General features: G+C 44.6%; 57 protein-coding genes and 1 riboswitch (2 of these 58 cut by a window edge). Of the genes, 11 read left to right on the forward strand and 46 right to left on the reverse strand.

From position 1 onward, the window contains the following. Positions 1-166 carry the start of an ABC transporter ATP-binding protein gene (locus tag AC6RGY_RS15230; protein ID WP_499864411.1) on the reverse strand. 563 nt of this gene lie to the left of the window's left edge, so the window shows 166 of its 729 coding nt (coding positions 1-166); the start codon lies at positions 164-166; its stop codon lies beyond the left edge, outside the window. Between the two features lie 260 nt (positions 167-426). Between AC6RGY_RS15230 and AC6RGY_RS15235 the strand changes: the two genes are divergently transcribed. Beyond that, positions 427-954: a ferritin-like domain-containing protein gene (locus tag AC6RGY_RS15235; RefSeq protein ID WP_499864413.1), complete on the forward strand. Its 528-nt coding sequence runs from the start codon at positions 427-429 to the stop codon at positions 952-954. A gap of 221 nt (positions 955-1,175) precedes the next feature. On the opposite strand, the gene AC6RGY_RS15240 is transcribed toward AC6RGY_RS15235, so the two are convergent. The 4 genes from AC6RGY_RS15240 to AC6RGY_RS15255 form a co-directional block, all read right to left on the reverse strand. After that, positions 1,176-3,200 carry an SBBP repeat-containing protein gene (locus AC6RGY_RS15240; protein ID WP_499864414.1) on the reverse strand — a complete coding sequence of 675 codons (2,025 nt, stop codon included), beginning with the start codon at positions 3,198-3,200 and terminating at the stop codon, positions 1,176-1,178. Between the two features lie 93 nt (positions 3,201-3,293). Further along, positions 3,294-4,463: a sulfate adenylyltransferase gene (gene sat / locus AC6RGY_RS15245; protein ID WP_499864416.1), complete on the reverse strand. Its 1,170-nt coding sequence runs from the start codon at positions 4,461-4,463 to the stop codon at positions 3,294-3,296. A gap of 77 nt (positions 4,464-4,540) precedes the next feature. Further along, on the reverse strand, positions 4,541-5,293 hold the full coding sequence (locus AC6RGY_RS15250; RefSeq protein WP_499864418.1) for a sulfite exporter TauE/SafE family protein: 753 nt from the start codon (positions 5,291-5,293) through the stop codon (positions 4,541-4,543). Next, entirely contained in the window at positions 5,293-5,982 is a 690-nt protein-coding gene (locus AC6RGY_RS15255; RefSeq protein ID WP_499864420.1) for a phosphoadenylyl-sulfate reductase, read from the reverse strand. The genes AC6RGY_RS15250 and AC6RGY_RS15255 overlap by 1 nt, the downstream gene beginning before the upstream one ends. A gap of 166 nt (positions 5,983-6,148) precedes the next feature. On the opposite strand from AC6RGY_RS15255, the gene AC6RGY_RS15260 reads away from it, so the two are divergent. Next, on the forward strand, positions 6,149-6,592 hold the full coding sequence (locus AC6RGY_RS15260; RefSeq protein WP_499864422.1) for a YtoQ family protein: 444 nt from the start codon (positions 6,149-6,151) through the stop codon (positions 6,590-6,592). A gap of 244 nt (positions 6,593-6,836) precedes the next feature. Here the strand turns inward: AC6RGY_RS15260 and AC6RGY_RS15265 are convergent, their stop codons facing one another. The 15 genes from AC6RGY_RS15265 to AC6RGY_RS15335 form a co-directional block, all read right to left on the reverse strand. Then, complete coding sequence (locus AC6RGY_RS15265; RefSeq protein ID WP_499864424.1) at positions 6,837-7,211, reverse strand: spore coat protein GerQ; 375 nt, start codon at positions 7,209-7,211, stop codon at positions 6,837-6,839. A 15-nt stretch (positions 7,212-7,226) separates the two neighbouring features. Further along, positions 7,227-7,655 carry a cell wall hydrolase gene (locus AC6RGY_RS15270; RefSeq protein WP_499864426.1) on the reverse strand — a complete coding sequence of 143 codons (429 nt, stop codon included), beginning with the start codon at positions 7,653-7,655 and terminating at the stop codon, positions 7,227-7,229. Between the two features lie 63 nt (positions 7,656-7,718). Next, positions 7,719-9,323: an amidohydrolase gene (locus AC6RGY_RS15275; protein ID WP_499864428.1), complete on the reverse strand. Its 1,605-nt coding sequence runs from the start codon at positions 9,321-9,323 to the stop codon at positions 7,719-7,721. Further along, complete coding sequence (gene rlmD, locus AC6RGY_RS15280) at positions 9,323-10,702, reverse strand: 23S rRNA (uracil(1939)-C(5))-methyltransferase RlmD (RefSeq protein WP_499864431.1); 1,380 nt, start codon at positions 10,700-10,702, stop codon at positions 9,323-9,325. The genes AC6RGY_RS15275 and rlmD overlap by 1 nt, the downstream gene beginning before the upstream one ends. Before the next feature lie 676 nt (positions 10,703-11,378). Next, entirely contained in the window at positions 11,379-12,383 is a 1,005-nt protein-coding gene (locus tag AC6RGY_RS15285) for a fumarylacetoacetate hydrolase family protein (protein WP_499864433.1), read from the reverse strand. 21 nt (positions 12,384-12,404) lie between these two features. Beyond that, a complete protein-coding gene (locus AC6RGY_RS15290) occupies positions 12,405-13,538 on the reverse strand; it encodes an MGDG synthase family glycosyltransferase (RefSeq protein WP_499864435.1) in 1,134 nt (377 codons plus the stop codon). Positions 13,539-13,695: 157 nt separating this feature from the next. Then, positions 13,696-13,989 (reverse strand): alpha/beta-type small acid-soluble spore protein, encoded by a 294-nt coding sequence (locus AC6RGY_RS15295; protein WP_499864437.1) that lies wholly within the window; start codon positions 13,987-13,989, stop codon positions 13,696-13,698. A gap of 148 nt (positions 13,990-14,137) precedes the next feature. Beyond that, the gene (locus AC6RGY_RS15300) at positions 14,138-14,797 is read right to left on the reverse strand and encodes a cell wall hydrolase (protein ID WP_499864439.1); all 660 of its coding nucleotides are present in this window, start codon (positions 14,795-14,797) and stop codon (positions 14,138-14,140) included. Positions 14,798-15,122: 325 nt separating this feature from the next. Then, complete coding sequence (locus tag AC6RGY_RS15305) at positions 15,123-15,410, reverse strand: hypothetical protein (protein WP_499864442.1); 288 nt, start codon at positions 15,408-15,410, stop codon at positions 15,123-15,125. Next, positions 15,407-16,324 carry a PqqD family peptide modification chaperone gene (locus AC6RGY_RS15310; RefSeq protein ID WP_499864444.1) on the reverse strand — a complete coding sequence of 306 codons (918 nt, stop codon included), beginning with the start codon at positions 16,322-16,324 and terminating at the stop codon, positions 15,407-15,409. Before AC6RGY_RS15310 ends, AC6RGY_RS15305 begins: the two co-directional genes overlap by 4 nt. Next, positions 16,321-17,844 carry a hypothetical protein gene (locus tag AC6RGY_RS15315; protein ID WP_499864446.1) on the reverse strand — a complete coding sequence of 508 codons (1,524 nt, stop codon included), beginning with the start codon at positions 17,842-17,844 and terminating at the stop codon, positions 16,321-16,323. Before AC6RGY_RS15315 ends, AC6RGY_RS15310 begins: the two co-directional genes overlap by 4 nt. Next, positions 17,822-18,595, reverse strand: a complete 774-nt coding sequence (locus AC6RGY_RS15320) for an ABC transporter ATP-binding protein (RefSeq protein WP_499864449.1) — start codon at positions 18,593-18,595, stop codon at positions 17,822-17,824. The genes AC6RGY_RS15315 and AC6RGY_RS15320 overlap by 23 nt, the downstream gene beginning before the upstream one ends. A gap of 126 nt (positions 18,596-18,721) precedes the next feature. Continuing rightward, on the reverse strand, positions 18,722-18,919 hold the full coding sequence (locus AC6RGY_RS15325; RefSeq protein ID WP_499864451.1) for a hypothetical protein: 198 nt from the start codon (positions 18,917-18,919) through the stop codon (positions 18,722-18,724). Positions 18,920-19,081: 162 nt separating this feature from the next. After that, positions 19,082-19,693, reverse strand: a complete 612-nt coding sequence (locus tag AC6RGY_RS15330; protein WP_499864453.1) for a superoxide dismutase — start codon at positions 19,691-19,693, stop codon at positions 19,082-19,084. Between the two features lie 162 nt (positions 19,694-19,855). Continuing rightward, entirely contained in the window at positions 19,856-21,001 is a 1,146-nt protein-coding gene (locus AC6RGY_RS15335; protein WP_499864455.1) for an HAD family hydrolase, read from the reverse strand. A 260-nt stretch (positions 21,002-21,261) separates the two neighbouring features. On the opposite strand from AC6RGY_RS15335, the gene AC6RGY_RS15340 reads away from it, so the two are divergent. Together AC6RGY_RS15340 and AC6RGY_RS15345 are read left to right on the forward strand one after the other, a co-directional pair. Continuing rightward, positions 21,262-21,453, forward strand: coding sequence for an H-type small acid-soluble spore protein (locus AC6RGY_RS15340; protein WP_499864456.1), 192 nt, complete (start codon positions 21,262-21,264; stop codon positions 21,451-21,453). 89 nt (positions 21,454-21,542) lie between these two features. Continuing rightward, positions 21,543-23,171 carry a peptide ABC transporter substrate-binding protein gene (locus AC6RGY_RS15345; RefSeq protein WP_499864458.1) on the forward strand — a complete coding sequence of 543 codons (1,629 nt, stop codon included), beginning with the start codon at positions 21,543-21,545 and terminating at the stop codon, positions 23,169-23,171. A 168-nt stretch (positions 23,172-23,339) separates the two neighbouring features. On the opposite strand, the gene AC6RGY_RS15350 is transcribed toward AC6RGY_RS15345, so the two are convergent. The 4 genes from AC6RGY_RS15350 to thiC all read right to left on the reverse strand — a co-directional run bounded on the left by AC6RGY_RS15350 (position 23,340) and on the right by thiC (position 28,328). Continuing rightward, complete coding sequence (locus tag AC6RGY_RS15350) at positions 23,340-24,332, reverse strand: ABC transporter permease (RefSeq protein WP_499864462.1); 993 nt, start codon at positions 24,330-24,332, stop codon at positions 23,340-23,342. Next, complete coding sequence (locus tag AC6RGY_RS15355; protein ID WP_499864465.1) at positions 24,325-25,251, reverse strand: ABC transporter ATP-binding protein; 927 nt, start codon at positions 25,249-25,251, stop codon at positions 24,325-24,327. The genes AC6RGY_RS15350 and AC6RGY_RS15355 overlap by 8 nt, the downstream gene beginning before the upstream one ends. Then, positions 25,241-26,059: a GDSL-type esterase/lipase family protein gene (locus AC6RGY_RS15360; RefSeq protein ID WP_499864467.1), complete on the reverse strand. Its 819-nt coding sequence runs from the start codon at positions 26,057-26,059 to the stop codon at positions 25,241-25,243. The genes AC6RGY_RS15355 and AC6RGY_RS15360 overlap by 11 nt, the downstream gene beginning before the upstream one ends. Before the next feature lie 517 nt (positions 26,060-26,576). After that, positions 26,577-28,328, reverse strand: a complete 1,752-nt coding sequence (gene thiC / locus AC6RGY_RS15365; RefSeq protein WP_499864468.1) for a phosphomethylpyrimidine synthase ThiC — start codon at positions 28,326-28,328, stop codon at positions 26,577-26,579. 476 nt (positions 28,329-28,804) lie between these two features. Between thiC and AC6RGY_RS15370 the strand changes: the two genes are divergently transcribed. The 3 genes from AC6RGY_RS15370 (at position 28,805) to AC6RGY_RS15380 (ending at position 29,558) form a co-directional block, all read left to right on the forward strand. Further along, entirely contained in the window at positions 28,805-28,951 is a 147-nt protein-coding gene (locus tag AC6RGY_RS15370) for a sporulation protein YjcZ (protein WP_499864470.1), read from the forward strand. 181 nt (positions 28,952-29,132) lie between these two features. After that, a complete protein-coding gene (locus AC6RGY_RS15375; protein WP_499864472.1) occupies positions 29,133-29,243 on the forward strand; it encodes a sporulation protein YjcZ in 111 nt (36 codons plus the stop codon). 189 nt (positions 29,244-29,432) lie between these two features. Continuing rightward, positions 29,433-29,558, forward strand: coding sequence for a hypothetical protein (locus tag AC6RGY_RS15380; RefSeq protein ID WP_499864474.1), 126 nt, complete (start codon positions 29,433-29,435; stop codon positions 29,556-29,558). A gap of 57 nt (positions 29,559-29,615) precedes the next feature. On the opposite strand, the gene AC6RGY_RS15385 is transcribed toward AC6RGY_RS15380, so the two are convergent. The 10 genes from AC6RGY_RS15385 to AC6RGY_RS15430 all read right to left on the reverse strand — a co-directional run bounded on the left by AC6RGY_RS15385 (position 29,616) and on the right by AC6RGY_RS15430 (position 40,673). After that, positions 29,616-30,398 (reverse strand): ABC transporter permease, encoded by a 783-nt coding sequence (locus AC6RGY_RS15385; RefSeq protein WP_499864662.1) that lies wholly within the window; start codon positions 30,396-30,398, stop codon positions 29,616-29,618. Then, entirely contained in the window at positions 30,388-31,212 is an 825-nt protein-coding gene (locus AC6RGY_RS15390; protein WP_499864476.1) for an ABC transporter permease, read from the reverse strand. Before AC6RGY_RS15390 ends, AC6RGY_RS15385 begins: the two co-directional genes overlap by 11 nt. Beyond that, a complete protein-coding gene (locus tag AC6RGY_RS15395; protein WP_499864478.1) occupies positions 31,209-32,201 on the reverse strand; it encodes an ABC transporter ATP-binding protein in 993 nt (330 codons plus the stop codon). Before AC6RGY_RS15395 ends, AC6RGY_RS15390 begins: the two co-directional genes overlap by 4 nt. 482 nt (positions 32,202-32,683) lie before the next feature. Next, positions 32,684-33,592: an endonuclease/exonuclease/phosphatase family protein gene (locus AC6RGY_RS15400; RefSeq protein ID WP_499864480.1), complete on the reverse strand. Its 909-nt coding sequence runs from the start codon at positions 33,590-33,592 to the stop codon at positions 32,684-32,686. A 1,159-nt stretch (positions 33,593-34,751) separates the two neighbouring features. After that, complete coding sequence (locus AC6RGY_RS15405; protein ID WP_499864482.1) at positions 34,752-35,693, reverse strand: alpha/beta fold hydrolase; 942 nt, start codon at positions 35,691-35,693, stop codon at positions 34,752-34,754. A 94-nt stretch (positions 35,694-35,787) separates the two neighbouring features. Next, entirely contained in the window at positions 35,788-36,717 is a 930-nt protein-coding gene (locus AC6RGY_RS15410) for a helix-turn-helix transcriptional regulator (protein WP_499864484.1), read from the reverse strand. Between the two features lie 49 nt (positions 36,718-36,766). Then, complete coding sequence (locus AC6RGY_RS15415; RefSeq protein WP_499864486.1) at positions 36,767-37,114, reverse strand: hypothetical protein; 348 nt, start codon at positions 37,112-37,114, stop codon at positions 36,767-36,769. Positions 37,115-37,228: 114 nt separating this feature from the next. Next, positions 37,229-38,125: an MBL fold metallo-hydrolase gene (locus AC6RGY_RS15420; protein ID WP_499864489.1), complete on the reverse strand. Its 897-nt coding sequence runs from the start codon at positions 38,123-38,125 to the stop codon at positions 37,229-37,231. Between the two features lie 302 nt (positions 38,126-38,427). Beyond that, positions 38,428-39,636, reverse strand: a complete 1,209-nt coding sequence (locus tag AC6RGY_RS15425; RefSeq protein ID WP_499864493.1) for an MFS transporter — start codon at positions 39,634-39,636, stop codon at positions 38,428-38,430. Beyond that, positions 39,633-40,673: an ArsR family transcriptional regulator gene (locus AC6RGY_RS15430; RefSeq protein WP_499864496.1), complete on the reverse strand. Its 1,041-nt coding sequence runs from the start codon at positions 40,671-40,673 to the stop codon at positions 39,633-39,635. The genes AC6RGY_RS15425 and AC6RGY_RS15430 overlap by 4 nt, the downstream gene beginning before the upstream one ends. Before the next feature lie 265 nt (positions 40,674-40,938). Here AC6RGY_RS15430 and AC6RGY_RS15435 point away from each other — a divergent pair, with 265 nt between their 5' ends. Beyond that, positions 40,939-41,568, forward strand: coding sequence for an NAD(P)-dependent oxidoreductase (locus tag AC6RGY_RS15435; protein ID WP_499864499.1), 630 nt, complete (start codon positions 40,939-40,941; stop codon positions 41,566-41,568). A 265-nt stretch (positions 41,569-41,833) separates the two neighbouring features. Here the strand turns inward: AC6RGY_RS15435 and AC6RGY_RS15440 are convergent, their stop codons facing one another. The 3 genes from AC6RGY_RS15440 to AC6RGY_RS15450 all read right to left on the reverse strand — a co-directional run bounded on the left by AC6RGY_RS15440 (position 41,834) and on the right by AC6RGY_RS15450 (position 43,932). Further along, a complete protein-coding gene (locus tag AC6RGY_RS15440) occupies positions 41,834-42,340 on the reverse strand; it encodes a GNAT family N-acetyltransferase (RefSeq protein ID WP_499864501.1) in 507 nt (168 codons plus the stop codon). 126 nt (positions 42,341-42,466) lie between these two features. Beyond that, positions 42,467-42,850 (reverse strand): hypothetical protein, encoded by a 384-nt coding sequence (locus tag AC6RGY_RS15445; protein WP_499864504.1) that lies wholly within the window; start codon positions 42,848-42,850, stop codon positions 42,467-42,469. A gap of 473 nt (positions 42,851-43,323) precedes the next feature. Next, positions 43,324-43,932: a histidine phosphatase family protein gene (locus tag AC6RGY_RS15450; RefSeq protein ID WP_499864506.1), complete on the reverse strand. Its 609-nt coding sequence runs from the start codon at positions 43,930-43,932 to the stop codon at positions 43,324-43,326. 182 nt (positions 43,933-44,114) lie between these two features. On the opposite strand from AC6RGY_RS15450, the gene AC6RGY_RS15455 reads away from it, so the two are divergent. After that, positions 44,115-44,597, forward strand: coding sequence for a DUF2975 domain-containing protein (locus AC6RGY_RS15455; RefSeq protein WP_499864508.1), 483 nt, complete (start codon positions 44,115-44,117; stop codon positions 44,595-44,597). A gap of 10 nt (positions 44,598-44,607) precedes the next feature. Next, entirely contained in the window at positions 44,608-44,817 is a 210-nt protein-coding gene (locus tag AC6RGY_RS15460) for a helix-turn-helix domain-containing protein (protein ID WP_499864510.1), read from the forward strand. 135 nt (positions 44,818-44,952) lie between these two features. Here the strand turns inward: AC6RGY_RS15460 and AC6RGY_RS15465 are convergent, their stop codons facing one another. The 9 genes from AC6RGY_RS15465 to nadB all read right to left on the reverse strand — a co-directional run bounded on the left by AC6RGY_RS15465 (position 44,953) and on the right by nadB (position 56,705). Then, the gene (locus AC6RGY_RS15465; protein ID WP_499864512.1) at positions 44,953-45,984 is read right to left on the reverse strand and encodes a fatty acid desaturase; all 1,032 of its coding nucleotides are present in this window, start codon (positions 45,982-45,984) and stop codon (positions 44,953-44,955) included. 293 nt (positions 45,985-46,277) lie between these two features. Beyond that, positions 46,278-46,952: an ECF transporter S component gene (locus AC6RGY_RS15470; protein WP_499864663.1), complete on the reverse strand. Its 675-nt coding sequence runs from the start codon at positions 46,950-46,952 to the stop codon at positions 46,278-46,280. Between the two features lie 20 nt (positions 46,953-46,972). Beyond that, positions 46,973-48,604, reverse strand: a complete 1,632-nt coding sequence (locus AC6RGY_RS15475; RefSeq protein ID WP_499864515.1) for an ABC transporter ATP-binding protein — start codon at positions 48,602-48,604, stop codon at positions 46,973-46,975. Next, a complete protein-coding gene (locus AC6RGY_RS15480; protein ID WP_499864517.1) occupies positions 48,601-49,461 on the reverse strand; it encodes an energy-coupling factor transporter transmembrane component T in 861 nt (286 codons plus the stop codon). Before AC6RGY_RS15480 ends, AC6RGY_RS15475 begins: the two co-directional genes overlap by 4 nt. Beyond that, positions 49,458-50,195, reverse strand: coding sequence for a DUF4430 domain-containing protein (locus tag AC6RGY_RS15485; RefSeq protein WP_499864519.1), 738 nt, complete (start codon positions 50,193-50,195; stop codon positions 49,458-49,460). Before AC6RGY_RS15485 ends, AC6RGY_RS15480 begins: the two co-directional genes overlap by 4 nt. Continuing rightward, complete coding sequence (locus tag AC6RGY_RS15490) at positions 50,192-52,297, reverse strand: DUF4430 domain-containing protein (protein WP_499864521.1); 2,106 nt, start codon at positions 52,295-52,297, stop codon at positions 50,192-50,194. The genes AC6RGY_RS15485 and AC6RGY_RS15490 overlap by 4 nt, the downstream gene beginning before the upstream one ends. Positions 52,298-52,441: 144 nt before the next feature. Further along, a riboswitch (cobalamin riboswitch) is annotated at positions 52,442-52,639 on the reverse strand. A gap of 585 nt (positions 52,640-53,224) precedes the next feature. Then, positions 53,225-54,331: a quinolinate synthase NadA gene (gene nadA / locus AC6RGY_RS15495; RefSeq protein ID WP_499864523.1), complete on the reverse strand. Its 1,107-nt coding sequence runs from the start codon at positions 54,329-54,331 to the stop codon at positions 53,225-53,227. Further along, positions 54,331-55,182 (reverse strand): carboxylating nicotinate-nucleotide diphosphorylase, encoded by an 852-nt coding sequence (gene nadC, locus AC6RGY_RS15500; protein ID WP_499864525.1) that lies wholly within the window; start codon positions 55,180-55,182, stop codon positions 54,331-54,333. Before nadC ends, nadA begins: the two co-directional genes overlap by 1 nt. After that, positions 55,179-56,705 (reverse strand): L-aspartate oxidase, encoded by a 1,527-nt coding sequence (nadB, locus tag AC6RGY_RS15505; RefSeq protein ID WP_499864527.1) that lies wholly within the window; start codon positions 56,703-56,705, stop codon positions 55,179-55,181. Before nadB ends, nadC begins: the two co-directional genes overlap by 4 nt. Before the next feature lie 497 nt (positions 56,706-57,202). On the opposite strand from nadB, the gene AC6RGY_RS15510 reads away from it, so the two are divergent. After that, positions 57,203-57,671 carry the beginning of a cysteine desulfurase family protein gene (locus tag AC6RGY_RS15510; RefSeq protein ID WP_499864529.1) on the forward strand. Its footprint extends 677 nt past the window's final position, so 469 of the gene's 1,146 nt are visible here — the first part of the coding sequence; the start codon lies at positions 57,203-57,205; its stop codon lies off the right edge, out of view.

Below are 57,671 nucleotides of genomic sequence, written 5' to 3' on the forward strand. Positions count from 1 at the left end.
AAAGCACATGCAGCAAAGTCGTTTTACCACAGCCGGATGGTCCCATGATAGCCACCCGCTCGCCTTGGCAGATTTCAAGCGACACCTCACGAATCGCCTGCACTTGATTCTCCTTCTCTCCATAATACTTCGATATATTGGATGCTTGAATCCATCCCTTACTCATGGCTGACATCTTCCTTCCCCTTCCGTCCTGCTCAATTTGTTATCAGCCTTATTGTAACGAATCCATCTGGAGCTGTACTCAAGAGTATCTCCAGATCCTCTCAAGATTTAAATTCAGAAGAATACGGTGCCATCATTCGCATTTCACTCACAAAAGGACTAGCTCTAGTTCCATTGATCTTGTAGTAGATATATTCCGTTCGCCATTCACATACCTTATGTAATAGAGGTAATAGAGTCCCCACACAAGGAGGAGAACCGATGTATTGGCCTCATTCCCATTATGGATATCATCCGGTGCCCCCATGGCAACCACCACCTGCCATGTGGACCCAATCGTACGCCACGTCCCCGTCAGAAACGTCCATCTATGAAACCGATTTATCGAAAGCTCTTCCCTTAATCAGACAATCTGTGCAGGGAGAGCGCAACGATGAGTTGTTTTATGATTTCTTAATCCAAGAAGCCCCTAGCCAAGAAGATAAGGAGATTATTACAGGAATTCGCAATGATGAACGGCGACATAATCAGATGTTTCGCCAAATATACTATGGGCTAACCTGCCAACCATTGCAACCCCCAACCAATGAAGAAGCCTTTCAGCCCCCGGAAAGCTATCTCGCTGGAATTGCCAAAGCCATTATGGGTGAAAGTGACGCCGTCCGACGTTATCGCAACATTTATTTCACTGTTCCAGGAACAGTCTACAAGAATATGATTTTCTCTATCCTCACTGATGAAATCATTCATGGGTCCCGCTACAATTACCTCTATGCCAAAAATAAGTAACACGAATAGGATCTAATCAAAAAATAGGATTAATAGAGGTCATCCTCACTCTAGAAAGGGCCGCCCCAGGAGCGACCCTTTTTCTAAAAACTCAGGGAAGCGAACTACCGTACGAACTCTTCAAAAAGAGCTCCCACCTAACATCCCCTTCCATTTGTCAGTAGTAAAACTATGCTTAGAGAAGACCAAGAGGATATTTGCTAATAGGGCACTAGTTTGCCCTATCCACTCTCTGATCCCCCTGTACCTCGGGGACCTTTTGCTCCTCTTGGTCCACGCGGTCCTCTCGCCCCCCTTGGTCCCTCTGGTCCTGTCACGCCATTGGGAGGTCCTATCTTAAAGATAAAAGCACTCTGAGACCCTGGCGCTTGTCTTTGGAAAGCTTCTGAGCTAACTGGAAAATTCATCGAGAAAGTCTCTCCAATGAAGTAGGCACTCCCTTCAGGAGTAACCGCTACATCCAATCCAAGATCAGAAGTATCCCCCCCTAAATAAGAAGAAAAAGAAAGGCCCTGCCCGGAATAACTGAGTTGTGTAACAAAGGCATCTATGAATCCACCAAATCTTCGTTGGAAAGCATCAGAAGTTACTGGGAAATCTGCAGAAAAGGTATCTCCTGTCACCCATGCCATCCCAAATAGATCCACCCCTATACTGCTCCCTGTTCCAACCCCTGTGCTCCCCCCCAGATAGGTCGAATAGAAGAGGCTGTTTCCCTCTGCATTCAGTTTAGTCACAAAAGGACTTGGGGTTCCTCCTGGAAGAAGGGTTTGAAATGCATTTGATGTTATAGGAAAGTTAGTAGAATTAGTAAAACCGGTAATGTAAACATTTTCAGCTCCATCAAGGGCAATTCCCCGACCTGCATCGGCATCACTTCCTCCCAAGAGGGTGGAATAGATCAATGATGAGCCTGAGGCATCCAGTTTAGTAATAAAAGCGTCTTCCGTTCCCATTAATACCGTTTGAAAGGCACCTGTTGTTATCGGAAAATCACTTGATAGGGTTCCCCCTGTAACATAAACTCGGTTTTCACCGTCCAGTGCAATCCCACGACCATCGTCTAAATCACTGCCTCCTAAGAAAGTAGAATAGATTAGTGCGCTCCCTGTTTCGTTAAGCTTCGTTATAAACGCATCGCCCCCTCCCCCACCAAAGACTGTTTGAAAAGCACCTGACGTTGTAGGAAAATCGTTTGCCGCGGTGTTTCCGATCACATAAGAGAAAGTATCCTGATCAATGACAATACGCTTCCCTTGACTCCTCCCTGCCACGCCACCCAGATAAGTGCAATAGATTAGTGCGCTTCCATCAACATTTAATTTAAGGGCAAAGGCATCTTCGGTACTCTGTCTCATCGTCTGAAAAGCACCTGATGTAACTGGGAAATCAGTAGAAGAAGTAAGCCCTGTAACATATGCGTTGCGAGAATCATCTAGCGCAATGCCACACCCTCCTTGCGTTCGATTCCCGCCCACATACGTAGAATAAATGAGTGTGCTCCCTTGGCTACCTAACTTCGTGATATATGAATCAATAATTGCGTTAGATATTGTTTGAAAAGCCCCCGACGTGACTGGGAAATCAACTGAAAAGGTACTCCCTGTCACATAAGCACTCCCACTCCGGTCTACGGCAATCCCTTCCCCACTGTCTTCATCACTCCCTCCCAAGAAGGTGGAGTAAAAAACCACAGGATCGATCACGAGGATTTTGCCTGGATCATAAGATCCTTCCACTTGAAATCCAATGCTCCCATCCGATCGAGCTTGAAAACAGGTACCGATCCACTTCTGAACACCATTCTCCCATTGGTAACTTATCGGCTTTCTTTCGCAAAGAACACCTTGAGAGGTAACGATTAATAAATTGCCAAGCTCATTTAGATGAACCTCTTTCCCCCCTTCATAAGAGAGGCGGATATCCTCAAAACGCGCACCGGGGTGAACAATCATATCATATTTCAATTGCCCTCCCATTCCTGAGAACACCACATCAATCCCTTGCCATACCTCTTCATAGACAATGCGTTCATATCCCTGCCCACTTTGTCTTTCTCCTTTTGGAAACATTTCCTCTTGACCTAAAAAACGAAGTATCAATTCGGTCTGTTTATCCAGTGTAAACCGTACCCTCCCTGGCAAAAACGTATACTTTATTCCCCTCCCCTCAGCGGTAAAGGTACCTTGTGGGTTGTTCTTCACTTCATATGCTAGGAATTTGAATCCAGCATCTACACTCTCCATCTCCAATCCCTCCATTCCATGTCATCATAATACTGTGTCCATTGTTCAAAACCAGGGGGATGAGGCTCCCACCTGGTTTTTACATGAATCCAACTATTTCTTTTCGTTTGCTTTTGCTATCCCCTCCATCAACACTTGCACCACTTCTGGGCGAGAAAATTGTGGCGGAGGGGCCTTGCCTGCTGCTAACATCTCGCGTACACGGGTCCCTGATAACAGAAGATGATCGCGATCATCATGAGGACACGTTTTGTATGAGGCCATACCCGCGCACTGTTTGCAATAAAAACTATGTTCAAAAAAAAGAGGAATAATGCCCAACTCTCCAGGTTCAAACTGTGAGAAAATCTTTTGTGCATCATAGGTGCCGTAGTAGTCGCCTACTCCAGCATGATCTCGTCCAACGATAAAATGTGTACAGCCGTAGTTCTTACGTGCTATCGCATGCAAAATAGCTTCACGTGGTCCCGCATACCTCATGGCTGCCGGATAAACCCCTAGGAGGACACGCTCCGATGGGTAGTATAGCGACAAAATCGTCTCATAACTCCGCATCCTTACATCTGCTGGGATATCTCCCTTTTTCGTACTCCCCACTAGGGGATTAAGGAACAAACCATCCACGGTCTCCAACGCCGCTTTTTGAATATATTCATGTGCACGATGAACCGGATTGCGCGTCTGAAAACCAACAATCCGCTCCCATCCTCGCTTTTGAAACTGTTCACGCGTTTGTGCTGGTTCCAAATGATGAGAAGGAAAAGCTGGCTGTTGGCGCTGAAGTAAATGAAGGGGCCCACCTGCACAAACCGGCGAACGTTGATACAGTTTCGCTACTCCAGGATGCTGAGCATCTGCCGTTTGATAAACCGAGCGGGCTTCTCTCTTTCGATCACGACGGAAGAGACTTTTCACTTCCATTACGCAAACAGGACGTCCTTTCTCATCTGTAAGCACGACCGATTCTCCAAGAGAGACTTCCTTCTCCCATGAGTCCGGTACCGAAAGCGTAATGGGGATACTCCACACCGTTCCATCTGCTAAGCGCATCGATTGGCAGACAGAAGTGTAATCCTCCTCTGTCATAAATCCGCGTAAGGGAGAGAAAACCCCCGTCGCCATACACTCGATATCAGACAATGTATCTTCATCCACCACCAAACTTCTCATCTCTTGGGCCCGTTCCAACCAAACAGAGCGGGTGTCATCCGCCACCATTCGGTTCACTAGCACCCCTCCGTGTGGTGGGATTAATGTACTCATGTCTTTTCCTCCTTCTATCCACTGCGATTGCGAAATAAAAGAGGGAGAGCCACTCTTTCTCGTCACTCTCCCTCCTGTTATAACATCATGATCCCTGTCCCGAATAAGATACAGATGATAATCACACGCAGCAGCTTATCTGGCACATGCAAGGTTAATCTTCCACCCAATAGGATTCCAGGGATAGAGCCCAGCAGAAGAAAGGCCACAAACCCCCAGTCCACATGACCAAAAGTAGCATGCAGTGCCCCTGTTGATAAGGTTAAGAAAAACGCGTGTACCACATCCGTTCCCACCAACAAGGCTGCTGATAAACTTGTTCGCGACATCAAGAAGATGATGAATAACGATCCACTTCCAACAGAGGTGATTCCAACTAGGAGACCACCAAGGAAGCCAATTTTGGAAAGAGAACCTCTCTTAGAGACAATTTTCTCTTTTGTCATTCCCTTCCCTAATAAACGAATCAGCATGATCACCGCAAACAGAATAAAAACAATACCCAGTATATTTTCTAAAATTGAATCGACAGAGAAAGCCATCCCTTGATGTAACCATCCAATGACGAAAACACCGATAATTCCTCCGGGAACACTCCCCATCGCCAAGCGCTTCACGACACCCCAATCGACTGTCTTCTGTTTCATGTGTTGAAGCGCACCCGCTGCTTTCGTTACAGCCGCATAGACGAGATCGGTTCCAATAGCAAGCGTCGGTGTAAATCCATAGATGAGAATGAGTAAAGGCGTCATCAGAAGTGCCCCGCCCATCCCGGTCAATCCAACCAAGAGACCCACTAGGAAGCCGGTTAGAACAATCCATATCTCCATCATGTTTTCCTATTCGGGTGCAAACCGCACTCCGTCTTCTCCGTTCCTGACCATCTTCCCGATCTGGGGTCATCACCGTCTCGGACAGGACGCGTGCATGGAATACAACCAATACTGGGGTATTGCTGATCATGCAATGGGTTATATGGAACATCATGTTTTTCAATATAGTCCCAGACGTCCTCTCTAGACCAATACGCCAGAGGATTTAGTTTGGCCAACTTAAAGGATTCGTCCCACTCCACCACCTGTGCTTCAGCACGGGCAAGCGATTGTTCCCGCCTGATCCCCGTAATCCACGCTTGATAACCCTCGAGTGCTTTCTGAAGCGGCTCTACCTTGCGGATGAAACAGCATTGATTGGGGTCCTTCTTCCATAAAGCAGGACCCTTCTCTTTCGCTTGTTCCTCCACTGTCCAGCGAGGCGTGATACGAGTAAAAGAGAGCCGGTACCTTTCAGCCAATTTATCTCTTGTGTTATAGGTTTCAGGAAATAATAAGCCCGTATCTAAATAGAATATGTCAATTGTTGAGCCTAACTTGGCCACCATATCAATCAAGACGACATCTTCCGCGCCAAAGCTGGAAGCGAGCGTCAGCCGGTTCCCATACTCTTTGATGCCCCATTTAAGAATGTCGCTTGGATGTTTGTTGTGGAGTTTTTGTGCGATCGGATCAAAATCCTTCATGGCATCTGGCTCCTCTATCTAAAATTAAGCGAATGCTTCTACTTCTTTGATATTCCATAAGCGGAAAAAGTGTCACTATGAATGCTTGTTTTTTTGCGAATTGAGAAACGAGCTTATATAATATAGGCGAAGAAAGAAATCCACTTCGAAGAAAGGAGTTTCTGCCATGCAAACCATAACTGCTTATTTGGCGGGACAAATTCATGATACCTGGCGTGAAACATTTCGCACGAAAGCACAAGAAAGAGGCCTTCCTATTCAATTTAAGGGGCCCCAAGAAAACCATGACCTCTCAGACGACATTGGTGAAAAAATTAAAGGAAAGCAACCGACCAAAGAGTATCGCGACCAAACAGCCTCTGAGCTGAATAATCTACGAACACGGGTATGGCTCGGAAAATCGGATGTCGTCATTGCCTTATTTGGTGAAGAATATCGTCAATGGAACACTGCGATGGATGCTGCTGTCGCGCTAGAGGCTGGAAAACCTCTCATCATTATCCGTCCTCCATCCTTGATTCATCCTCTGAAAGAACTGACGCAGCGCGCACAATTGGTGGTAGAAACACCCGACCAAGCAGTAGAAGCATTAGCTTACCTATTTGAGTAGAGTCAGTCGATAGCTATCAACCAATCGTATACAAAGTGAAAAGGGTATAAAAGCACCACGTTGCTCCTTCACAGTCGGTGGATGGAGAACCTTTTCTTCCTTTATAGAGGAGATAAAATCTCTCTAAAAGACCTTTCTCCACCCATCGACTTCTAAAATAAGATAAGTTTGTTCATTCTCAATTGCGCGATAAATGGATTCTAGAATATAGGATTCCTTCCTGTGAGCACGTAGCATAAGATCTTTACCTCATGGAGCCTGAACCATCACGATAGTAAGAACGTTGACCTGGTAGATTGGCTGGCTGATTATCAAATACATAATAATCAATGGTTATATTCTCAAGGAGCGTATCTTTGCCCGTCTGTTGATCATTAATAAGGATAAAATCTCTCCCTGCTTCTCGCAGTGTTCCCGTAAACACCTTGGCTGGCCATTTGGGATTATTCTCAAATGTAAGATAGACGGTGATGGTTTTACCGATGTTTGCTCTCATCACATCTTCTGTATAAAGCTGAGAAGTACGTTGTGACGTATGAGCTTGTAGGGATGCACTTGGCTCTGGGTACGGAGGACCGGCTGGCCGAACATGGGATGAAGCATATGGATTCCAATACATCTCTTTCATCTCCTTTTAGCGAGTATACACATTGGGGCATTCCGAATAGGTGGGGATAAAGAAACAATGCGACTTGTAACGACCACTGTTTACTTGACCATACCAAGTGGCAGGACATGCTCCCACAGGTTTGTAAAACCAAAGGGCGATCTCCGCCGGACGATATTGCAATCCCTTTATGACATTGTTGGCCAAACGGACGTCGCGTTCACGCGCTTTCTGGTAAAAATATGGTTTTTGTACCGCCTCAAATCCTCCTGGGCTTTGATAGACCATCTCTTCAATACTACGGATATCTTCAAAATCCAAGCAATCTGCCATGACACGATTAACACCCACATTTCCCACTGTGAGCATTCCCATCTCGCCGTCTCCCTCAGCCTCGGCTCGCATGAGGCGTGCCAACAGTTTCGTCTGTTCACTATTCGTCGGAATGACAGCCATGGTATTCAATCACCTCGCTGGTATCGTATGTGCAAAAAACAAAAAAAAGAACCGAAAGACGGTTCAATCTTCATATTGGATCTGACCATTTATCACGGTCATCCTCGTTTTTGCCGCAAGCCATTCTTCTGGATGTGCATCCCATAGGGACGTATCATACACGGTTATATCTGCACACTTCCCTCTTGTCATCCTTCCCCTTCGCCCTTCTTCCCCAGCAGCATAAGCACTTCCTTGTGTATATAATTGGAGTGCCTCAAGCGGTTTCAGCCTCTCCTCTATTTGGTAACCATCATGACTAAAATCGTGTGGCTTCTTTCGCATGGTTGCAGCATGTAAGCCCGTCAGTGGGTGCAAAGGCTCTACGGGAGCATCACTGCCACCAGCAAGCATCAAGCCATGGTTACGCAACGTTTTCCATGCATAAGCATAAGCAAGACGCTCTCTACCTAAGCGCTTTTCCACCCATGGAAAATCTCCGAGGACAAATGAGGGTTGAATATCGATGACCATCCGCAGTCGCTGCATTCGAGCAAGAAGATCGTGACGCACAATCTGGCCATGCACCAAGCGGTCTGGCAGAGGGGAACGTGAAGGAGACAAGTGAAATCTTTCCCATAAACGTACTACTTGATCTGCCGCTGCATCCCCAATCGCATGAACAGCCATTGGCAAACCCATTTCGCGAATTTCATGTACAAGGGCTTCCCACTTCTCTTCTGTATGAATCGCCATCCCCACGTTGCCCGGATCATCTGCATAGGGCTCAGAAAGCCAAGCTGTCCGCCCTCCAATCGCTCCGTCTGCGAATAGTTTCACGGCTCCTAGACGAAAGTGATCATCTCCGTAGAAAGGGGGTATCTTCTGTTCTCTCATTTCTTTGAGAAAAGGGTAATAGATTAAGTGGTGTGAGCGTAGCCCCAAACCTTCCTCCCTTAATTCACGATAAATTCGAATCAACTCTGGGAGACTTCCAATATCGCGCAGATCATCCGTGTGTACGCCTGTCAATCCACAAGAAAGAGCATGCTTCATCGCCTGACGTACAAATCTCTTTTTTTCTTCATAAGTAGGTTTTGGCTGTGCTTGATAAAAGGGCAAGGAAGCATTTTCATTTACCAACCCATTAAAACGTCCAGATACATCCCGTCCAAAGGAACCCTCTGCTGGATCCTCTATCCCCTCACGAATTCCTGCACGCTGAAAGGCAAGTGTATTTGCCAATGAAATATGATAACAGGATCGTATCAGAAAAAGTGGGTGAAAGGGTGCTACCTCATCCAGCTCTGGTAAGAGTGGCACTTCAGAATGCTCCCAGCGATTCTCATCCCAGCCAATTCCGATAACCCACTCTCCTCTAACCGTCTGCTCTACACGCCTATCAACCAATCTTAGCATTTCCTGCTTGGTACGAACTTCTGACAAATCCAAAAATGACATTTTTCTTCCTTGAGACGCCAAATGCAAATGACTATCGACTAAACCGGGATAAGCATAGGCACCATCCAGATCAATCTTCGTCACATCTGCTCGTCCATGCTGCAATAGAATGTCCTGTTGATTTCCTATGTCGCGAAAGACCCCATCTTCTACATAAACTGCTTCTGCCAGGGGTTGCTTCCGATCCAATGTAGAAAAGCGAGCATTGTAAAAAATTCTCTTCTCCATTAATCTCCCGCCTCCAACAAACAAACCGCTTCAACATGTGCCGTCTGTGGAAATAAATCGACTGGAATAACTTGCTTCACTCTATATCCGGCACGCATCAATTCTGCACAATCCTTCGCCAGGGTAGAAGGGTTACAAGATACGTACACGAGTCGTGAGATCCGGTGTCGCTTCAGTGCCTCTCGCAGTGGTTCCCCTAAGCCAGTCCGCGGGGGATCTACCACCATCAAATTTGGCAGGAAACCTTCTTTCATCCACTGCGGTAACAAGACCTCAGCCTCTCCCACATGGTAGTGAACATTTTCGATTCCATTGGCACGCGCATTCTCCTGCGCATCCGCAATCGCGTCCCTTGTCGTATCCATGCCTACCACTCGCTTTGCTGAATCGGCCAGCCAGAGTCCTATCGTACCCGCTCCACAGTAAGCATCGACCACCGTCTCTTCCCCTGTGAGCTGAGCCGCACGCGCTACCTGTTCATAAAGGCGAACGGTCTGCTGTGGATTAAGTTGAAAAAAAGAAGAAGCCGATAAGGAAAAAGTTAACTCCCCTAGCTTTTCTTCAATTTTTTCTTCTCCCCATAAGAGGATGCTTTTCTCCCCCAGCACCTTGGAGGTGCGCTTGGTATTGAGATGAAGTACCACACTCTTGATATCCGGGAATTGGGTTACCAAGCGTGATATCCATTCTTGCTTCCGAGGGAAGTCTGGCGTTCGACTTACCACAATCACTTGCAACTGGCCCGTGGCAAAGCCCACCCGTGCTGCGAGATAACGAATCGCACCCGTATGATTTTTTTCTTGGTAAATCGGGATGCGAAGATTCTCTAATTCCTTGCGCGCCTGTTCAAGCACCTCATTGAGACGGGGGTGATGAATGCCACACTCGCTCATCTCCACCAAGCGATGGGACTGCGCAGAATACATTCCCATCAACACCCGTCCTCCTTTTTGACTGACAGGCAATTGTGCTTTATTGCGATACTGCCATGGAACTTCCATTCCTACGGTCTCTTCCAGTGGCAACTGATCCACATCGGTATAGCGGTTGAATGCTTCTCTTAGTAACGCTCTCTTCTGTGTTAATTGTTTTTCATATGACAAGTGTTGCAGTTGACACCCTCCACATTGTTCATACACCGGACAAGGCGGTGTGATGCGCGCAGGAGAACGTTTCAAAACTTTAAGCAGAGAAGCACGTACATATTGGCGCTTTACTTCCTGCACACGTACAAGAACGCGTTCCCCTGGTAGGGCGTCATCCACAAAGACCACTTGTCGTTTATAGTAGCCCACCCCTTCACCATTGATCCCCAAGCGACGAATCGTCAGTTGGATCACTTCACGTGGTTTGAGCTTGATTGTTTTCGTCTGTGCCATTTATAGAAAACCCTTTCTCGATATCTTATGCGGTTGGTGAAGAAAAGGAGCTCATTTCTCCTCCCTGCCATTGTACACAATCCTTGTCCAAAAAAACAAAGCGAGAGTCGAAGATGGGTGAAAGCTCCTTCTCTTCATAGATGGAAGAGAGCGTAGGGTTCTTTTCGGAGTAACCTTGAAAACGTTCTCGTTCAACCGCCTGAGAGAAGGATTCCCTATAGATGGAAGATGGGCGAGCGGTTTCTCTCTGAGAAACTCTGAGCCGTGGATCAGCCCAGGCAGCGATGGGAGATGCCACCCGCCCATCAACCACACTATAAGAGAACCTGAAGCCCTCATTGGTGGCTATTTTCATCCGGGTGTGTGGCACAAACCATGCGGGTTGTCTATGAAGGGAAGAGCGTAGAGAAGCAACATCATGCCTCCAATTGAGAAGACTCGCTATTTCGTCGAATTTAGGGTTAATCGATCCTTACTGGCAAGTCATATAAGCGAAGGCTCCCTTCTTCCTCCCCCCAGCCAATCGTGTTAAAGGTTATTCAGAAGGGAGCTTCTCGCTGATTTATTTCGATAGACGATCGCATCATCACATCATCGATAAGTAGACATTTATCCTTTTAATACTATCAGAGTATTGTCTGCTTCATGCCGTGGATGAAACAGGCGCAGCTATGAGCTATAAAACATCTGTTCTTAATATTCCTAACTTTTCTATTTCTAATTCGATACAATCACCCGTATCCAGCCAGCGATGAACGTCCGTGCCTAGTTCAAGGATACATCCCGTTCCCACCGTACCAGATCCTAATAGATCTCCAGGAAGAAGCTCACAATCACGGGAGGCTCGCTCAATCATATCAGCGAAGGACCAGTATAGATCTTTCGCATTTCCACGCGATAGGGTGACTCCATTCACTCTTGCTTCCATTGCAAGATCCCAAGATTGATCTACTTTTCTTTCTTCTAACTCATCCAGTGTCAGTAGATAGGGTCCGATCGAGGTAGCAAAATCTTTTCCTTTGGCTGGCCCCAATCCAATTTTCATCTCCTGCCGTTGTAAATCCCGTGCACTCCAATCATTCAGGATGCATAACCCGGCAATATGAGAGAAGGCTTCTTCTCGTGAGATATTCCTACCACGTTTTCCGATTACACAGCCAAGCTCCAGTTCAAAGTCAATGGCAGTAGAGGAATGTGGTGCCCGCATGGGCTCTTCTGGACCTAATATCGAACGATGATTAGAGAAATAAAAGGCAGGGACCTGATACCATTCCTCTACCATTTTTAAGCCTCGTTTCTCACGAGCAACCTTTACATGCTGTTCGAAAGCATAAAAGTCACGAAAGCTTTGCGGATTAGGTAGTGGCGCTAATAGATTTACTTCATCCATCTGTAAGGCGACCGGTTCGCCTTCCACATGTAAGTGCGCAGGATTTTCATTTTTTGCTGCTTGAAAAACAAGGGAGAGCATCTTCATTCCCTCTTCCTCCTGTTGTAGCAAAGGCAGCATTTCAGTGGGAAGAGCATGAGAGAAGGCGATTCCTTTCTCTATCATTGCCCATTCTTGCGCAAATCCGATATCGATTACATACGACCCTTCGATCCAACCCACTCGTCCTGCTTTCGTATCGGTATGGATGGTCAACTCTTGTTCCTTTATCTCGTATGTCACCAGCTTCACTTTATTCCCCCTCCTTCTCTTCTAAGATATGCGCCCAGCCCGCGTACTTGCAAGAGACAACGTCAATTGTACAACACGAGCTGCCGATTGTTTTGACTGCAAGTGTTGGAGGCGAGAATGAATCGGTTCTAAAGCAGTTGGATGTTGAGTCCAGCGAATCACCTGTTCCCGCAACTGATCTTCCGAGGTCATCTCTGCTACGCCGTGGCGAAGCAAATATCGCTGATTGGCTTCTTCCTGTCCTGGAAGTGGTTTATATAAAAGCATAGGAAGACTTTTTTCGATCGCTTCCGTTACGGTGATTCCACCCGGTTTCGTAATGAGAAGATCGCTCGCTTCCATCCACCTATCCATATCTTCTCGATACCCTTCTACACGCACCGCTGAGTTGTGATATTTTTCCGTCAGCATCTGATGAAGCGAATGATTTTGCCCTGTCATGACGACCACCTGCACAGTGGATAAATCACCCAAAGCAGAAACCATTTCCATCATGGGGCCCATCCCCATGCCTCCTCCCATCAAGAGGACAACGGGCTTGTCGTAAGCTAATCCTAATCGTGCACGTGCTTCCATAGCCGTACCTTCTCGGCTAAAGTTACGATGGATCGGAATACCCGTCTCGATCATTTTGCACCCATATCTCCAACGCGCTTGGTCTCGTAGTTGTTTCTCTAATAGAAGCCCCTTCGGAACACATAGATAATCGGGTGCCTGCGCCATCCACAACGGATGAAGGTCATAATCGGTTAGCACTCCTACCGTATGATGAAATTTACACCATCGACTGGGTAACATCGCTAACGCAAAGGGGTGGGTGGTTACGATGCGTGTAGGTTTAATGGATTGATGTAATTGCTTCATTTTTGGACGCAACATCCATCCCATCTTCTCAATAAACTCTGCGGATACATAGCGAAAGACACGGGACTGTTGTGTCCAATCGTATAAAGTATGATAAAAATTAGGGAATTTCTTTAGCATATGATGATATCCAGATTGTAGGAAAGGGTGAAAGGAACGAGGGGTAATCTCCAATAGGTCCACCACTTCCGCACTTACCTTTGGGAAACGCTCAAATTCTATTTGTAATGCTTTTGCTGCTGCATTATGGCCTGTACCAAACCCCATTGATAAGATAATAACGCGCTCCATTCGTCTTTCCCCCTTTTCATTCCTCCCACTCATTATGACAGATTTGAGAGCGAAGAGAATCATTCTACGTTATTTTAAGAGAAAATTTATACAGAATTCAAGTTAAAAAACAGGCGACTTCAATGGGAAGCCGCTATTACGCCTATCATAAAAGGAATTAGCGCATTTTTTTGTTGTTTTGCATCCATTCCTCTAGCCCTCGCTGTACAAGTTCTTTTACCATTTCTCCACCGATCTTCCCACCGATCTGGCCTGCCTCTTTTGTCTTTAGCTCTCCATTATAGTGTGGCTGAAGTGAAATGTGAAGCTCATGTGCGATTTCCTGCTTCATCTGATCTGGAGACTGTTCCTTTAATCCTGTCTCCCGCTGCATCACCTCTTTTTTTAATTGATCCATTCCCACACGAGCTTCTCTTACCAAGAGTTGATTTCGCCTACGACGTGCCAACATGCCACCCCCTCTTCTCTGTATCTTTCCTTTTCGACACCTTTGGCATGTAGCACACAGCCAGACGTTTTCTTCCTAAGCCGAAAGAATCGACCCTTATGTAAAAAACCTGCCCATGTCGGACAGGTTCATCTTTTTATACCCTCACACATTACTTTGCAAAGATATGGTTTCCAATTTTTACAGTCTGTTCACGCGACCAAATCCACGATGACGTAGCCGTATCTGGATTAAAGAAAAACAGTGCATGATAAGACGGGTCCCAACCTTGGATCGCATCTTCTACTGCATCATAAGCCGTGGAGTTGGGGTCATCCCAAAATGTCCCATTTGTAACGGATTCAAAAGCATGTTCTTCGAATAATACCCCATCTACTGTGTCAGGGAAACCATCTGATTTTATCCGGTTGATGATCACCGCGGCCACAGCTACCTGTCCTTTATACTCTTCCCCACGTGCTTCCGCATATACGGCACGTGCAAGCTGCAGAACTTCTTCCTGGGAATAACTATTGGCCTTCATCCACTTCCATGTTTGAGGACCGGTAATTCCATCCACCTGAATACCCATATCTTTCTGAAACTGAATTACGGCATTCTCGGTATTGGAACCATAAATCCCATCTATCTTATCTTTATAATAATCTAATTGTTGTAAGCGGTATTGAAGATCCCATACATCCCCGTTTTGACTATACAGTTGCAAGGTCTGAGGTTGTGCTTTTACGTCATTGGCTACTACCTGCGATAATCCCACTGCAACCAATATAAACGCAAAAGATAATATTGATAATTTATATACTAATCGCATACTTTCTCTCCTTCCAACTTCTAGTTTGTTTGATGGATGCAGGGCGAATAATCTTTATTTAGCTAACCCTACAAATAGGATCGATTCTTCCATCAAGTCGTTCCTAGATCTCTTTTTGCTACAGTTGCTATTATACGGGGCTAAAATTTTCATCTCAATACAAAAGGAATGTAATTACAGGGATATATATGAAATTATCAAGCTTCACCTGGATTATAATAGAAGATAAATAACCGCATACTACCTTTTTATACTAAAAAAGCAAACAGATCGGACTACCCATCTGTTTGCTTTTTGGGGATTTTTCCTTTTTTCTTAAACTATCCTAACCTGCGTTCCGCTGACGATTAAGAAAGAACGATAGTCCCGCGTTCAGTGCTCCGCCCAAAAAAGCGACGAGGAAAATGCCGAGACCAAACTGCATTTGAAAGGACTCGCCTTCCTGAGGAGTCATCTGAAAGATAACGATACTAGCCAACTGAAGATCTAACGCTGGCCATCCTTCTACTCCTCCTACCGTACCGTAGACAAAGAAAAACGTGAGCATCAATAGAAATAAAATGAGTGAGCCTGAAAAAAAGGCGAGAAACGGATATTTTTTCTTCTTTTTCATTCATGACCATCCTTTCTGATTTGAAGAAGTTTCTTCTGCATCCTACTTGCCGTCCATGCTTCTATTAGTCTTTTACCATCAGAAAATGGGGGAAGAAGGGTGATACTATGCATAGCAAAAACAAGTAAGATGACCCACGGGGCAACCATCCAATGAGTGGGATAAAGCCCCGCACTCCAAAGTACAACTGTTAGACTGATCCCTCCCACTGTAGGCAAGAGAGGTCCCGCCAAGGAAATCCACATTTCCATGCGGGGAGTCAATCTTCGTTTAACAATTTGAAACCCTCCCCGTTTGAAAGCAAAAAAGGCTTTTTCTTCTTGCGGAGCAAGAAGAATAAAAGCAGCCGCATGTCCAAATTCATGAAGGGTAAACGAGAGGATTACCCCAACAAAAAACGTAATAGCACTCGCAACCGCATCCAAGTGAAGATAGTGCAAAAATCCAAATAACAGGGCTGTTACCAATAGAAGAGAAAAGAACATGGAACGAAAAATATAAGAACCAATTTGTACAAATGTCTTGCCCATGTTCTTGCTGGGATCTAAGGCCATACGTTGTCTTATATCCCACTGAACCACATGCAACGTGCGGAGAAAGAAAAAGAGGGAGATCCACCATTCCTTCACAATGAACTTCCATGTGCGCTCTCTGGTGATGTTGATCAAATAACGATGGTTCAATCTTTGTATCATCTCCAGCACATCGGGCAGCACTTGTTCTCGTGGCCAATCATAGCGCTCACAAACTACTGTCACCATTTCTGCGATGGTTTTCTTCCCGTCCACCTCTTGTAAAATGACGGCACTCACTTCATTTAGTTCATGCTCCGTATTTAATAGGGAATCAACGATCCCATTGGAGCAAAGTTCCACTTCTTGTGGCCAATATGGAATCGAATGATTGTTAATCAATTGAGTAACGTCCTCCGTTCTTCAACCTTCATACTAATAAGGAATAAGAGCGCAATCGCAATGAGAGCTTCTGGAACAAACAAATATAGTGGAAAGCGATCGATAAAATATTTCACAAGAAAAAAGACAGGTATGCTAAGGAATAAAAAGATCATATTTAGTATCAATGTATTAACAAAAGATTGTCTCTGTGGAAAACAGACACCAATCATATAGGCAAAAGCATAGATCAACATGGAGTAAATAAACGCCTCCACCCATTTTTCAAGTGGTGGCAATCCCATGGAATTGACTCCATACAGGAGAGTCAACAAAAGCATAGAGAGAAGTGGCAATCCGCTTATATATACAGCCATTTTCCCCCAAGTAAAAGCAGACATTTTAATCGGAATCGTATAAAAAACCGACTCCACCCCGGTGTTCTTACTTCTTGATGTGAGCGGATAAATGCTTAGAAAAAACGGAAGAGCAAAAACAATTCCCTCTGAAAACATCAGTTTATAAATTTGTACCATCCGCTCATCAAACAATTTCACCACTTGCCCGATCACAATCAAAAACAAGAAGAAAACCATCGTGTATAGGTGGGTTTCACTATCCCTTGACAACCGCTTTAACTCAAAGACAGAAAAACTGACCCACTGCTTCTTTGCAAACTTGGCTTTTCTAAGTGGCAACCAAGTTTGTGTACCATCTGGTTCCCACTCGCGTTCCCTCTGAAATAACAAATAGACCATCAATATCGCCACTGCCAAGTAAAGTAGAAGCAAGAGATTTTGTAGCAAAAATCCCCATCCTCCACCAGCTAATGACTCAATCCCTGAGGCAAATCGCTTTCCAGGGTGCCACATGACATAAGGCTTCAGAGATTCGTAGCGATAGATAACGCTAATCAAACCAACACCTGCCATCATGGAGCTTAAAAAGAGAAAGCCATGGAACATCTGATGCAGAGAAACAGGCGCCTTCTTCAATAAACGCCGCGTTGTCAGATGGATCACTTGCTGCCATCCCAGTCCAATAATCGTCGCCAAGGTGATAAATAAAAGATAGGAGATCAATGCACCGGCCATTTCTAAGAAGGAAAGCGCAAGGGGCTCTAGCATGACGATCAATGTAGGCACGAGTAGGGCAAGAAAGAGACTTAATATCAATACCATGACAGGAAGTAATTGACCTGTTGTCCAAGCCCGCTTCTTCACCGGCAATGTCTCCATTAAACGGTTCTTAATTCCACTACGAATCGCTAATTGCCACAGTAGGACCAAGCTCCCCATCACCAGCACAAAGGTAAGGGTAGCGAAGTTCTCAATGATCGGCATGAGTCCAGTTGCATCCATAACCCCAAATATTTGCAATAGATTCTTTTGCGACAGATCATAAACATATAAAAATATGCCAATAAGTGATGTTACTAAAATGAAAGGGAGAAAGCCAATGAGTGGAGACTCTTTTGTTGCTGCCCACCAGCGATTCTTCCATGTACGAAGAATCGTTTTACCAATAACCCAAGAGTGCATCAATTCTTTCCCCTTTGTCTTCAGCTCTTGTTAAATGAATATAAGCTTCTTCCAAGGTACGGGACCGCGACAGGTGAAGGATGTGCCTTGTTTCTCCTTGTGTTAATGTCCTTCCATTTTGCATCAAACAAACCTGATCACACAAATCTTGGGCAAAATCAAGATGATGGGTGGACAAAAAGATAGCTGTCCCTTTCTCCTTCAAGCGCCTAAGAATTTGCTTCAAGGTAATAACCATGTCTGGGTCCAAGCCAGTGGTGGGCTCGTCTAAAATCAACAACTCAGGAGAGTGAAGAATCGCAGAGATAAGTTGCACCTTCTTCCTCATCCCATGCGAATACGAGTGAAGAGGCTGATGACGATGTTCATACAGCTGAAGAAGCAATAGCCATTCCTTCGCTCGATAACTAGCCATCCTCTCCGGGATGGATCGCAAGGAAGAAATAAACTGTAAGAACTCCCATGCTGTCAAATCTTCCACTAACTCATCTGCGTCAGGAAGAATACCGATTCTCTTTTTTATTTCAAGTGGATCCTCTGTCACATCCCGATTGCAGATACGAATAGCCCCCTCATCAGGATGTATGAGTCCCATCATCATACGGATCGTCGTTGTTTTTCCTGACCCATTGGGACCAAGCAAACCATAGATTTCAGCGGGTTGAATCTGCAACGATAGCTGATTAACCGCCTTCTTACGGCCATATGATTTACTGACATCGGATACATCTACGATATAGCTAAGGGACATAAGTTTTCACCTTCTACATTTGAGCATTGCCGGCTGAGAGATACCGGTTTAAAATTTCTGATATTACATGATCTTACTTGACCTTACATGATCTTACTTGATCTTTTTTCTTATATTCGGATTGAATTAATTCATGTCACAGCCGATGTTAACCGTCCAATTATTCCAGTCGAGTCCACCAGAGAAGCTACCGCCTTTGTATGCACAGTATGCAGCTGCACCGCCTGCTACAATAATAGCAATGATGGCCACAACGGTCCATTCTACTGCATCGTTTTCGCTTACCTCATTAGCAAAGTTTACTTGTGGTTTTACGTAGTTCATCCAATCATCTCCCCACATCTATTATCTCTCAGCCGACAATACGTATATTGTAAGTCATTATATGTATATTGTAAATATAAAATTTAATAAAAATGCGTAAAAAACAAGAAAGTAAGAACCCCCTATTCCTTGAAAGAAATAGGGGGTTCTCCGAAGTAATCTTTATTTTGCTTCTTGGAATCGTTTATTAACTTCTTCCCAGTTAACAACATTCCAGAATGCATCAATATAAGCCGGACGCTTATTTTGATATTTTAGGTAGTATGCATGTTCCCACACATCCAGACCTAAAATGGGTGTATCCCCATCCATCAGCGGTGTATCTTGGTTCAGTGTACTGGTGATAGCTAACTTCCCGTTGGACACAACCAACCATGCCCAACCGCTACCAAAGCGTGTAGTAGCCGCTGTTTTAAACTGGTCTTTGAACGTATCAAAGCTACCAAAGGTAGATTCAATCGCCGAAGCCAGCTCACCTGTGGGTGCTCCGCCTCCGTTCGGGCTAAGAATCTGCCAGAACAAGGAGTGGTTGGCATGGCCTCCACCGTTGTTTCTCACTGCGGTCTGGATGCTCTCCGGTACTTCATTCAACTTGCTCATCAACTGCTCGATCGATTGCTCTGCCAAGGTGCTGTGACCTTCCAAAGCTGCATTTAATTTATCCACGTAAGCTTTGTGGTGACGGTCATGGTGAATCTCCATTGTTTGGGCATCAATGTGTGGTTCCAATGCATTAAACTCGTACGGAAGTGATGGCAATTCAAATTTTGGCATGAAAGACCCTCCTATATGTAGTCTAGGATCAAAAGGTTATCGCCTCTAATGGCTTCTACTCTCTGATTACCCGCTTTCATTATGAAGAAAACCTCCAAGAAAATCAATCTTTTCGAAAAAAGTGTGTTGGTGCAAACCTCCTATTCGACTTCCTCAAGGCGCTTATTCCTCACTCCAGACGGTAGAAAGCTCACTCACATCGCGCAAAATATAGTCTGCCTGCAAGGAAATAAATTTATCCCTTGCCTTTTCACCCGATAATCCTGTTAGTGTAGCCGCAAAGCGAGCACCCATCTTTTTCGCTGCCAACAAATCTGCCACAGAATCCCCCACGATAAGAATTTGTTCAGCCTGCGGGAGAGGAAGCGATGCGGTCATCGCAGGTTCTCGTCCTTGATCCAGACCCAACCATCCTTGAATGTAAGTATATGGATGTGGCTTCCCCCATGATTGCTCGGGTGACAATTGACTCGCGTCCATCACCTCGGTCGCAGTTACAATGCGGTTAGAATCAAAGGAGGAGAGCAAATCCAACTCCTTCAAAGGTACGATTGCCTCTAAGCGCGGGCGACCTGTCCCAATACCAATCTGCGCGCCTCTTGCTTTGGTTTGTGATAACACTTGACGCACCCTTTCCGTTGGTACCAGAGGAACTTCTTGATGAAGAAATCCTTCCTTTCCTTTTGTGCGAAGTGGGACGTTCTCCGTCTCTAGGAACCACTTCTCTCCAAGGTACCATTCTTGAAATAGATCTCTTCCTAGTAACCACCAAAACCCATCACGAGAGAAAAAGGAATAATCGATATCCAGCTGATGGCTCGCATATCGATTGAGTGAGACAAGGATATCTTCTTTATCATGAAAATGGCTTGATAAGAGTTCGATAAAAGCAGCATAGTCGGGTTTAAGCGATTCCCCTCTCTTCTTTATCTCGCGACGAATCTGAGAAAAAAGCGCTTGTTCTTGTTCCTTTTCTGAGCTGGAAGCAAGGGGTTCGGGAGTCGTTGGCGTAAAGCGTATCCTCTCGAATAGTTGGACCAGTTGGACACCAAAGACGAGCGTCACCATATCCCAGTTAGAGTTAACCCCTCGTTCTTTCAGCCAACGGAGGATTTGATCATCTTGAAAGATTTGCTGGCGAATGCGCCGGATTTCTTCATCTGAAGGGAGTGTCGTAAAGGATTCTCCTTCCAAGCCCAAATAACTTGGATGATACAGAAGCTCCCACACCGTAAGAGCCGAAGCATCAAAGCATCGCTCTTCACTTAGAAACACGCCGTCCACATCAAATAAAATATAACGAAACATCCCTTCCCCTCCCTCTCTTTTATCAGGTTTGATAACGTTAACCTTAATCGGATTTTTTTGAATTGGACTTATGAGACAAAATCGAACACTGACGATTCCATTATCCAAACGATTGAGCATAGCAACAGGAAAGTAAACGAGGTGTCAATCACCAGGAATTTTACTGGGACGCCATTCCTCTCTCATCATAGTTTAGACCTTCTCCGTACATACTACAAGCAAAGGCGTACGATATTTGATAAGGAAAAGGAGAGTGTTTGATGGATACCCTACGTGCACAGCAAATATATGAATCGCCCGATCATATCCCTGTCTTCTATCAAGATGAACAAATCTGGATTCAGCATGTCGATCAGCGTTCGGCAACCGCTCGCATCACCTTATTGAAGGATAAAGAAGCAGAACAAAGTGTACCGATTGCCGAGTTAAAAGAACAAGGAAGAATGCAATAACCAATCGTTAGTCAAAACTCCTTCATCCTTCAATTAAAGAGAATGATCAAAAAGATTTTCAACACGGTTTCCGTAAGGGAGGGTGAAAAATGAAGCCTCGCCTACCTCGTCACCTATATGCCTTCTACTTGTTCGTCTCCCTCCTCCTCATGATAACCAGTGCTTGTGGCACGGTGAATATAGAAGAGGGTAGTCAGGAGTCCATTACAGCTAAGACCCAACACCTCATGCTGACGACCAAACGCGATCTAATTACCTTGGATAGCACGCAAGGAAATGACATTGGGTCCCGCAATGTATTGGAAAATACAATGGAAGGCTTAATGCGGATCGACAAAGAAGGGAATGCTTCTGAAGCAATCGCGGAACGTGTCGAGTTAAGCGAGGATAAGAAAACGTATACCTTTCATTTGCGCGATGCCTATTGGAGTGACGAGGAACCTGTCACGGCAGACGATTTTTCCTATGCTTGGTTTCGCACCCTTCAATCAAAAGGGAATAACACGTTTTTTCATCTGTTTGATTCCATTAAAAATGCAAAAGCGTACTCACATGGCGAAAAGGAAAAAGGAGAAGTAGGGTTCAAGGTGGTTGATAAAAAGACGCTAGAAGTTACACTCGAAAAGCCGACCCCCTATTTCTTACACCTTGTTGCCATGACCCCATTTTATCCGCAGCGCAAGGAGAGCGTAGAAAAAGAAGGGGATGAATACGGACAAGATCCTGCAACTTTACTTTATAATGGTCCATTTGCCCTAGCAGAATGGAAGCCAAAAGAAAAATATACGTTGGTCAAGAACAAAGCCTATTGGGACCGCAATCAAGTTGGTTTAGAAAAAGTAACCGTCCACATTATCAAAAGAACAGCCGATAGTGTCAATATGTATAATGCGGGGGAAACGGATATCACTCCGCTGGATTTAGACTTTACAGCAGCCTACAGTGGAACAGCACAATATGTAGAGCAAGCAAGAACGGGAACGGTCTCATTGCTCCTAAATACAAAGAAGAAAGCCTTCAGGGAACAGACGATTCGCTCGGCACTTAGTCTTGGCATTAACCGCGAATCCCTGGTAACAGACATATTGAAAGAAGGAGCTGATCGTGGTGGAAACCTCGTCCCTCCTTCCCTCACACTTAATGGGGAACCCCTACGCGATTATCCTCTTCAAACTTTTGATCCAGAAGAAGCCGTGAAACAGTGGAAAAAAGGGGTAAAGGATGGGGAGATCTCTGCCCTCACCCTATTGATCCTAGATGAGGATGCTCCCACCCAAGTGGCAAACTTCCTGCAAGAACAATGGAAGAAATATTTAGGAATAGAGATCGATATCACAGCGGTTGACGCAAAAGAGAAACTTAAGAGAGAGCAGGAAGGGGACTTCGACCTGTCACTCTCGTTTCTACAAGGAGATTATCATGATCCACTCGCATTGCTTTCTCTATTCACTAGTGACAGCGAAACCAATGTCGGCAAGTGGAAAAGTGATAAGTTTGACAGATTAATAGAAAAATCCGGTGAAACCACCGATTCCAATGATCGAGCCAATCAACTAAGGAGAGCGGAACAACAACTCCTTGAAGAAGTGGCTCTCATTTCACTTTACTATCCCAAAGATACCTATCTACAAAAACCAGAAGTAAAAGAGATTTCTCGGCAACCTTTTGGTGCAGACTTCTCTTTAAAGTGGACGTATATGGAGAAGCGTGAAGAATAATGCTTACTCGTATCCATCCTCACAAAGGGACAAGCCTGTTCCTTTTGTGAGGATCAGCAATATAGATGGAGTCCTCCATCTATTCAACGCACAGAAAGAGGGAGCCACTAGAGCTCCCTCTCCCCTCGCTTCGACAAGGATTCCACCTTCAAGCGATACCCACCCATCCTACGCAAGTACATCACGTCGCGTAAAGACAGCGAAAGCCACAAGCAAACTAAGGAGAGCAGACACAAAGAGGACAGTGAGGGAAAAAAGAAGGCTCATTCCTTCGATTAATAGCGGTTCTCCTGAGAGATAGTCCACCAATTGCAGATTGGTAAAAGGAACATATTTAACTGCATTCCAAGTGGGTGCCACTTGCGCGAGCAATCCCCCCGTAACCAGCGCTGCCATCATAATCCCCATACTCGCAGCCGTACTCCGGACAAGCACAGATACCATGAAGGACATGGTCGCTACTGCCATGCAAGCAAACCAACCTAGGCCAAAGGCCATCAGGATATATTGCCATTGTGGCACCATATGCACTTGATCCATCAACAGTTCGCCCCCGCTCTCTTCAAAGCCAGTCAAGACCGGCATGGTCCAGCCCTGATAGCCAAAGATCACTCCCGAAAGCAAGTAAGCCAACACAAGTGTGGCCGCTAAGATCAAGGAAACCACAAGGGAAAGAGCAATATATTTACTTAGGAGCACTTTCCAGCGACGGATGGGCCGCGTTAATAAGATCTTAATCGTGCCACTGCCATATTCCGATGAAACCAAATCAGATGCAACCACCACCATTAAGAGTGGAAGGAACAGTGTCACACCTTCCTCCATAAATCCTCTGACAAAGGTAGGAGCACCTGGCACCATCGGATTCACGTCATGGTCTAGGTAATACTGCTGCCGTTGAATCTTCATCTCCAACCAAGATTTCCATTCTGCTGGCATACTATTAGAGGAGATTCGATTCTGGTCATTCACGATCTCTTGTTGTAAGAGGGAACGCCAGTCGGTTGTACCCATCTGCTCCATCACAGACTGCGCATTATGGTATTGCGCATAGGCAAATATGGGGATGACGATGGCCAAAATCAAGAGAACAACCAACATGCGTTTTTTTCGCACCACTTTTAATAATTCGTTATAAACCAACCCGCTCATGCTACGCACCTTGATCCCCCCCTGTCAATGCCAAAAAGACATCTTCTAAGCTACTGCTTCGTTGCCGCATTTCCATTACCTGAATCCCTTCTTCTACTAGTTTTTTGTTAACAGCTGAGATACGTTCCACTGGTAGAAGAGAGGTAAGGCGCATTCCTTCAATCGTTTCTATCTGAGTCACATCAGGAATGCTTGCTAGAATCTCTTTTGCTCTTGCCGTAGGGGATACACGCCATTCTACACGGATATCCTCATCCAACAACTCTCCTACCTTACCCGTCTTCACAATCTCACCTTCATGGATAATGGCAATTCGGTCACATAAAAGTTGCACTTCATGCAAAATGTGACTGGAGACAAAGACACTAATTCCATGCTCATGAGCCAAGCGACGAATAAAGTGACGCATCTCTCTTATCCCTGCTGGATCCAAACCATTCGTGGGCTCGTCCAGAATTAATAGTTTGGGGTTTCCCAGTAGTGCCTGCGCAATTCCCAAGCGTTGCCTCATCCCTAAGGAATAGGTCTCTACCTTATCTTCTATTCGCGGGGACAGCTCGACCAATTCTACTACTTCATCGATGCGATCTGTCGTTACATCTCCTTGCATACGAGCAAAAACTTCAAGATTTTCTCGCCCCGAAAGGTAAGGATACATCTCCGGATTCTCCACGATGCAACCCACATGTCGAATCGCATCAAGAAAATTTCTTTGTAGATCAAAGCCTCCTAGACGAATGCTCCCTGTCGTCGGCCGGATTAACCCTACTAACATGCGTATGGTCGTCGTTTTCCCCGCTCCATTGGGACCGAGAAAGCCAAAGATTTCACCTGGTCCCACTTCAAATGAAAGATTGCGCACAATTTCACGCTTGCCAATGCGCTTGCTTAAATGACTTACTGTTAATACATCGCCGTTATTCTGCACGTTCACCATCCCCCTCTCGTTCGATTCCCTTCATCGTCTGCAAAAGGCGGTCCGCCATGATTTCATACCCTTCTTGATTAGGATGAAAGTCATCCGAATATAGATACCGTTCTGCATCCAACTGAAAGAGGTCGTAGGTAGGAATGACGACAATTCCCTCTTCCTGATAAGCCACTTGCCGGATAACGTCATTCCACTCTCGCACCAAGGTAGAGGTCGTTTGTCCATTTTCCAACTGACCAAATGGATTGTACAAGCCATAGATAAAGATAGTCGCTCCCTCATTCTGCTGGCGAATCTCTTTCACCATCTGCCTCAGGTTTTCTTCATATGTATCTCGGGTGCGTGCCGATTCCTCCACATCCACACTCATCAGATCACCACTTCCACGAAATAAATCGTTCCCCCCGATGGAGATCGTGATCCACTTTGCTCTTTGCAAATGCCCTTGTACCCCCTGCTTTTGCATCTGTTCTAAGAGTTCACTAGAAGTTTTCCCTTTCACACCAAGATTGACAGCGGTCAACTCTTCTCCATATTGGGAATGCAAGGCATCGCGAACTCGGCCAAAATAACCTTGTCCACTGTTATCTCCTGTCCCCTTGGTAATCGAGTCACCCAATCCCACGAGCAACCCTCCCTTTTCATCTGGGATGGAAGAAGAGGGCGTCGCTTCTCCTCTGTACTCCTCTCCACCTAAGTATTGATGATCATAAAGTGCCAGGCCCAATCCCCCTATCCAGAGAAGACACATAACAAGCGCAAACAGAGATAATAAGATCCAGCTAAAGCGTCCTTTGATTCTCATGATGTTCCCCTTTCTCTCTTATCCGAATTAAAAGATTAAAGGACCTCCTTCGTACTCATGATAGGTACAAGAAAGATGCGTTTGGTTAAACAAAAGCATCCCTTACCTCTATATCCATTCATTATAGCCGAAAATCATAGGTTCCTCTATTCAGTGGGTAATACTCTTCCCTGCGCTTTCTACTGGCAAACTTATTTATTTTATTAGAATATGCGCGCATAAAAAAGGCGGCCTCTAATCGAGACCGCTATGCCAATCATTTGAGGTTGCCAAATCACTTCCAAATGCCAAATGCGAAATTCATCAGGGGTCTTCACCCTGCTTCCTCTCTAAAAGAAGAAGCCTTAGGGTCCATCTTCAAGCAAAGAGGAGACCAGAGGATTTAGCTTGGGTAAATAATGTTTCAGTTGAGCAACATTATTTACATCAGTCTAACTAAGCTTCTCTTAGTTGTCAAGTAAAAAAATAGAACTGAAAAAGCCACGTACTCGCCCCTTCAGTTCCATTTCCTTTTTATCTAGCGATAAATCTTCGCCCCGTCTTGGCGGAATTCTTTTGCCTTCTCTTTCATCCCCTCTTTATGTGCCTCAAAAACATCCAAGCCATTCTCTGCTGCAAACTCACGAATATCTTGACTGATGCGCATACTACAAAACTTTGGGCCACACATCGAACAAAAATGAGCCGTCTTCGCAGGTTCCGCCGGTAAAGTTTCATCATGGTACGCAATGGCACGTTGTGGATCAAGCGAGAGATGAAATTGATCATGCCAACGGAATTCAAAGCGAGCTTTCGACAAGGCATCGTCACGCACTTGTGCACCCGGGTGACCCTTGGCGAGATCCGCTGCGTGCGCAGCAATCTTGTAGGCGATCACGCCTTCCTTTACATCCTCCCGATTGGGCAGTCCCAAGTGCTCCTTCGGTGTCACATAACACAACATCGCCGTTCCATGCCAACCAATAATGGCTGCTCCAATTGCCGAAGTGATATGGTCATAGCCAGGAGCAATATCCGTGGTCAGAGGTCCCAATGTATAGAAAGGAGCACCTTGGCAAATCTCTTGTTCAATGTCCACATTCTCTTTGATTTTATGCATAGGAACGTGTCCTGGACCTTCAATCATAACTTGCACATCATACTCCCAAGCAATCTGCGTCAACTCACCCAATGTTCGTAGTTCAGCAAATTGGGCTTCATCATTGGCATCAGCAATCGAACCTGGACGTAGACCATCCCCCAATGAGACAGAAATATCATAAGCAGCTAAAATCTCGCAGATCTCACGGAAATGCGTGTACAAGAAGTTTTCTTCGTGATAAGCCAGACACCAAGCGGCGAGAATCGAACCTCCTCGTGAAACAATGCCTGTTGTCCGCTCAGCAGTCATCGGAACATAGCGCAACAGCACCCCGGCATGGATCGTAAAGTAATCCACCCCTTGTTCCGCTTGCTCAATCAGCGTATCGCGGTAAATCTCCCACGTTAGTGCTTCCGGTTTTCCTCCTACCTTCTCAAGTGCTTGATAAATCGGTACGGTTCCCACAGGAACAGGCGAGTTACGAATAATCCACTCACGAGTCGTGTGAATATCTTTACCTGTTGATAAATCCATGATATTGTCGGCTCCCCAGTGAGTCGCCCAACGCATTTTTTCTACTTCCGCTTCAATCGAGGAGGTAACCGCAGAGTTTCCGATGTTTGCATTGATTTTCACGTGGAAATTTTTACCGATGATCATCGGTTCACTCTCGGGGTGATTGATATTAGAAGGAATAATCGCACGCCCACTCGCCACTTCTTCTCTCACAAATTCCGGGTCCATTTTTTCCCTGATCGCAACAAACTCCATCTCGGGTGTAATGATTCCCTGTTTGGCATAATGCATCTGCGTAACAATCTTCCCCTGTTTGGCACGAAGAGGTCGTGATTTGACGTTAGGGAACACCTCACGCGAACTTTTCTCTTCAGAGTGATAGCCATTGTCCAGTGGCTGAATTTTCCGTGCTTGATACTCTTCTACATCCCCACGCTCCATGACCCACTTGGTTCGCAGTGGAGACAATCCCTTGCGTAAATCAATCGTCACATCCTTATCCGTATAGGGACCACTACAATCATAAACTCGAACAGGCTCGTTTTCCTCTTCTCCAAATCGGCCCGTCGTTTTAGAGAGTTCGATCTCACGCATCGGAACTCGGATATCGGGACGCGAACCGACTTGATATACCTTACGGCTATTGGGAAAATCCATTTCATTCTTACTCATCAAAACACTCCTAATAGTAAGTATTTATTATCCTTATGGTTACCCTGACCCTTTGACTATCTTTTTTTTGACAACAAAAAAAGCCGCAATCAGCGTAGCGACTTCTTGTAGAAAAGGAGGCGTTATCGTAGAGCCTACTTCTCCCAATATCCTTCCTACGCTGGCATTACCCAGATCAGGTGTACCGGTCGGCGTAGAGTTCCCGCCCTCTCAGCCTGGCTTCTCCAAGCTCCCGTCTTATTCGGTTTTGCATTCAACACATCTACGGATCATGATCATCCGTCTAGGAAGAGTATATACCAGCGCTGGAAGTTTATCAACCAGTAACGCTGTAATAGCAGGCATTATTCATTATGATCCAGAGAGAAATCTATCTAGTTCAAACGCCCTTTTCTCCTTAACCAAGGCATCTACCCTCTCCATATTTGACCTCCGACATACATATATATAGAAACCTACCGGAGGAGGAATGCCATATGGGTAGTAGTTATAGCGGTGGTTATGGTGGTTATGGTGGTTATGGTGGCTACGGTTCGGGATTTGGGTACAAAAGCCTCTTGATCTTCTTACTTGTCATTGCCACCATCTTTGTCTTCGTCTGTTCTGGATGCGGTATATACTAAATAATCTAGGTATCCAGCAAGAAAGCCACTTTCCCTAATGGAAGGTGGCTTTTCTCTTTTCACTTACGTTTAACCCACCACCTATGACACTCGCCTTTTTCCACTAAAAGCAGGCATTCACCCGCTCACATCTCCCTAAATTACATACCTTATAGAGACACCTGAAAAGGAGGAATGTGTCATGAGTGGTGGATATGGAGGTTATGGAATTGGCTTTGGTTACAAAAGCCTCTTGATCTTCTTGCTCGTTATTGCAACCATCTTTGTCTTTGTCTGTGCAGGCTACTGCTAAAGAGGTTGCCATACGAGAAAACCGCTTTCCCTCCGGGTAAGCGGTTCTTTCTTATTCATTAACCGATTCCAGCGTCATTCCTATGAATGTTACAATTGCCTGTTTTCGCTTCTTAAAGGCATCCACCCTGGCAAATTATCTGTTATTACATAACGTATATATTGAAATGAGGAAAAGGAGGTATGCAATGTGAGTGGTGGTTGTGGCGGTGGTTATTACTACGGCGGTGGCGGTTTTGGCTACAAAAGCTTATTAATCTTCTTACTTGTTATCGCGACGATTTTTGTTTTCGTATGCGGATGTGGCCTTTACTAGGTTTGCAGCATATAGGGAAGCCGCTTTCACCTCGAAAGCGGCTTCCTACATACTTCCTTACATCCTTAGGCCAATCATATTGCCTGATTCGTAGCGCCGCAGTCCACGGTAGAAGACATAGATACTTAAGAAGAAAATCCCACCGATCGCTGCTGTTACTTGAAGTGTAAACATCCAGGAGAAGTTTCGTATAAAAGCGACCGGTAAGACGCTAATCAATCCTGCTGGAAGAAGCGTAAACAAGAGAATCCGTGTCACTCCATGAAAGATATCGATCGGGTAGGTTTGAAACATAATCAAGGCATTAAAGACTTGCATCGCCACTCCTTCAGCATTGCCCATATAGAAAGCAAGGCTTTGCACCAAGATCATCATCCCCATAATTAATAATCCGGTTAATAGCTGAGCATAACAAAACCGCAAAAGAGAGGTTATACCATCTCCGATGAAGAAAAAAAGCAACCAGGCAAAAAGCATATCGCCCCAGGCAGACAGATTCATGCGGCTAACGAGTAAATGAGGCAACACTGGCTTGGGAAGAGCGAGATATACATCCAACTGTCCGTGGGCAGTCAGATGCGCCAAACGAAAGGTATTACCAAAGAAAGCATTTACCCAGCCAAACCCTCCTGCTGCGATCGCCCACAAGTACAAAATATCGGTCATTTCCCATCCCTTGATGACAGGAAATTGACGAAAATACACCCACCAAAAGAGGATCCATACGCCGTTGTTTAGTAACATAGATAACATTTGTGCCAAGAAACTCGCACGAAATTCCATCGCTCCCTGCCAATTTGCTCGCCAGTATGCAAATAGATAACGGTATTTAGCCACCATTGAGATCAAGCTTCTTCACCCCCATTCGATAGACCCAGCTGACCCACCCAATCGCTACGACTGCCCAACCCAATTGACCTAGCCATAATCCCCACCACGCTCCCCCTTCTTCCATCACCATCATTTTTGCCGGAAGGTACACGATGGCTTGGAAGGGAAGAAGTCGAGTAATCGATTCCAACCAATCGGGGAAAATCTCGAGCGGTAACATCATGCCCCCCAGAGTCATCATCAGTCGTGTATACATCAGTTCAAAACCACGTACTTCTTCCGTCCAGAAAGCAAGTAGCGCAATGCTCATGGAAAAACAATAATGAATGACCACAGCCACAACAAGAAATAGAACAAACCGGCCCATCTGCCCCCAGGATAACTGCGGGAAGCCAAATAAGAAAAAGATGAGTCCTCCTCCGACGATCAGATTAACTCCCAATCGCAAACAAAACTCCGCAATAAAAGCACTCCAATGGTAGCCGAGGTAAGAAAGAGGGCGAATGAGATACGTTGCCACTCCTCCTCCCTTCACATCCTGCTCTACTCCCTCAGACAACCTGGGATAGGCCATGATCATGGCTTCCGTTATAAGCAAATACCACATCAACATGGGGAGGGAAAATCCCTCGATCTCTGTTTTCCCAGTGACGTCATACGTTACCGACCACAATTGTGTAAAAACAAAAAGGACGATGAGTAAAAAGAATGTACGGACAAAAAAATCATAGAGATAGACCCACTGATTTTTTAGCGTCATGGTAAAGATAGCTACATACTTTCTCCCATTCGCCCGTTTTACATAGTGATTGAGGGGAATCATGTATCTGCCCTCCGTTTCCTCTGATAAATCGCCGTCATCACCTCGTCCAATGAAGGATCAGCGATACTTAAGTCTTGAATGGTCACCCTCTCTACCAATTTTCCAATGACCTCATCCATCGAAGTTTGTTTGGTATCCAGTTTCATCTTCACGCCTTTTCCCGTTTGCTTTATTATCTCGGTCCCCTTCACCTCCCATTTTTCCAGTGGCTCTGTTAACTTCAAATGAATCACCTTGTGCGTCAATACCTCCCTTTTCAATTGTTGCACTGGGGCATCCCACACAATCTCCCCATGATTAATGACGACTGCTCGCTCGCATAAAGACTCGATATCTCCTGGATCGTGAGAAGTGAGAAAGACGGTTACTCCCTCCTCTTTATTTAACTTGCGAATCATCTGTCGGATGGACTGCTTCACGATGACATCCATGCCGATTGTGGGTTCATCCAAAAATAAAATCTCTGGGTTATGCATAAGTGCTGCTGCCATCTCACACCGCATCCGCTCTCCCAAAGAAAGCTTCCTTACCGGTGTCGACAGATAAGATTCCAAGGCAAATATCTCAACCAGTTGGTCACGCCTCTGGCGGAAAACCTTCCGTGGCAACTCATATATACTTGCCATTAAAGAGAAGGTATCTGCAGGGGGCAAGTGATACCATAGCTGTGACTTCTGACCGAATACCGCTCCAATGCGAAAGCCGAGCTCTCTTCGTTCTTTCCATGGAACCATCCCCAATACGGAAAGTTCTCCTCTACTAGGATGAAGAATGCCCGTTAGCATTTTTATGGTTGTTGACTTCCCTGCCCCATTGGGACCCAAAAATGCAATCCGCTCCCCTTTCTCTACTTGAAAATCAATTCGATTTACCGCCACTTTCTCTTCCATCACCGGTTTCACAAGCGACCTAAGGCTCCCTTTAAACCCTGGCTGTTTTCGTTTCATGCGAAAACGCTTCTCCAATCCTTTGGCTTCAATAATCGTCAATGGTTAGCTCCCCTTCTCTCCAATTTACTTCTCTACTTCTTTATCAGGGTAAAACAAAAAAGCCCCTCGCTAGGTTCCACATGGGGAACCTTCCGCGAAAGGCTTTTTTCCTTACGGTGTAGCGCTGCGAAAGATCGCTTAGCGCCTAGTGTCGCTCGGACCAGTCCTGTGAAAAGGCGAAAACAGATCCTTCTCCTCAGCGGAACCCTAGACACTCTTCCCTAATTTATTAAGAGTCATTATACAGAGATTGGAGAGGATTGGCAAGGGATCATTTTGAATTCTTCATAGAGGTAAGCACTGAGGGAGAATGATGATCATCAAGTCTACCTTTCACTCTCTCTTTCGTAGTAAAGTGGAACCATGTCTAGAATTTGAGAGGAATAAAGGAGCTTTCCTTCGAGATAAAAGGCATCATGACTGCTCTTTTCTCCATCAATTAAAAACGGCCTCCCTTCTCTAGGAAGCCGTTTTCTTTCTTCTTAATAATTTTCGTACCCAATAACTGGGTTATGATTGGAATACCAATTGTGCTTTTTCGTAGTAAATTTCAGAGGCTTAAACACTTTCCATGTTGGTGAAGTAACGTGAAGGGTTTCATTGGTCCAATTGGTCGGCTGAGCATGACCGGAGCGAGTGAAGATAAAATCTAACCGCTGATCATCTTGTTTAATTGGTTCTTCCACCCCGAGAGTTTGCAGGGCAGTCGCATATTCTTCTGGTCGTGCGTCAGGCTGGGGTTGAAGATTAAAGTCTCCACCCATAAATATTTTTTCATCTTTGGGGATGTTTTGGCTTTCGATGAATTGGTTTATCTCTTCCATTTGGGATTTCTTCACTTTTACATGCTCATCTTTTCCACCTGATTGAAGGTGAGTAGCGATAATGTGGATGTTCTCACCATTTTTGTCGATACGAGCATAGGCAAACCCTTTACCAGTATACTCTTCACCTTTGGAGCCTTTTTTGTAGATATACTGGATCTTTTCTTTGATGGGCCATTTACTTAGGATGGCCACACCTCCATCTTCTACCTTCATCCAAGAATAATCACCTTTTGTTTTGTCCCACCCCGATTTACTTCTGCCTACAACAGGAGTTTGGTGCGGGTATTGATCCTTTAGTTTCTTCATGAGGAGATCAGAGGCTTCGTTATCAAACATCTCTTGGAAAGTGACGACATCATGTCCTTTAACATAATCCGCTTTGGCAATAAGCTTAGCACGGTCCATTTGTCCGGTATTGGCAACGAGTTGAGGAAAGAGGTATACATTGTGTGTCAGCATTTTAAATCTGTTGTCGGTTTCAATCTCACTTTCATTTCCACTCGCAACAGCTGAGTTCGGGATAATACAAACAAATAATAAAATAGCAATTAACAATTTTTTCATAGAAATGTCATCCTAATAGATGACGTCCCCTCCCTTTACGTAAGACTATTACTAACTTACTACATATTAGCCTCTCATACAAGTTAAAGATTTAAAAACTATTTGAAAATAATGTGTAAATATGTTCTATTGACAGTCTCTTGAAGAAATTATAAAGAGAATAATATCCATTTATATATATAGTAATGGTTGATTGGCTCCTTCATCTTTGATATTTCTTTATGCTGATACGAAGTCACCGGTGAGTAGATCTAAAAATATAAAACCCATCGCCCATCCCTTGTAGCCAGGGATGGGCGATGGGTTTTTCCGTAGAGGAATGGGAGTGGTTTTCCCCGATCTCCTCGATGAAAAGAGGAGATCGAGAAAACCGCTTATAGTTTAGTAGTAAGCTCCGCCTCTACAGAAAGCGAATATAACTGCTACGAGGAGTATGAAGCAAAGTAAACCAATACCAGAAAATCCACATCTACCACTCATTCTATTTCCTCCTTTCCCTATTCTCATATTATAAATATGTGGAAATAGAAATTATGTAAGTGCGAATATCATAGTCTGGAAAAATAGGCTTAGATTCATAGTTGGAATAGCGATTAGAAATTCAATCGTGCATAAAGCGAGATGAAAGGAGGAGGCAGAAACAGCAGTATTTCTTTCTAGATGATGTCCAAATAGCATATACCCTGTTTGCACAACTGCACTTTGCTCAGATAGGATTAATCACTGGATAAATAAATCAGTGATATATACTCCGAACTAGTGGAGTGATTGCCTCTCGGTCGCTGGTTGCTATGCTAGTTTTCCCAACAAGGGGGTTTTCTCCACATCAGGCATGGATATATACTAGGTATTAGGAAAATAGTAGAAAGGGGGAGGAACGCGATTTTGAGAGAAAAAAAAATGAAATACATAATAATTGGATATTGGGCTTTGCTATCGCGATTGTTTTCAGTGTCAGTTTCGATAATTGGGCAATAGGAATACCTATTGGCGTTGCTATAGCTTTCGCGGATTCTTATCCCACCAAAAAGAAAAACAATAATAGGGAAGAACCAAAGTGACTGTTTCACTGGCACCCTAAAATAACTCATCTAAATTTCACTAGATTCAGCATGATGTCTTCTAACCAATCGTTAAACTCTTTTTGGTTGCTAAAAAATCACACCCTCCCTTGTTCCAGCCATTTTAAAATCGCTTGGTTTGTTTCTTCCGGCTTTTCTTGCTGAATCCAATGACCGCAATCCAGATTAACCACTTCCACATTGGGCACGTACTCCGCTAGTTTTTCAGACTTCGGGATCACATCCCGGTCGCCATAGATCATAAGTGTAGGCTGTTGGATGATTGGATTCACGTCTGCTAATAAGCGCCAGTTGCGGTCAAGGTTCCTATACCAATTTATACTTGCCGTGAAGCCGGTTGATTTGAAGGCGGAGACGAAAACGGCCAGTTCGCTGTCGCTCATGATGGGTTCACCGAGTGGTGTTTCTGCTCTGGCAAGATCCATCAACGCCATACCTGGCTGGGGCGCTCTGAGGGGCTCGTTCTTCCGGTAAATATTACGAAGGAACTGGAATGTATTTTCATCTAATACGGCGTCTGCGACACCCGGTTGTCGATTGAAGTGGACAAAATAATAGTTTCTTCCAAGTATTTCTTCCATGAACTCGATCCAAGGTCTATCTCCGCGCTCTTGGTAAGGCAAGCTCAGGTTTATCACTTTATTTACACGGTTTGGATGCAATAAGGCCAGCCCCCAAACGACCATTGCACCCCAATCATGACCGACAAAGGTGGCATCTTCGTATTCGTAGTGATCCAGAAGTGCGATGAGATCATCCGACAAGTGTTCAATGTCATAGTCTGTTACTTCGCTCGGACGGGATGAGTTGCCATAACCCCTCTGGTTTGGAACGATGACATGGTAGCCCGCTGCGACAAGGGCGGGCACCTGATAGCGCCAAGAAAAGGCATGCTCTGGCCAGCCATGACAGAGTACAATAGGTTTTCCTGCATTTTGTATGCCCGCTTCAAAGACTTCGAGTTCCACGCTGTTGACTGAAATAAGGGTAGGCTTGGGAAAATCAGTTTTATTAATCATCATATTACCTCCTATGCTAGCTGTACTAAAAGACTGTTACAGTTAGCATAGTAGCAAAGTGGTGTGACACCAGTATGTCAGGTTCAAAAAAACTTTATTGATATTTTTCATGCATCGATTTTATTCTAGATGCAACAGCTTGACGTACCCTTTCAGGACCTAACACTTCAACATGTTCACCAAAACTAAGTATCAATGCGAAATACCATTCCTTCTCTGGAAATTGTGCGGTCACAATCAGTTCACCTGTGTTCAGGATTTCAATATTTTCTTTGTCAAAAATATCTTCAACTCGGGACCTCACCTGGGGTACAAATTTTAAAGTAATGCTGGTTAAAGAGACCTGCTTCGTTGATGCCTCTTCAATTTCTTGATATGACTTTTCCCTACGCTTGAATCGTACATCTTCAACCTGCAAGTCAATAATGCGTGAAATCCTGAATACCCTAAAATTTGTTTTTAAGTGACAATAGCCAAACAGGTACCATGTAAAACCTTTAAAGATTAGTGACATCGGTTCTATCTGCCTTGTACTCGTTTCGTTTGCATAGTTTCTATATATAATTGTAATCAATTGTGATTGCGTGATAGCATTCCGGATGCTTTTGACCAGTTCTTTTTGTTTTGAGGTGTATGCCCAGGGTTGCATACCAATTATGATCTGCTCCATATGCAGGTCAAGATGATGAGTTTTATCCTGCGGAATAAGATTTCCCAGTTTTTCTATGGATGACTCAAGCTCAACATCCTCAAATGTTGAGTTAACACCTTTAAGTGCTGAAAGTATGGAACACAAATTGTTTAGTGTCAGCAACTGATGGTTTAATTTATAATTATCTCTAATTCCAAAACCACCATCAGTCCCAGGATATGATATAATTGGAATACCAGCCATATTAATAGATTCAATGTCCCTGTAGATCGTCCGAACCGAAACTTCTAATTTTTCCGCAATTTCTTTTGCCGATATTCGATTTCTATTAAGTAAGATAACAATGATTGTCATCATACGGTCTATTTTCATATTCATCTCCCTTAAAGCGATGTAATTATCATTTTGTTACGTAATATAGTTATCTGGTGTATTCCGTCATTCTCTTGTACTCAGCTCTCTTATAATATTGAGGATAATCTACAAGAAATATTCCTATCTCCGTATCCCAATCAGTGTATTCATCGTAGGTATCATCATTTACTTCGCCTTCATTTTTTTCTTCGTTCCTCATCATATCTTCTAATTCAATCATACGGTTAATAATCAAAAGAAAACGTTCTTCTACCTTCTGGCTTGATACCTTCTTACTCTTCTCTACTTTCACTTTTGGTTTGATCAAAGTAAACATCCTTTCGTTCTGTAACTCTATCATAATCCCTCTGTCAGCCAAAATGAACGAAATAGTTTCAGCCACTATATAATCCATTCGAACAGCCAACTATTGTCGTTCATTGTTTTCCTTTGGATTAGGGGTATAGTATAGCCTACGAGAGTTGAGCTTTGTATGACCTATTTCACGGGGAGAAATGATTTTAGGGCATTAACTAGGACTAATAATCATTTCATTATCCTGAATCAGAAATTGGATTTGTTTTCTACGCTCTAAATAAGTCAAATAGGCGGTAAATGAGGTTCGGAATAATAACCACTGTCCCACATTGTTTACATTAAGATTGTAATTAGCTAAATACCTCTTAAATAAAGTTGAAAAAGTAACGCCTTCGCTGTTATTTGAAATCATGCTAAACAGAGTATCCATTCTTTCCTGATGCAGTTTGATGTTCTTATGGACTGTACTTTGAAACGAGTGTTCAAAGGTTCCATGACCTGGAACAGCACCCTTACAGGGGACATCAAGTAATTTTTCAAGCGAATGGATGGTCTCATCAGCGTCCACAATAAATGGGATGACGTGCTTTTTTAAAGTTTCTTCACCAAAATAACTATCGGCAGCAAACAGAATATGCTCAATCAAAATTCCCACTTGATCATAAGAATGGCCTGGTAAGTGGATTCCCTCAAATTCAAAAGGACCAATTTTATTCCTTCCTGGCTCTAAATCATAATCAATCAGTACTTCTTTCCCTTCCAGGAATTTATTCCGTAGATCCTTTATCGGATGAGCCCCATTAAACAAATACATAGGCTCAAGTATAGGATTTTCCATAATGGCCTTCTCCCTGCGAGGAGCAAATAATGAGATGTTTTTAGATTCCTTCAAGTAATGTGCCCCACCAAAGTGATCGGCATGGGCATGTGTGATAACAGCATAATCTAATGGAAGGTTCTGCGTTTCTAACTCTCTTAACACCTTTTTAATGGCTTGTGCATCAAGTCCTGAATCTAAAAGAAGCCCCTTTCCTTCCTTTACACAGTATCCGATATTGACCGGTCCCTCAAAAACGTAACACACATCAGAAATTCTTGTGAAAGTCAAAGCATTTTCCTCCTAGTAAGTAATTTCGTGAATATTGATTTAATGCATATTCGTTAAACAACGTTACGAAACAGACGATAGGATTGATCTAACAGGTAGTCTGAGTCATGTATCAAAGACACATGTTCCTATAGCCATTGCATAAACTCTGGCTATGTGCCTGGGCTAGTTCTTGCAATCCAAAGAAGTCCCGGATTTGTTTTCTTTGAGCTTGGATTCCACGTACCAAAAAAGAGTTCACTAGTTGTTTTTCCTTTACCTTCACTTCAACCTCTCCTTACTCCTCCTTTGACTGGGACAGGTTATGGATGTGCTATACCTTTTCTTCTCGGAAAGCAGGAAACAGCAAGAAAGAACAGTCCAGGTAGAAAAATCACCAGACCAACTGTCAAGTAGACCTGACGCGTACTCCAAGCCAACACTGGTGAAGAAGCAAACAATATTCCTAATGGCATCGTCACGCGCAGAAAAAATAAGCGGACACTACTTAATTGACCGAGGCGAGCACGAGGAGCCTTCTGTTGAAATAACGTTGCGCTTTGCGAGTGAAAAAGCGGAAACAACAACCCACCAAACAGTTCACACACCCATGCAAGGGGTATTGTATCAATTAAAAACAGCAACATGAAGGAGAGGCCTCCTCCACACAATCCCAAATACATTGTTTGTTTGGTTTGAGGTAGTTTGGTAAGAAGAAGCATCCCCAATACATAACCCACGGGAAAAGCCCCTGCAAAGAGGGCGTACTCCCAATCGTCCCCCTGAAGCTCCCCGCGTATAAATGGAATGCTTAACACCATCATGGCTCCCACAGCAAAACGTACCGTAGAAGAGAGAAACGTCAATTGCCACAGTGCGGGATTTAGAAAGAAGGTGCGATACCCCTCTTTTACCTCTGCCCACCACTTCCCCCCTGTCCAGCTCCCTTCTCTATTCACATGAAGCATAGGAAGACGCAGAAGAACGAAATAACTCGCAAGAAATAGCATAGATGAAAGAAGATAAACAAAGGGAAGTGGACTAACCAACAATAGAAGCGAGATCACCCCAGGAGCAAGAAAACTCATCAATCTCATGGTTGTGTCTAACAAACCATTCGCATCTACCATCTCTTCTTTTTCACAAACTTCTGGTAATAACGAAAAGGATAAGCTTCCATAGAGAGGTTGTAATAATCCCAACAAGCATTGCAATACGATAAGTCCAACCATTGTGCTCCTATCTGTACCAAGAACATAACCCAATAAGGGGAGAAGATACGCACCCGCCCGAATGAGCTGGATATTTTGTAATGCTTTTTCCTTTGCCATATGGTTCAAGAAAGGCGCACTAATCGATTGCAGAAGAAGAGAGGGAACAAAATAGATTAGCCAAAGTGCTCCCATCCATTCCTTCGATCCTGTTAGTTCATAAAGCAACAACCCGTTTACAATACCGCCGGCAACCCCCCCAAACTCAGAGACAATTTCCCCCACCCACAATGTATAAAAAGAACGAGAGAACCTTTTCATCCCTTCGCTCCTAGATACCGCGCTAGCTGTGTCGAAAAGTCATTCACCCGCGTCATATTGGCTGAGTAGACTCCTTTATCCACCTGAATAAACTTAGCCGCTTTTAAGATAGAGAGCTGGTGGTGCATCGTTGTCTTGGACATTTGAAACTGAGTACTAATGTCTTGTAGAGACAACGGACCTCTTAGAAGGTGATAAAGTAACTTTAAACGCAACTCGTCCCCCAGTGCTTTGTGACCACGAACCAGTTCATTAGAAGGACTGCCAGGCTCCAGTAAGTATTCCTCAGACAGAGGATAAAAGAACAGTTTTGTATCCGTCGTGCGCAGGGATAAGACCCATGGACGATAGGACACATGTGGAATGCACTTAATGGTCCAAACAGACGGCTCAGGAAAATAGTTGACTCCACCGGTAATCCTTTTGATCTCTTCACCAGGATTTGTCCAGTCATGCGAGCGTTGCTTCTGTGCTTCAAATTCTAGTGCCTCCATCCACTTTGTCCAACCTTTTTGTTGGCTCACCCACGCGTACCATTCCTCTAACATCGTAATAAATAAATCACAGGTCTCCTCATATGAATACCGTCCAAGCTCTCGTACATATCCACCTAGGTATTCATGCCCTTCGAAATAAGTTGCATATTGAGTGAGCGCTACTTGATCTCGTTCACGCACAGCCATCGTCCGCTCTTGTTCATAATTTCTGCCATGGTAAGGCAGCAAGAAATCGTATACGGTCTCTGGCGAAAGCTGGATCAGTCGATTCGAAAAATCTTGAATAGAGGAAGTGGACAGTTCATTTTGCAACAGGATTAATCCATACCAAAAATTTGTTCTTCGCATGATTTCCAGTTTTCTCAAAAGAGAAGTTGGCATCTGGTCTTGTAAGGCTGTCCACTCTTCATCTAAATCAAATGTATGCCGAATTTGTGCATAGGTATAGCCAGCAATCCCCATAACGACTTCCCATACGGGTGAACTTTCTACCTGAATAGAAACCTTCTCCGTCGGTTCCAATGAATAATAGTGCTTCATTGCATCTCCCCCTTTCATGTACTCTCTTAATTCTAATATATTCGTAATATACATTCAACATTATTCGAATATTAGTGCGTACACTTTATTGGCCATACGTAATCGTTGCCCTTTGTCCTTGATAGCGATATGATTGAGGAATTATGCCCCTGAAAACATGAAAGACTTATTCTCATCAAATAATATAAACACGCTCTTTTTATTAAAGATTGATTTCTACCGTAGCATTCCTGTAAGAAAACACCCCTATTGGAGGTACAAGCCCATGAGAATTTCTCTTTTTGGTGCCAGTGGTGGAGTCGGGCAACACCTACTCCAGCAATTGCTTCAACAAAAGTATCAAGTCACCGCACTCGTCCGAACTCCCTCCAAAATTGACATCCAACACCCTGATCTCACCATCCTTCAGGGAGATGTGTTTGATGCTGAAAGCGTAAAGAAAGCTATTGTTGGACACGATGCCGTCCTGTGCACCCTAGGAACACCACTGGGCTCCAAAGAGCCGGTTCGCTCAGTCGGAACGCAACATATTATTCAAGCCATGAGAGAGTATGGCGTCCAACGCCTCATTGCCATAGCGGCTTCGGATGTGGTTAAACCTGAACAATATCGCTTCTGGGAAAGACCCATTGTTCGTCTATTCTCATTAACGGATACTTTCGCCATTCGAGATTCTGCCTTACAAGAAAAAATGATTGTAGATAGCCCATTAGATTGGGTTGTCGTTCGCCCTCCATGGCTCACAAATGGCCCTCTGACCGATCGATATAAGATAGAAATCGATGTTCCTATTCCCATTTGGAAAAGAATTTCTCGTGCGGATGTCGCTTCTTTTATGATCAGCCAATTAATTAAGACCACCTATGTAAAACAAAAACCAACAATTTATCGTTAGTACACTCCTCTCTTTTCATGAAGGAGCAAACAGAATAGGGATTCCTCGCACTCGTTTTCTATCTATCACTGTTGTAGTAGAGAAAGAAGAAAGCGAGCAAAAGGAGCGTTGCAACTCCTCTTCACCCGCTGGGACCTCTCTTTTGCGTGCGATGAGCCCTTACCTAGTCCTAATTGGGTCGCTTTTCCTCACTCGCATGATTCCGGTGATAGAGAACTTCCTTAAACAGCAATGGGTTATCTCGTTTCCCCAGTACGACATGCCTTTAAGAGGAAGGACTTCTTGTGAACTTGGTCTGCCCATCATAGAAGTGTGGGTTATCTAAACGATACAATAGCTCATTTTCCCGTAATTCTTGCGTTTCTTTAAAGCTTATCCTCTCCAACAGTCGTATCGATCTATTATTCTTATAGCTCACACTAGCTTCTATTGTTTGTAATCCCATCCTGTAAAAAGCAAATTGTATCACAGGACGCAGGGCTTCTGTCATATATCCCTTTCCCCAATAAGCTTTGTGAAGATCAAATCCAATTTCAGCTGTTTTTTTGCTCACGTCCCAGCAGTGAAAGCCACATGTTCCGAGCAGTCTCTGCTCCCTCTTGCTAAACAAGCCCCATCTACACCCAGAATCATCCATATGATACCGGATGATTTCTTCTGCTTCTAAATAATCCTTACAAGGAGGTATATCCATAAACTTTACGATATCCAAGTCTGAGAATAAATCAAATACTGCTTGAACATGCGACAAATTCAATAATTTTAGCATCATTCTCTCTGTCTCTATGGAAGGGTATTGCATCCGTTGTATGCCTATTGTCCTCACCCACTAATTATATTGTTATCTTATCTAAAATACCTTCTAAGCTTGAGTTTCATTAAAGATCAGAGTAGAGCCCTACCGTAATGCTTTCTTGACCTTTTCTCGATAGGAAAGATCGTAAATTACTGGTTTAAGAAAGCGCTGAAGAGATCCCTTCTGGCTAATCACTTGGGAGTAACCCGACTCTAATTGATCAGCTTGAAACACGAACTCGCTCTTGATATTATCCTCCTCAATGTACATGGCCCAAGTAAGTACAAAAGCCGTTGACCCTCCTTTTGCTCCTACCTTGTGCATCTTCTCTCTCCCCAAGATGGCCTGTAGTCGCTTCTTTTCATTCTCATTTAAGCCGACCACTCGATTAATGCTTGCCATGAGCTTTGTATAATCGCTTGCAGCAGCTTTGGTCAATCGGTCAGACCAAATTTTCTGCAGAGAGAGTGAGTTTTGCAAATCCATTGGGTATGGATGAACTCCCCCTCCCTCTAATCACACCTTCTCCATAAGCTATATATCTTCTCAAGCTTCATCTTAGCCACCTGGGATATTCTAATATCCTCATGAGTAAAAAAAGCCCTCATCAATCATTTGGAAGCAAGCGGCAACTTCTCACTTCCTTTAATAAAGTTTGAAGAGCACATTCACAAAACATATTCATTATACCAAATTGTGTATATGTGTCAGCAAGATTTTTTAAAAAGTTATTACTTTCATATTCAAATAGTGGTTGTGAAGGTAGGTGTATAGTAAAACCATCCTAGATAAAAAAGTTGCGCCTTTACGTACACACAGATCGGTACTGTATTCTCGTTGCCAAAAGTATACTTTTCAAACGCATGCATGCAAAAACCTTCTCCTTTTTCGGAGAAGGCTTTGACGGACCTCCGACGGCCCATCATGGATTATATCACGATCAAAGAAGAACAAGATGTCTATTCGCTGATGGAAGGGTTTAGATGATTCATCCTGTTTAAGAAATGAATTTTCCTCCCTTGTTGCGTTTGCTCAATCAGGTGAATTCCTGTATCACCTGTTTCTATCCACAGGTTATGTAAAATGGGCATTCGCAAGAAGCTATCCAAAAGCCGTGTAATCATCCATCCGTGTGATACAATCGCGATACGATTATAAGATTGGCTCTCTGCCTCTGCTAGGATACGTGAAAAAGTGTGTTCTGCTCGTGCTCTAAGCTCAATCCACGACTCTCCCCACTCGCCAAACTTTTCGTGTGGTTGCAGCTCCCACGGATGAGGGCCAATATGGTCTGGCATACCCGCTTGACTTCCGTTGTTTAACTCTCTAAGATCCGCTCGATGCTCAACGAAATAACCTCCTTTCTGCGCGAGGAGGTCGGCTGTCTCCTTGGCTCGCACTAGCGTGCTGGCGTATATCTTCTCGGGTGGGTAATGGTGATTCACCCACTCAGCCATTTTCCGCGCCTGCTCTTTTCCTAATCTCGTCAAAGGATAATCGGCACGTCCCTCATGAACGTGAAGTAGATCCGCCTCCGATTGTCCGTGGCGAATAAGTAAGATTTGCATTTCATACACACCTTTATTAGAAAATTTACAATATCTGAATGATCTCTCTTGAGACCATCCTTGTCAACGCTTCCTTGCTAAATTCGAGGTTACTATATATCGATTATCGATAAATTTTTGTTGACAATCGATCGTAATAAGGGTAAGATCAAAACACCAACGATCAAGTGAGGTGTTCATTGATGAATCGAGGTTCGACTATTTTCTTGCGAATAACATTTTCAACCATAGGATTGGCCATTCTGCTCGCCTGTATTTTTGGATTGCCTGCAATAGTAAAGGAAAGTTCAGCAAACCATCCAGAAACAATTTCCTTCCTGTATATCCTATTAGGTGGCATGTATGCAGCAACCATCCCGTTTTTCATTGCCATATATCAAGCTTTGCGAATTTTAGGTCTTATCGATAAGGAAAATGCTTTCTCAGAGTCCTCTGTTAGGTTTTTAAGAAATATTAAGTTTTGTGCCATGACAATCACCTTGGTATATACGGCAGTCATGCCCTTCTTCTATCTTGCAGGAAAGAAAATTGATTCTCCTGGTCTCATTTTACTGGGATTTGTTTTTATCTTCGCTTCCCTTGTCGTCTTTGTATTTACTGCACTTCTCCAGAAAATATTAGAACACGCAATCGATATCAAATTAGAAAATGACTTAACGGTGTGAGGTGAGTCGCATGGCCATTATGATCCATATTGATGTCATGCTTGCAAAGAGAAAAATGAGCGTAACAGAGCTATCTGAAAAGGTCGGAATAACAATGGCTAATCTGTCTAAACTGAAAAATGGAAAGGCCAAAGCCATTCGATTCACAACATTAGAAGCTATTTGCATCGCCTTGGAATGTCAGCCTGGAGACATCTTAGAGTATAAAATCGAGGAATAGTCATCCCATTATGTCGAGAAAATCAGTGGAATAAATAAGAGGTTTTGGAGCTAGCGCTCGATGCAAGTATACTCGAGCGCTAGCTCACGAAGGACCAGCTTCCCCTCCGTCCATCTTTTCGGCGCTTCACTCCTCCTAGGAATGGTGAAGCGCCTTTTTCTTGCGCAAATAATGGCGAATCGCGCGATTACCAATAAATTTCTTTGACTGCTCATCCCACAACTTAAAAGTTAGGGTCTTAAAGCTTGACCAAAAAGTTAACGTGGGGACGTCTTGTAATCTTGCATCACTTAAGTGAGCCCGTTCAAGGTGGTAATTGGGAACACGTGAATTGAGATGATGGACATGATGAAAACCAATATTACCGGAGAACCACTGTAACACGCGTGGCAGTTTATAAAAGGAACTACCTTTTAAAGCGGCTTCAACATAATTCCACCTGTCACTATTTTCAAAGTAACCATCTTCAAATTGATGTTGCACGTAAAATAGCCAAACTCCGCCTAAAGCAGCAAAATAAAAAATTGGGAGTTCAACCAAAAGAAATGCTTTCCAACCAAGTGTAGACCCAATCAGAAAAAGGACCCCTACCAATACTAAATTCGTAAGCCACACATGCCTTTTTTCCTTCTTGCCCGCTCCTTTGCGATTGAAACGATACTCAATCAAAAAGGTGTAGAGAGGACCGATGAGAAACATGACAATCGGATTTCGGTACGTACGGTAGATCAAACGCTTGATTTTTGAAGCATCCGCGTACTCTTGCAGTGTCATTGTCCATATATCACCGACACCACGCTTTTCAAGATTTCCATTCGATGCATGATGGGCGGCGTGTGTATTTTTCCATTGTTCATAGGTACTAAAGAAAAAGAAACCCAATATGATCCCGACGGTATCATTCAACCGCCTCTTCTTAAAAAAGGAGTAGTGGGTACAATCGTGAAAAATAATAAACATCCTTACAAGAAAGCCTGCCGCTGGAATGGACAGAAGTAAAGTGAGCCAATACGATATTTCTAAGCTCCAGTAAGCAAACCCCCACAGTAGAAAGAAAGGTCCTACTGAATTGAGTAGTTGCCAAGTACTCTTACTTATACGTGGCCGTTCAAACTCAGATAACTTTTTTTTCCATTCTCGTAAATCATATTTGTTCTGATCGTTCATTTCTTTCTCCTCATTTCTTTCTTTTCAATACTTCGTCATTCTCATCATACCACCAATGGTGTTTTAATAAAAAGGAAATCTCTTGGTTAGATCCTCCTTCTCCTATTATTATCTCAAATCCGTGTATCCATAATCCATACCAACCAATTCACTCCATCTTCATCTGTTACGGACATCCACCCCAGCAAACAAAAAGCAGGAACAACCAATTATCTTGAGAAAAAGGTGGTCATGCCTTTTATACGGCGTATGGTCATGCAATCGGTTTACAGGTGCGTATGCAGAAATACCAATTAGATACTTTTAACTCTGTTTTCCTCAATACTTTTGTCTACTTGCCCAGGCACAAGTCCATATTTACGTTGAAATCTTGACAAAATACCCACCCATCGTGTTGAAAATAACGCTAAGAAGAACACATTGGAGATGGCATGGGCAAGGTCAAAATAAAAGCTCGCCGTATAAACAGCCAAAAACGTTGTCCAATCATGATGTTGCATCCCGATCAATACCCATAGGTTCATGATCCAACCAAAGAGAAATCCCCAAAGAAATCCAAATAATAGGAGTATCCATTTCTTCCTCATGATAAACGTATGCCGTAAAGCACCTGCTGACCATCCCACAAGGCCCCAACTTACCATTTGCCACGGAGTCCATGGTCCTTGTCCCAAAAACATATTGGAGACCAAAGCGGCACCCACACCGATAACAAACCCCCGCTCCGCCCCTAAGACCATCGCAGACACGATGATTACAAACGTAGTGGGTTGGACACTTGGCAGACCCGCAAAAGGTACGCGGCTGACCGCTGCGATCGCAGTCAACAAAGCGATGAGAACCATCTCCCTACTCCCTCTGCTTGTTCGCTCAAAGCGCAGGATCATCAATCCCACAAATAGCATAAGGATCACAAGACTCGACCAAAATGGATCCAGATCGCTCCATTCCATTCCAATCCAGGCCATCACAAAAAAACAGACAACCCCTATGAACCATCCCACTTTCCCCATAAGCGTACTGCCTCCTCCAGAGTAACCGCTTCTGGTCTCCCTGTATTCCTCGTCATGCGGTAGATCGAAGTCGTATAAAAATCATTCCCTCGTAAAAAGACATCTGCCGGTTCCGAAACAATGACTTCTCCCTCAAATAGTAGAAGGCAACGAGATGCCGTTGCCGCGGCAAACTCCACATCATGGGTCGTAAATAGAACGGCTCTCCCCTGCTCAGTCTGCTCCTTTAAACAATCCGTCAGTTGTTGTCTAGCCGAGGGATCCAGCCCTTGGGTCGGCTCATCCAAAAGATACAGATCCAACTCTTGTAGCAACAGACACGCTAGCGCGACTTTCTGTCTCTCTCCCCCACTGAGATCATGCGGATGTTGCTTCAGAAGAGAAGAGAGCGACCATTCTGTCAACACCTTCTGATACAAAGATTTTTTCTCTTTCTTATCTATGCCCAAACTACTTACCTCAAGTTCCTTTTCCACCGTGTCTTCCATGAAGAAGGCTGCTGCCTGTTGCGGGAGATAGCCCAATCGTCGTTTTCTTTGGAGCCGGACCCGTCCCGAGCGAGGATTGAGTATGCGCGCGACAACCTGTAGCAAAGTCGACTTGCCCGATCCATTTCCTCCGAAGACAGCAACACATTCTCCTGGGGACACCTTCATTTGCAACTGTTTGAGTACTCGCTTTTCCGGTTGATATCCAAAATCAATGCGCTTCAATGAAACAATGGGGGACTGAGCGTTCTCTAAGCGCGCAGATTCCTTTGTTTCGGTGTTGGCTTTAAGCGATTGTTCCATCACCCATTTTCTTCCTTCACTCACGGTTAGAGGGAGAGGAGATCCCCCCTTTCCCCTATGAAGAACAAAGGATGGAATTGCTGGAATCCAAGCGCTGAAAGCGGAATTTTGCTGTTGCATCCACTCGATCCCCGCTCCCCTCGATCCGCTAAATCCCATTTCGCCATTCTCTAAAATCAGCACTCGATCTGCTAATGCATAAACCTCCTCCAAGCGATGCTCAGCAAGAAGTACTGTCAACCCTGTCTCTAGATTCAAACGCTTGAGTGTATGAAGAAAATGACTAGCATGAACCGGGTCCAAATGAGCCGTCGGTTCATCCAATAGCAAGAGCTGAGGACGAATAGCCAGAATCGACGCTAGATTGAGCAGTTGTTTTTGTCCACCCGACATCGTCCGTGTCTGTTGATTGATCCAGGGTTCTATTCCCAAATAAGCACTCGTTTCCGCTGCACGTCGCCTCATATATGGAGGAGAAAAACCAAGATTTTCCATCCCAAACGCTAATTCTTCCAATCCTTTTTCCATCACGATTTGATGCTCCGGATGCTGAAACAAGAACCCAATCTCCTGAGCCGCTCGCCCATCTTCCAACTCCTGCAATCGCATACCTTGATAAAAAATCTCGCCTGCACGATTGCCCACTGGTTGTAATTCCTGCTTTAACAACCGGAGTAGGGTGCTTTTTCCTGATCCTGTCGGACCACAAAGAAGGACAAATTCTCCTGGAGCAATCGAGAAGGAGATCTGCTGAAGGGTGGGAGCCGCGTTCTCTGGATAAGTAAAGCTGACATTTTCACAAGAGAGAATATTCATTTCATCATCTCCTTCATTTCCACCCATATAGGAAAACTTAAGAATAGCAGGTAGCCAATCAACATGGCCCACTCCATTCGTTCAAGTCGCAAGGTTTCTAACTCTGGATAAATCGTGAGTGCTCCCCACCCTTTCACTCTCCCCCAACAACAACAAACCAACAACACCAGTAAAAAAAGTCCCGCTAGCACATCTCTTACTCTCCAAGACCAGGTGGGATACGATGTACGCCTCCCTCTTCCAAAACCACGCGCCCTCATGGAATCTGCTGTCTGTAAGCCATCCTCTAACGACCACGTAAGGAGTACCTCTAATTGACTCATACCTGTACGCATACGCTCTCGTACACTAAGGGAGACAAATTCTCGTCGAACGCGCTGTACTTTCCTTATTTCCTCCAAGCGATTTTGTAAAAGGGGAACAAAACGAAGTGCAATCATCGTCAATAGTGCCCATCGTGGAAGAAAGCGTGCCGATAGATAAAGAAATTTATCAGAAGAAAGGATCTGTTGGTAGGAAATAAAAACAAGAAGGAGCGCAACCAGAATAGCCGCCATCATACTCCCATACAGGAGAGCTTCTCCTGTCATGCGAAAAGTCCCACTTTGCCAAAGTACGTGAGTCCCGCGGTGGGAAGTCAAGACATTGACGATCACTAGGATGCCCACCGTCCACCCCATCATCTTTTTCCAACGAAAGAGTGATTCTCCCCCATCATAAAGAAGGTTCACTGCTGTCAATACAGCAGCGCCCATCAAAAGAAAGATCGGATGAAAGAAGAGAAATAGCAGGATCATCGCACCTACGTAATATAAACCGGCTACTGCTGGATGCATTTGCTGAAAACCACTTGTCATCGAAAATTAGCTCCAATATCTTTTCCCAAATTGCGGGTATAGAGCCACTCCACTCGGTCACCTTTTTCCAAAGGATAAATGCCTGCACTCCGATCGGGAAAAACACCATCGACACGATACATCCAACCGCTTTCTGCTCCTTTATCAAATTCGTATAGTTGATTAATTCCCTCTACGTACAGCGTATGCGACCAGCCTCGGTACTCCATTTGAATACCTTCGTCCTGCGTAGCGCGAACCAGTGCATCAAACACGGTATCTTCACTTTCAATTTCCACGGACCTGGCGCTTAAAATCTCCTCTCCATCTACCCCGTGAATCGAAAAGATGACCGATTCTTTTGCCTCTGCCTTATTGGAATGCGTCGATAGAACAGAGCTTTCTGTTCTATCAATCACGGACTTTTGCCTTGTATCCGATTGATTCGTCCGCGCTTCTGTACTCAATGAATCCTTTTCAACCGATCTCGTTTGTTGCTTCTCTTGGGTCGACGGAGACTTTCTCTCTCCTGTTGCAATAGAATTCTCTGATGAGGTAGCCGCCGCATGAGGTTGTTCATGATTTTCCTGTGGAGTACGCAAACTTTCTTGTTGTATCCCGTGTTGTTCTACTTGTGGTGAAGAAGCAGCATCCGTTTGAAAAACAAACGTCCGAGTAAGTTCCCATCCCCCAGCACCTGTGACAAGAAGTCCTATGGCAACAAGAAGAAGCGCCGCTCTTTTTTTGAATCTCATTGCCATCCTCTCCTCTGTTCATAGAGATACAAACATAACCCGATTAAGCAAATAATCATGCCCATCAGAAGTATGAGTAAGCCTCTGTGAACCTCATTCGCTTGGTTATTCGTAGCAGAAGCGTTAGGAGCAAACGCATATTGCGTCAACTCTTCTTCAGTGGACTCGGTACCCTCTTCCATTCTCTCAAGTGGTTCATTTGATGCTGGGGGAGAAGGAGCCGTGCTCGAAGAAACCGAGGAAGCTCCGGGAGAAGAGGAGGAGTTATGATAAACCGTTGTTTCTCTTATCACCTCTTTGTAAGGTGGTTGCGGGGATGGGGCAGGTACTTGAACAACCTCAACCACCTTGAGATGCCTATCAACTGTTGGTTCTTTCATCTCATGTGGATCAGGGGCAGGCGTCGACGGTTGAGAGGGAGAAGGATCTGGTACAGGATCAGGTGATGGTGGAACATCCACAGGAGGCTCTTCTGGTTCAGGAGAGACCGGTTTAAAATCATAGATACGTGGTTTTCCCGTTAATAGGTTTCGATAAGCGGTGAGCGCAATTAATGCTTGTTCACTAGCCATAAGATTGCTCCCCCCATCCTCCACATGGGCAAAGCCACCGTCCACTTGTTGATAGGTAAGCAAATTATCGATGACACTCCCACCTGGTTTGGTGAAAGCAAGTGACGTGGGTGCTATCCCGTTCGAACAAAGAGCAATCACCACTTGTGAAGCGCTTTCACTTGTCTCCGATCCCCACGAATAAAAACCTCCGCTCTCCTTCTGCTGAGACGAAAGCCAGACAAACCCTTTTTGTTTTGCCTCTTCCACTTCCTTCCCTTCATAAGGAGCCAAAGAGGTTAATGTCATCGCAGTAATATCCACATCGCCGGTCCCTTGAACAAGGGACCAGCTTCCATCATTGTTCTGATGATCGAGAAGCCACTGCACAAGTTGATCGCGATTCCATAACGCATCATCTGGAACTGTGTATCCATAAGAATCAAGTGCTATCAGAGCAAAAATGACCCCATTGCTTCCTTGGTAGGTCATCCGCTCACTGTTGTACAACTTTTCTACCAAGTTATAGCCAGCCACATTTTGCGCATTACCTCCGGCTGCTCCTATGCCCATAATCAATCGTTCATAGTCTGTCACTTTACGAAATTCTCCGTTATTTGCCTTGACTTGCCCCTCTACCTGTGAAAGATAACCTTCAGGAATCCAACCCTCAGCTTGAGACAATCCAATCACTTGCCATTCAGATGAAGCAAAATTGGACTTCACCCATTGGATCAAGGAGGATAATTCCGGACTATCTTCTGGTTCCTCCATGTTACTGTCCTTATTTTTTTCTTCCCCTTGTGAACTCTTTTTCGCTGTATCAGAAGAGGCTGATTGCCGTTTCATAGAGACTTCTTTTGATAAGTTTTTCGCCTTTTCAATCCGTGCATTCCCTGAAGAATCTAACTCATTTCTTTCACCTGTTGTTTCCTGTTTTTCTCCTTCATCCGTTTGTTCGCCCTTTATTGCCTCCGGTTCGGTCTCTTTTTCTTGGATCGTCTCTCCTTCTTTTTCACTAACCAACTTCTCTTCATTCTCATTACCAGAAGCATCGGAGGAGACTGGTTCACGTGTCTTGTTGTTTCCCACTCTCTCTTGGTTCAAGCTGAGTGGAAAACCCACATCGCCACCGCCATTGGCCGTATACACCCACTCCACTACATCATCATCGTCTAGCTCATACACACCGGCGCTATACAGAGGAAACTGGCCATTAACCCGATACATCCAACCACTTAAGGGACCCCGATCAAACTCGGCTAATCCATCAATTTCATAAACATATAGACTAGAGCCCGTGCCACTGTATCCCACTTGATTTCCAAGCTCTTGATAAAGGACATCAAAAGCAGTATCGCCATCCTCAATTTGGACGGCAGTATCCTGTAAAATGGTCCCTTTTTGTTCATCGCCTACTACCGATAGGGTAATGGCATCGGTCTCCTGAACTTGTATATCAGATGCTTCTCCTAATGCAGTCCCCTGAAATGGAACCAACAATAGGAGCGCCACAAAGATGAGTACCCATCTGCTTCTGTTCATTTTCATAAGCTGATCTCCCCCTTTTGGTTTCATACAAAATAAAAAATACCCGCTCTACGGGTATCGGTTGTCTTTGGACAAGTAAACGAACACACACCATCAACTGGCCTGTATGCTTATCCAGCAACACCTCCTATCCACGTAGGAACTTTTGTGTTCATGTTTAAGGCAGGTCTCCTGGCTTATGTTCATCACCTCCTACTCCTTCCCATCCGTTTGGACAGTGGATATTTAGTAGGAGACTCCCATATACAGTGGCGGGACCGCGCCGGATTTTCACCGGTCTTCCCTTTTAAGCAAATCAATGCGACAACACAAATGATCTGCACCTTAAACGTTGATTATTCTTTTTTGTCGAATTTTCATCAAATTCGAAAGGGTGATTCAATAATCATCATAGCATAAAAGGATGAACGTAAGTCAACATATTTTTAGTCTCAATTCCCTCCCAAGAGAACCACTTTAAAAAACGCTCTTCCCCTCTTCATTTTTCGATTAGTCCCTCTAAATGGTATTTCACAAACTCTTATCTTCCACCTAACAAAAGTGAGATGGTTGCCTGATATACTATCTTCAAGAGAGAATTTTTCGATTTTATTATCGGCTACATTATTCGTCTAGAAGCATAGTAAACCGTCATGGTTAGTACCACACACCTTGGAATGAAAGCATCCCGCATGTGAGAGCCAAGTTCTCTCACAGCCTGGTGGATGGGTGGCGGTATCTCCTGCCTGATCCACGGATCAGAGTCTCTCTAGGAGAAATCGCTCGCCCATCTTCCAATCATCTTTAGGGAGTGCTTTCACCCTTACCTTCATCAGTTATTTTTCATTTAGTGAAATCGAGTTTCACGCAGTTGAGATCTATAAAAAAATCGCTTTACCGTCATCTGACGATAAAGCGATCTTCTTCGTAATTATTATCACTACGTGATTAATTAATGGTCAACATCCGATCGAGTGCGATTTGTGACCACTTGGTTGTTTCTGGGTCAACCTTGATGTGGTTTACCACATTTCCTTCTACCAACCCTTCCAGTACCCATAGTAAGTGAGGTTGGTCAATGCGGTTCATCGTGAGACACGGACAAATGGTATTACTCAGGAGGCGAATCTCTTGTTCCGGATGTTCATTGGCTAGGCGTTGAACCAGGTTCACTTCCGTTCCGATTGCCCACTTGCTACCAGCTGGTGCAGCTTCAATCTGCTTGATAATGTAGCTGGTGGAACCATCATCATCGGCCGCTTGCACCACTTCGTGCGAGCATTCCGGATGGACAATGATTTTCATCTCGGGATCGCGTTCACGATGTCCTTTGATTTGATCGACGGTAAACTTCTCGTGAACCGAGCAGTGACCTTTCCATAAAATCATGCGGGTCTCGTCAGGCTCACACTGTAGGTTTTCAAAGTCACCTGCTTTCGGGTCCCATATCACCATCTGCTCCAAAGGAATTCCCATATCAAAGGCCGTATTTCTACCGAGGTGTTGATCCGGTAAGAACAAAATTCGTTTCTTCTGCTCGAATGCCCACTTCATCACTTGATGCGCATTAGAGGAGGTACAGGTCGTCCCTCCGTGGCGACCCACAAACGATTTAATGGCTGCGGTCGAATTTACATAGGTAACGGGGATCACGGTATCTCCCAGTTCCGCCTGAATCGCTTCCCATGCCTCTTCTACTTCATCAATGTCTGCCATATCTGCCATCGAACAACCGGCTCGCATATCCGGCAGAATAACCACTTGTTCATCAGAAGTTAGCGTATCTGTTGTTTCTGCCATAAAGTGAACGCCACAAAAAACGATATACTTCTTATCGCCCAACTTCTCCGCTACCTTAGCTAGTTGCAGTGAGTCTCCACGGTAGTCAGCATACTGAATCACATCATCACGTTGATAGTGGTGGCCCAGGATCACCAAGTCGTCTCCTAATTGTTGGATCGCTTTTCGAATCCGTTCATCATACTCTTTAGCGGAAAGCGAACGCAAAGCTTCTGGCAATTCCGGGTTAACCGGATTTAATATACTCGTTTGCATTATACTTCCTCCTCCCCAGTTGTACCCCAATCCAAGCTAATATCTAATGCAGGTGCCGAATGCGTCAGCCAACCTAGAGAAATCGCATTGACACCCGTTTCTGCAACGCCACGCACTGTCTCTGGTGTTAATCCACCGGAAGCTTCCGTCCATACTCTGCCGGCAATCATATTTACTGCTTCTTTTAATGTTGCGTTGTCCATGTTATCTAATAGGATCGCATCTACATCAAGAGAGAGAATTTCTTTCACCTGTTCCAAGGTGTCGGCTTCCACTTCAATATTCACCATATGACCATTATACCGACGTACCTGATGCACTGCTTTTGCGATACTGCCTGCCATCGCAATATGGTTATCTTTAAGCATCGCACCATGACTTAATCCATAGCGATGATTGGTGCCACCACCCATCCGGACCGCATACTTTTCAAATAAGCGTAATCCAGGAGTGGTTTTTCGTGTATCTAACACCGCGCATTCGAGCCCTTCCAATTGATCCACGATGCGACGTGTTTCAGTGGCGATTCCACTCATCCGTTGCATAAAATTGAGGGCGACGCGCTCTCCGCTTAATAAGGCGCGGGTATTGCCTGAAATATGCGCTACCGCTGTTCCGGCTGCCACCTTTTCCCCTTCTTCTTTGAGAGGCTTAAATTGAAGTTGCTTATCTAAAAGGCGAAACGTCTCTTCTGCTACAGGTAGTCCAGCAAGTACGCCAGTTTGTTTCACTAACAGGGTTACGTGACTCTGATCTTCTTCCGTCGTCAGCGCATCTGTTGTCACATCCCCTGCGCCGATATCTTCTTCTAATGCGGTACGAATGATGGCTTCCATCTGCAATCGATTCATTTGGCTTCTCCCATCTTGACAAGGTAATGTTTTTTCGTCCATTCTTCCAGCGCAGAAGGAAAGTCTTGCCGATAGTGTCCCCCACGGCTTTCTTCGCGCCAAAGAGCAGATTGCATCATCATCTTCCCCGTTGTAATCAGGTTGCGTGCTTCCCAATCAGACGGCGAAAGTTTTGCCTCTATATGAGTGAGCTCAGACAACCCTTCCTGTAAATCCTTCACACAGCGAACAATTCCACAGCGTTGCCACATGACGTCTTGAATTCGCTCCCTCATGGCATCATCTCGCGTAATGGCAAGTAGCGAGGGATCGAGAACAGAAGAATCAATACTTCCTTCCCATGCTGGCAGTTGATCCAACGAGGATGCGACGCGTTGTGCGAATACGGACCCCTCTAAGAGGGAATTGCTCGCCAAGCGATTGGCACCATGAACACCCGTACAAGCAACTTCACCACAAGCATACAAGCGCGGGATGTTGGTTCGCCCATACGAGTCCGTCTGAATGCCTCCCATAATGAAATGAGCCGCCGGTGTCACAGGAAGTAAGTCCTTGGCTGGATGCAAGCCAACCTTGCGGCATTCCTGATAAATGGTTGGAAAGCGCTCTGCAAATCGTTTGCCGATCATACGTGCATCCAGGTAGATGCGCCTCCCTGCCTGCATCTCTTCATAAATGGCACGGGAGACAACGTCACGTGGCGCTAAGTCTTTCCACTCATCGTAGCGACCCATGAAGGCCTCCCCACGATCATTGACTAGTACCGCACCTTCACCCCGCACAGCTTCCGAAACAAGAAACATCGGGTTTTGTTTCACCCCTAAGGCAGTAGGATGAAACTGCATAAACTCCATATCGGTAAGGATGGCACCGGCTCGATGAGCCATAGCCAAACCATCCCCCGTTGCGACTCGATCATTGGTCGTATATTTGAAAAGCTGACCACAACCTCCCGCTGCCATGACGACACCTTTCATAGCTGAATAAATGACAGGCGTGCGGTCCGTTTGAAAGGCCAGTGCTCCAACACATTCACCTTGCTCCATGAAAAGATCGGCCACTAGTGTATGGCTATTAAGCTGAATGTGAGGATGCTCCACCGCTTTAATGAGTAAAGCACTCGAGATTGCTCGGCCGGTTGCATCGCCAGCAGCATGCAAGATGCGAGCAACACTGTGGGCTCCTTCACGGCCTAGTGCCCAATCTTTTCCCTTTCGATCAAAAGCGGCTCCCATCTTTGTCAAGAGATCGATGGTCTTAGGACCGTTTTGTACAAGCACATCCACCGAATCAGGATTGCAGAGGTCTACCCCAGTACGAAGGGTATCCTTACGGTGCAGATCAGGAGAGTCTCCTTCACCAACAGCCGCTGCGATACCACCTTGTGCACGAAAGGAATTGCTGGCTTCCTCTTTTTCTTTTGTTAAGATTGTTACGTTCCCTTTGTCTGCCAGTAAGAGTGCTGTAACCAATCCCGCGATCCCACTCCCGATGACAAGGAAGTCCGTTTTGACCTGTTTCATGTTTGTGATTCCTTTCACATATTAGTCACAATCCGTTGTAGACATTTTCTCATGAATTCATAGAATGTCAACCGGAAAATGCCTTCTATAAGGCATAACATGTAAAAACCCGCGCGCTTGGTGCTTCTATACCACCCCATTGCAAGGACCATGAGGTAAAAGAATGTGAAAAACTTCACTTATTGCTGTCAGACACGCCGGATAAGTTGGAACAAATGATCATTTACATCTCCTTTTACAGCATTCTTACAAGCCAGCTCCTCTCCTCTTTTTTCCTAGAGCATGAGGAAGAGGACTCCTTGAGGAGCCCTCCACCCTTTGACCGAGGAAAGAAAACACCGTAGCCTTCTTCTTATCAATCATTATGTTATATTGTTTATACATCAGTCCAATCCTCACTGCATATCCCAAGGATTATGCCACAAGAGTAATCGATCAATCGTCCCCAAGTGAAAGGAGGATGTAGGCCAGGAAAAGAGTCTCACCTGGCCCCACTTATGAAACCTTTATATTTTGATTATGGAGCCACTTCGCCGATGCGTGAAGAAGTAAAGTCCACCCTTATCCACTATCTGCAACGTGAGTTTGCCAATGCGGGTAGCCTACACGATCCAGGGAGGCAAGCATATGATCGGCTCGAATATGCTCGCTCACAAGTTGCCACAGCTATTGGTGCTACTTCTCGCGAGATCCTCTTTACCAGTGGTGGAACCGAAGCCAACAACTTAGCTGTGCTAGGTGCCGCACGGAAGCACCGTTCGAAAGGAAACCACATTATTACTTCGCAAGCAGAGCATCCAGCGGTACTGGAGCCATGCCATGCGTTAGAAAAAGAAGGATTTCAAGTAACCTACTTACCTGTCAATCCCTATGGGCAAGTAGAGCTCGATACACTAAGGCAAGCCATCACACCGGATACGATTCTTGTCAGTTTGATGGCAGCCAACAATGAAGTAGGTTCCCTCA

This window comes from Mechercharimyces mesophilus (assembly GCF_059818345.1).

Excerpts from the sequence above, each read along its gene's own strand:
- AC6RGY_RS15235 (WP_499864413.1), top strand. The coding sequence starts at position 427 with ATGTATTGGCCTCATTCCCATTATGGATATCATCCGGTGCCCCCATGG.
- AC6RGY_RS15240 (WP_499864414.1), bottom strand. The coding sequence starts at position 3,200 with ATGGAGAGTGTAGATGCTGGATTCAAATTCCTAGCATATGAAGTGAAG.
- sat (WP_499864416.1), bottom strand. The coding sequence starts at position 4,463 with ATGAGTACATTAATCCCACCACACGGAGGGGTGCTAGTGAACCGAATG.
- AC6RGY_RS15250 (WP_499864418.1), bottom strand. The coding sequence starts at position 5,293 with ATGGAGATATGGATTGTTCTAACCGGCTTCCTAGTGGGTCTCTTGGTT.
- AC6RGY_RS15255 (WP_499864420.1), bottom strand. The coding sequence starts at position 5,982 with ATGAAGGATTTTGATCCGATCGCACAAAAACTCCACAACAAACATCCA.
- AC6RGY_RS15260 (WP_499864422.1), top strand. The coding sequence starts at position 6,149 with ATGCAAACCATAACTGCTTATTTGGCGGGACAAATTCATGATACCTGG.
- AC6RGY_RS15265 (WP_499864424.1), bottom strand. The coding sequence starts at position 7,211 with ATGTATTGGAATCCATATGCTTCATCCCATGTTCGGCCAGCCGGTCCT.
- AC6RGY_RS15270 (WP_499864426.1), bottom strand. The coding sequence starts at position 7,655 with ATGGCTGTCATTCCGACGAATAGTGAACAGACGAAACTGTTGGCACGC.
- AC6RGY_RS15275 (WP_499864428.1), bottom strand. The coding sequence starts at position 9,323 with ATGGAGAAGAGAATTTTTTACAATGCTCGCTTTTCTACATTGGATCGG.
- rlmD (WP_499864431.1), bottom strand. The coding sequence starts at position 10,702 with ATGGCACAGACGAAAACAATCAAGCTCAAACCACGTGAAGTGATCCAA.
- AC6RGY_RS15290 (WP_499864435.1), bottom strand. The coding sequence starts at position 13,538 with ATGGAGCGCGTTATTATCTTATCAATGGGGTTTGGTACAGGCCATAAT.
- AC6RGY_RS15295 (WP_499864437.1), bottom strand. The coding sequence starts at position 13,989 with ATGTTGGCACGTCGTAGGCGAAATCAACTCTTGGTAAGAGAAGCTCGT.
- AC6RGY_RS15300 (WP_499864439.1), bottom strand. The coding sequence starts at position 14,797 with ATGCGATTAGTATATAAATTATCAATATTATCTTTTGCGTTTATATTG.
- AC6RGY_RS15305 (WP_499864442.1), bottom strand. The coding sequence starts at position 15,410 with ATGAAAAAGAAGAAAAAATATCCGTTTCTCGCCTTTTTTTCAGGCTCA.
- AC6RGY_RS15315 (WP_499864446.1), bottom strand. The coding sequence starts at position 17,844 with ATGCACTCTTGGGTTATTGGTAAAACGATTCTTCGTACATGGAAGAAT.
- AC6RGY_RS15320 (WP_499864449.1), bottom strand. The coding sequence starts at position 18,595 with ATGTCCCTTAGCTATATCGTAGATGTATCCGATGTCAGTAAATCATAT.
- AC6RGY_RS15325 (WP_499864451.1), bottom strand. The coding sequence starts at position 18,919 with ATGAACTACGTAAAACCACAAGTAAACTTTGCTAATGAGGTAAGCGAA.
- AC6RGY_RS15330 (WP_499864453.1), bottom strand. The coding sequence starts at position 19,693 with ATGCCAAAATTTGAATTGCCATCACTTCCGTACGAGTTTAATGCATTG.
- AC6RGY_RS15335 (WP_499864455.1), bottom strand. The coding sequence starts at position 21,001 with ATGTTTCGTTATATTTTATTTGATGTGGACGGCGTGTTTCTAAGTGAA.
- AC6RGY_RS15340 (WP_499864456.1), top strand. The coding sequence starts at position 21,262 with ATGGATACCCTACGTGCACAGCAAATATATGAATCGCCCGATCATATC.
- AC6RGY_RS15345 (WP_499864458.1), top strand. The coding sequence starts at position 21,543 with ATGAAGCCTCGCCTACCTCGTCACCTATATGCCTTCTACTTGTTCGTC.
- AC6RGY_RS15360 (WP_499864467.1), bottom strand. The coding sequence starts at position 26,059 with ATGAGAATCAAAGGACGCTTTAGCTGGATCTTATTATCTCTGTTTGCG.
- thiC (WP_499864468.1), bottom strand. The coding sequence starts at position 28,328 with ATGAGTAAGAATGAAATGGATTTTCCCAATAGCCGTAAGGTATATCAA.
- AC6RGY_RS15370 (WP_499864470.1), top strand. The coding sequence starts at position 28,805 with ATGGGTAGTAGTTATAGCGGTGGTTATGGTGGTTATGGTGGTTATGGT.
- AC6RGY_RS15375 (WP_499864472.1), top strand. The coding sequence starts at position 29,133 with ATGAGTGGTGGATATGGAGGTTATGGAATTGGCTTTGGTTACAAAAGC.
- AC6RGY_RS15385 (WP_499864662.1), bottom strand. The coding sequence starts at position 30,398 with ATGGTGGCTAAATACCGTTATCTATTTGCATACTGGCGAGCAAATTGG.
- AC6RGY_RS15390 (WP_499864476.1), bottom strand. The coding sequence starts at position 31,212 with ATGATTCCCCTCAATCACTATGTAAAACGGGCGAATGGGAGAAAGTAT.
- AC6RGY_RS15400 (WP_499864480.1), bottom strand. The coding sequence starts at position 33,592 with ATGAAAAAATTGTTAATTGCTATTTTATTATTTGTTTGTATTATCCCG.
- AC6RGY_RS15405 (WP_499864482.1), bottom strand. The coding sequence starts at position 35,693 with ATGATTAATAAAACTGATTTTCCCAAGCCTACCCTTATTTCAGTCAAC.
- AC6RGY_RS15410 (WP_499864484.1), bottom strand. The coding sequence starts at position 36,717 with ATGAAAATAGACCGTATGATGACAATCATTGTTATCTTACTTAATAGA.
- AC6RGY_RS15415 (WP_499864486.1), bottom strand. The coding sequence starts at position 37,114 with ATGGATTATATAGTGGCTGAAACTATTTCGTTCATTTTGGCTGACAGA.
- AC6RGY_RS15425 (WP_499864493.1), bottom strand. The coding sequence starts at position 39,636 with ATGAAAAGGTTCTCTCGTTCTTTTTATACATTGTGGGTGGGGGAAATT.
- AC6RGY_RS15430 (WP_499864496.1), bottom strand. The coding sequence starts at position 40,673 with ATGAAGCACTATTATTCATTGGAACCGACGGAGAAGGTTTCTATTCAG.
- AC6RGY_RS15435 (WP_499864499.1), top strand. The coding sequence starts at position 40,939 with ATGAGAATTTCTCTTTTTGGTGCCAGTGGTGGAGTCGGGCAACACCTA.
- AC6RGY_RS15440 (WP_499864501.1), bottom strand. The coding sequence starts at position 42,340 with ATGATGCTAAAATTATTGAATTTGTCGCATGTTCAAGCAGTATTTGAT.
- AC6RGY_RS15445 (WP_499864504.1), bottom strand. The coding sequence starts at position 42,850 with ATGGATTTGCAAAACTCACTCTCTCTGCAGAAAATTTGGTCTGACCGA.
- AC6RGY_RS15450 (WP_499864506.1), bottom strand. The coding sequence starts at position 43,932 with ATGCAAATCTTACTTATTCGCCACGGACAATCGGAGGCGGATCTACTT.
- AC6RGY_RS15455 (WP_499864508.1), top strand. The coding sequence starts at position 44,115 with ATGAATCGAGGTTCGACTATTTTCTTGCGAATAACATTTTCAACCATA.
- AC6RGY_RS15460 (WP_499864510.1), top strand. The coding sequence starts at position 44,608 with ATGGCCATTATGATCCATATTGATGTCATGCTTGCAAAGAGAAAAATG.
- AC6RGY_RS15465 (WP_499864512.1), bottom strand. The coding sequence starts at position 45,984 with ATGAACGATCAGAACAAATATGATTTACGAGAATGGAAAAAAAAGTTA.
- AC6RGY_RS15470 (WP_499864663.1), bottom strand. The coding sequence starts at position 46,952 with ATGGCCTGGATTGGAATGGAATGGAGCGATCTGGATCCATTTTGGTCG.
- AC6RGY_RS15475 (WP_499864515.1), bottom strand. The coding sequence starts at position 48,604 with ATGAATATTCTCTCTTGTGAAAATGTCAGCTTTACTTATCCAGAGAAC.
- AC6RGY_RS15480 (WP_499864517.1), bottom strand. The coding sequence starts at position 49,461 with ATGACAAGTGGTTTTCAGCAAATGCATCCAGCAGTAGCCGGTTTATAT.
- AC6RGY_RS15485 (WP_499864519.1), bottom strand. The coding sequence starts at position 50,195 with ATGAGATTCAAAAAAAGAGCGGCGCTTCTTCTTGTTGCCATAGGACTT.
- AC6RGY_RS15490 (WP_499864521.1), bottom strand. The coding sequence starts at position 52,297 with ATGAAAATGAACAGAAGCAGATGGGTACTCATCTTTGTGGCGCTCCTA.
- nadA (WP_499864523.1), bottom strand. The coding sequence starts at position 54,331 with ATGCAAACGAGTATATTAAATCCGGTTAACCCGGAATTGCCAGAAGCT.
- nadC (WP_499864525.1), bottom strand. The coding sequence starts at position 55,182 with ATGAATCGATTGCAGATGGAAGCCATCATTCGTACCGCATTAGAAGAA.
- nadB (WP_499864527.1), bottom strand. The coding sequence starts at position 56,705 with ATGAAACAGGTCAAAACGGACTTCCTTGTCATCGGGAGTGGGATCGCG.